Source organism: Chromohalobacter sp. 48-RD10 (assembly GCF_029889785.1).
Classification (GTDB): domain Bacteria; phylum Pseudomonadota; class Gammaproteobacteria; order Pseudomonadales; family Halomonadaceae; genus Chromohalobacter.
The window spans coordinates 1-56,562 of record NZ_JARANX010000013.1 but is presented as its reverse complement, the minus strand read 5'-3'; the positions used below and the strand labels follow the sequence as shown (position 1 = coordinate 56,562).

Here is a 56,562-nt window from a genome sequence, read left to right as displayed (position 1 = left end):
CTTTACGCTAGCCGGCGGCGCCGCCCAACAGCGCCATGCGGAAATATCCGGCCCGCACCGTCGCACTCATTTCTGCGGTGCGTACTGGCGCCACGGTTTCCACGAGGATGGCGTCTGGAGCGCGCTACGCGTGGCCCATGCTCTGGGCTGCGATGAATCCGATGCCCTGTCAGGGCCTCTCTCGTCGGCAACCGCGGTGCCTGAAGGAGTTCCGGCATGAGCGCCCCCTTGCACAGCCGGGTGGCCCTGGGCGAGCTGCGCCATCGGCGCTTCACGCCTCGCGTGCACCGCTTCACCTACCGCGTGTGGATGGCTTGGCTCGACCTGGACGAATTGCCCGAGCTCTTCGATGCGCTGCCAGGCTTCAGTGCACGACGTGCGGCGCTGGCGCGCTTTCGCCGTGAGGATTATCTGGGGCCCACGCATCTCCCGCTCAAGACGGCAGTGCATCAGCGATTGCGCCATGAGCTGGGCGAGGCGGCCCCCGCAGGCCCTGTCCGCATGTTGACCCAGCTGCGCCTATGCGGCGTGCTCTTCAATCCCATCACGCTGTATTACGTCTATGACCATGACGAACGCCTGTGCGCCATCCTCGGCGAAGTCACCAACACGCCATGGCGCGAGCGCCACGTCTATGCCTATACGGTGACGCCGACACGCCATACCCATGCCGCCCATTTCGACAAGGCGCTGCATGTCTCGCCGTTCAACCCCATGGACATGCGTTATCGATGGCGCTTCAACACGCCACGCGAGCACCTGCTGATGCACATGGAGGCATGGCGCGAGGCCACGCGACATTTCGACGCGACGCTGAGCCTGCGTTTCGCACCCGCTGGGCGGCGCGCGTGGCTTGTCACTCTGGCACGCGCCCCTTGGATGAGTCTCAAGACGCTGGCCGGCATTCATTTCGAGGCATTACGCCTATGGTTGAAGCGCATGCCGATCTTTTCAAATTCCCGTGGCGAGGAGACACGCCCGTGACGACGACTCGTTCCGCCACCAAGACGTCTACCAGCACGCTCGACACGCGCGTGGCAAGTTGGCTCAGGCCTCGTCTGCTGCGGCAGCTGTCGACCCTCGAGGGCGGCGTACTGATCGTCGAGGAAGCTGGACGCACACACCATCTCGGCCAGGGCGGACCACTCACGGTACGTCTGCGGATACATCACGACCGAGTATGGCGACGTATCGCGCTGGGGGGCAGCGTTGCGGCCGGGGAAACCTATATGGAGGGTGACTGGCACTGCGACGACCTGGTCGCGCTGATTCGCTTGCTCGCGCGCAACCTGGAGCACGTCAACGAACGCCTGGAGAAGGGTTCCGCACGACTGGCGCAGGGTGTTCTCAGCGCGCTCCACGCCCTGCAGCGCAATACCACCGGGCGCGCCCGACGTCATGTGGCGGCACATTACGATCTCGGCAATGCCCTCTTCGAGACGTTCCTCGATCGCGAACACTGGCTGTACTCCAGTGCCATCTTTCCAAACCCCGACGCCAGCCTGGAAGACGCCTCGACATACAAACTGGAGCTCATTCTCGACAAGCTGGATATCGGCCCCGAGCATCACTTGCTGGAGATCGGCACCGGCTGGGGCGGGCTGGCACTTTACGCGGCGCGCACCCGAGGCTGCCGCGTCACTACCACGACCATTTCCGAGGAGCAGTACGCACATACCGCGCAACGCATCCGCGAGGCCGGTCTCGAAGAGCGCATCACCCTGCTCAAGCGTGATTATCGCGACCTCGAGGGGCGCTACGACCGTCTGGTATCGGTGGAAATGATCGAGGCGGTGGGGCACCAGTACCTGGCCACTTATCTGGCCACCGTCGACCGTCTACTCGACGACGACGGTTTGGCGCTGCTCCAGGCCATCACCATTCGCGATCAGCGCTATGAAGCAGCCAAGCGCGAGGTCGACTTCATCAAGCGCTACATTTTTCCTGGCGGTTTCCTGCCTTCCCACCAGGCAATACTGAAAAGTATCGCACAACGCACGCAACTCAACATACTCGCCCTTGACGAGATCGGGGCACATTATGCGCGCACGCTTTACGAGTGGCGTCAGCGCTTCGAGGCCAGTCTCGAACACGTTCGCGCGCTCGGCTACGACGAGCGCTTCGTTCGCATGTGGCGTTATTATCTTTGCTACTGCGAAGGTGGCTTCCGCGAACGCACCATCGGCGCCTCGCAGTGGCTGCTGGCCAAGCCCGGCAGCCGCCGCGCGCCACTCACCGGAGCACCTTGATCCCATGTTTGGCAAGGTCATAAACGCGCTCGCCTTTCAGGCCGGTTGGCTGGCCTGCGTGCTGGGTGGTACGCCCTGGGCGCTACCCACGGTGGCGCTCATCGTGACCTGTCATCTACTGTGGCTGGGCATTCCGGGAGAGTGGCGCTGGCTGGCAGGGTTCGCGTTACTGGGCGCGGGCATAGACGGTACTCTGACGTTGCTCGGCGGTTTACGCTTTGCCGATGCCTCAGGACTACCGCTGTGGCTGTGGCTGCTCTGGCCACTGTTCGCGACCACTATCCACCATTCCCTCGCTTGGCTATGGTCACACCCCCGGCTGGCAATGTTGGGCGGGGCGCTCGGTGGGCCGAGCTCCTACCTGGGGGGCGCACGCCTGGCGGATGTCGAACTGGCGCCTTGGGCAGTGGTGGTGCAGGCCGTGCTCTGGGGCAGTCTATGCGGGTGGCTGGCGCTCAGGACAGTGATATATCGAGATCGTCCTTGAGCCGCTTCTCGACATCGGTGACTCGTTCGGGGCGGGCATAGAAAAAGCCTTGCACCATGGAACAGCCTTCTGAATGCAGATAGTCTCGCTGCGCCTGCGTTTCCACCCCCTCGGCAATCACATCCAGCCCCAAGCCACGTGCCATGGCGAGCACTGCCGAAGTGATCGCGGCATCGGCGCTATCGTCGGGTAGGGCACGCACGAAGGCGCGGTCGAGCTTGAGTTTGTCCACTGGCAGTTCCTTGAGATAGGCCATCGACGAATAGCCGGTGCCGAAGTCGTCGATGGCGATCGGGTGTCCCTTACCGCGCAGCGCGACGAGACGCGTCGAGATGTCTCCGGCACGCTCATCGAGCAACACCGACTCGGTTAGTTCCAATCCCAGCATGGCCGCAGGTACGTTGTGTTTGGACAAGCTCGCGGACAACCGCGACTCGAGATCACCTTGGATCAACTGCACTGCAGAGATGTTGATCCACACTGGCACGCACGATAGGCCTTGCTGGCGCCAGGTCGCCAACTGCGCGCAGGCGCGATCGATCACCAAGTCGCCTAGGGATGCCATCAAACCGTGGCGTTCGGCCAGGGGGATAAACGTTCCCGGCGAGATCATGCCATGCGTGGGATGATACCAGCGCAGCAAGGCTTCCATACCGGCTAGTCGGCCATCATCGAGGTAGTATTGTGCTTGATAGAAGAGCTCGAGTTGCGTGCCGTGCGCCAGCGCTTGGCGGAGTTCGTTGAGCAGCTCGAGTTGGGGATCCCCATCGACTTCCAGCGAGGGGCGGAAGCGTTGGCTGTAGTTACGCCCGTGACGCTTGGCGGCGTAGAGCGCCGACTCCAGGCGTTGGAACAAGACGCCGGAATCGCGTCCATCGTCGGGCGCGCGACAACTGCCGATGGTCAGTCCCAGGCGCAGGGGTTTGTCGCCAATCTCGAACGGTTCGCTCAGATGCCCGCGCAGCCCTTCGACCCATTGTTCGTGATCGTCATAAGTCGTGGTGCGAATGACCATGAACTCGTCACCGCCCAGTCGGCCTACGACACCACCGGCAACGAACGCCGCGAGCCGCTGCCCAAAGCGCGATAGCAGACGATCCCCCTGGTCGACGCCCATGGCATCGTTGACTGCCTTGAAGCCATCGATGTCGATCAGCACAATATCCAATTCTTCGCCGGCCCGCAGACGCTGCAAGCGCGAGGCCAGCAGGTCATGCAGACGCCGACGGTTGGGCAAACCGGTCAGCGGATCTTCGAAGCCGATACGCTGTAGATCCTGCTCACGTGCCTTGTGACGCGTGATATCGGTGAACAATCCCACGTAGTGCGTGACAACCCCCTTGTCATCGGTAATCGCCCGCACACGCAGCCATTCGGGAAACTCATCACCGTGTTTGCGCTGATTCCAGACCTCCCCTTCCCATTGCCCGGTAGCGTTGAGGCTTTGCCAATAATTCTCGTAGAAGGCCTTGTCGTGGCGTCCCGAGGAGAGTACCGATGGGTCGAGGCCGCGTATCTCCTCGTCGCTGTAGCCGGTGATCTGCGTAAAGGCCGGATTGACTGCCTCGATGCGATTGCGGGCGTTGGAAATCAGTACACCATCGGGGGAGAGCATCAGAGCGGCTTCGGTAAGCTGACGTCGCGTCGATTCCTGGCGGATTTGACGCCAGGCATCCATACCGCCAATGATCACCATCACCAAGGCCGCCAGTCGCAACATCAGCGTCGGCAAAAGGCTCATGGAGGCCATGGCAGCAATGCCCGTCCATACCAAGGGACGGTTGAGCGTAAAGACGGACCACATGGCGATTTAGCGACTCAATCAAGAGAGGTTCGTGAAGTGCAGGCATCATGCCCCTTCTCTTGCGATCGGCGCAACCCGCCCCCATCCTCGGATTGCACCCATAAGGCGCGCCCGGTAGGCTAGCCCAGCGTGCATTCATTCGGCACTGCCAGTAGACTAAGGTGTTCGTGCTCTGCGACGCACCACAATTTCGACTCTCGGAAAGATTCAGTGACCAAGCAACATTCTTTCAGCTACGAAGAACTGCTGGCATGCAGCCAGGGCGAGCTTTTCGGCCCAGGCAACGCCCAGCTGCCGGCCCCCAACATGCTGATGCTCGATCGCATCACGCAAATCCAGGAGGGCGGAGGCGAGTACGACAAGGGCGAACTCATCGCCGAATTGGATATCCACCCCGACCTGTGGTTCTTTGACTGCCACTTCCCCGGCGACCCGGTCATGCCAGGCTGTCTAGGCCTGGATGCCATGTGGCAACTAGTCGGCTTCTACCTCGGTTGGCTGGGACATCCTGGCCGCGGACGCGCTCTGGGCTGCGGCGAGGTCAAGTTCTCGGGCCAGATCATGCCGAACGCCGAGAAGGTCACCTACCGGATCAACCTCAAGCGGATCATTACCCGGCGGTTGATACTGGGGATTGCCGACGGCACCGTTTCGGTCGACGGTCGCGATATCTATCAAGCCAACGATTTACGCGTTGGCTTGTTTACCTCCACCGCGAATTTCTGATCAGGAGGCTTCCATGCGACGAGTGGTAGTCACCGGCCAAGGCATCGTGTCTTGCCTCGGCAATGACCAGCATCAGGTACTGGACGCGCTACGCAGCGGACGCTCGGGTATTCGTTACAAAGATGAATACGCGGAACGTGGCTTCCGCAGCCACGTGGCCGGTGTCATCAATGCCGATCTCGATACCTTGATCGACCGTAAGCTGCGTCGCTTCATGGGCGATGCTGCGGCCTTCGCCTATGTTTCGATGGAACAAGCGATCCGCGATGCCGGCCTCGATGACAGCGATATCTCCAACGAGCGTACCGGCTTGATCGCTGGCTCCGGCGGCGCGTCCAGCGCCAACCAGGTCGAAGCTGCCGATGTTCTGCGCGAAAAGGGCCTGCGTCGCGTCGGCCCCTACCGGGTCACGCGAACCATGGGCAGTACGGTCTCCGCCTGCCTCGCCACGCCGTTCAAGATCAAGGGCGTCAACTACTCCATCTCCTCGGCCTGCGCGACCTCGGCCCACTGCATCGGCAGTGCCGTCGAGCAAATCCAGCTCGGCAAGCAGGACGTGGTCTTTGCCGGTGGCGGCGAAGAGGAGCATTGGACGCTGTCCTGCCTGTTCGATGCCATGGGCGCGCTCTCGACCAGTTATAACGATGCGCCCGAAACCGCCTCACGTCCCTATGACGCCTCCCGCGATGGTTTCATCATCGCCGGTGGCGGCGGCATGCTGGTGCTCGAAGAGCTGGAACACGCCAAGGCACGTGGCGCCAAGATCTATGCCGAAATCGTCGGCTATGGCGCTAACTCCGATGGCTACGACATGGTCGCACCCTCCGGCGAGGGCGCCGCGCGCTGCATGCGGCAAGCCATGGCGACCGTGGACGGCCCGATCGACTACATCAATACCCACGGCACCTCCACCCCGGTGGGCGACATCGCCGAGCTCCAGGCGATTCGCGAGGTGTTCGGCGATACCACGCCGGCAATGAGCTCCACCAAGTCGCTGACCGGGCATTCGCTGGGCGCCACCGGCGTGCAGGAAACCATCTACTCACTGTTGATGATGGAGCACGCCTTCATCGCCGCGTCGGCCAACATCAGCGAGCTAGACGATGCCGCTCAAGGTTTCGATATCGTCGACCAACGCCGCGACGATGCTGCCATCGAGCGCGTGCTGTCCAATAGTTTCGGGTTTGGCGGCACCAACGCCTGCCTGGTGCTGCAGCGCTACCGGGGCTGAGCGAGCGCAGCGCCGTGCTTTCCCGGTAACACGCAAAAGGGGCGTCTCGTGAGAGACACCCCTTTTTGCGTGCTGGCACAGCTTCCGTCGACAGCGGCTCAGGCCGGCACTTTGGTAGGCTCGCTCTCGATCTCGGGACGCGGTTCCGCGGAGATTTCGCGAAGCTGCGCCTCGATCCACTCCTCGACCTCGGCCAATACCTCGTTGGTGGAGCGCCCCTGCGTGGCGATCGGCTCACCGACCACTACGTTCAAATCTCCAGGTTTCTTGACCCAATGCCGCCCAGGCCAGTGTTCGCCGGCATTGTGGGCCACGGGTAACACCGGGACACCAGAGCGACAAGCAATCACCACCCCACTCTTGTTGTAGCGCCGCCGCTGCCCTGGCGCCACCCGCGTACCCTCGGGAAAGATCAGCACCGATAGTCCCTCAGCCAAACGCTGCGTGCCCTGCTCGAGCACCATGCGCATGGCCCGCGACGGTCGCGCGCGATCCAGCGCGATAGGCTTGATCAAGCGCAGCCCCCAGCCGAAGACCGGCATATTGAGCAGCTCACGCTTGAGCACCGTGCACACCGGCACCTTGAGCAACTGCAGAAACAGGGTTTCCCACTCGCTCTGATGATTGGCGAGCACGACGCAGGGCCCTTCAGGCACGTTATCGCGCCCGCTGACGTGATAACGCACCCCACAGGAAACGGCGAACCAGCCCACGATGAAGCGGTTATACAGATTCAGCACCCGAAATCGCGAAAACAACGACAAGAATGGCGCGACCGGTAGTAACACTAGGCCGCTGATCAGCAGCGCCAGAAAGTAGCCGGCATAAAAGACGAGACTGCGTAACACCTTCACGTCGCTGACTCCTTGTCATGCAACAGACACCAGTCATCCAGCATACGGCTCAGCTCGAGCCGCCAGGGCTTCTGGTGGATACCGAAAACGTCCAACACGCGGCGACAGTTCAGGACTCGCCGCAAGGGGTGATCATGATGATGATGCAAGGCGTGCAAAGTCCCCAATGTCGCGTCACGTTCCTGCCGCTCGAGATGCGTGGTGAGGTAGGTGCGCACGACGGAGGCGAACGTATACGGGCTGATCGGCTCGGTACCTGCCAGATGATAGGCGCCCCAAGCATCGGCGCCACAACCTTGCTGCTGCATCATGCCGATCAACGCCATGGCCACCGCATCGACCGAGGTCGGGCACAGGATCATGTCTTCCGCGGCGCGTACTTCGTCACCCGCCAACAGCGTGTCGAGTAACTCAGGTAACCAGGCATGCGCGCCGCCGAGCGCGAACAGCGGCCCCAGCCGTACGATGAGATGTCTCGGCAGACACTCACGCACCCGGTCGCCAGTGGCAATCAAGCGTTTTAGACTGTCATCGCGTGGCGCCGGGATGACATGCTCGTCGAGCGGCCCGTCACCACCTTCCTCATAGAGCTCATCGGACACGCACCAAATCAACGGCACGTCGTATTCCCGACACAGCGCGAGATTGGCGTCGACCGCCTCGACATGGGCCATGACCTCGGCGGGCGCCAGACGTGACGGCGCCGATAACGGCGGCACCACCAGCGCATCGGGCCGGGCCTCAGCCAAGGCCTCCGCCGAGACGTGCGTCTCCTCGACGATGGTCAATTGGGTGTCGCGACGTCGATTGGCCTCACGCGCCAGCGCCAGACTCAAGCAATGTCCCGCATTCGCCAGCAACAGCTTCACGGCCTCTCCTTTCGCATGCTCGTCTCCTCGATTCGTCGTCCACCTCGTCGACAGGGGTACATATTCGCCCATCGACGTATTGCCTGTCATCCGCTCAGGTTCCGCACGGAGACGACTTGTCACCGTGGTCGTACTCAAGGCAAGTATTCTACGCCAAGCAGGCGACGGACTCAGCCCGAGATCCCAGGATACCCCGTTATCAGGCCGCCCAGCACACGCTCCATTGTGACGACCGCCTCTTCCACAGCGTGGATGGCATCCACCAGGAAGATACCGGAGCGCCCTTCGAGAGCTTCATTATCATCATCAACAGCCGCTTCGTGGATGCGTTTCAGAACCAGATCCTGCGTCGGCACTTTCCCGAAGCAGTGCTCAACGAAACCCGCTGATACTCACTATCACTCCTGACCGAATAGCGCCGGGGCCGCCTCGGCGCTCCCCCTATATAACAATGCCCGTCAGGCACGGCACGCCATGCCTGACGCATCACGCAAAACGCCACGCTGGCTGGCGTGGCGTTCGGGTCAGTGACGCAATATCTCAGGCGACATCCGCCAGCGGCTCGGCCGGCCCGAAGAACTCATGATGACGCCGTGCAGCCTCGACCCCGAGCGCCCCCAGCGCCGCATCGACACAGCGCATGAAGTCCGCCGGCCCCACCGTATAGCAGTGAGCGGCATGTGGCACATACTTCGAAAGCAGGTCGGCATCCACGCGGCCAACGTGGTCGGGCACATCCTCCGCGCGCGGTTGAGAATAGACGCTAATCACCCGCAATAGCGCCGGATACGCCTTGTGCAGGTCAGCCAGCTCGTCGGCAAACGCACGCACCGCGCCGTCGCGCGCCGCATGCAGGTAGACGACGCGACGCCCCTCGGCGAGTGCCTGTCGGGCCAGCGGCAACATCGGCGTCTGCCCCACGCCGCCACTGATCAGCATCACCGGCGCATCGCCTTCGGCCAGGGTCAAATGCCCCGCTGGCGGCAGTAGCTCCAGGGTATCGCCCACCGCCAGACGATCATGGAAATGCCGGCTTACCTGGCCACCCTCCTCGCGCTTGATGGAAATCCGATAAGTCCGGCCATTGGGCGCCACCGAAAGGCTGTAGTGGCGATGCACCGTTTCGCCATCAATGGCCAACTTGAGACCGATATACTGTCCCGGACGATGCGCGGCGACCGCACCGCCATCCACCGGCGCCAGCTCGAACGAAGTGATGACGGCACTCTCGGGACGCTTGGCGACAATGCGAAACTCGCGGGTGCCGTCCCAGCCACCGGGCTGAGCGGCGAACTCGCGATAACGTCGCGCCTCCTTCTCGATCAGAAGCCCCGCCAGTTCGTCGTAAAGCGCGCTCCAGGCATCGGCGACCTCCGCCGTCACTGCCTCGCCCAGCACTTCGCCGATCGCCGCCATCAGGCATTCGCCGACGATCGGATAATGCTCGGGGCGGATCCCCAGCGACACGTGCTTGTCGACGATGATGCCCAGCACCTCGTCGAGACGTGCCGGATCATGGCGCAGTTGCACATAGGCGACAACGGCACCCGCCAGTGCGCGCGGCTGGCCGCCGCTTTGCTGATGCGCAGCATTGAACAGCGTCTTGACCTCGGGGTAGCGTGCAAACATCAACGGATAGAAGCGCTTGGCGATAGCCTCGATGTGTTCGGCGACCACCGGCGTCGTAGCAGCGATGACGGGTTCCTGGGCGGATGTCAGCATGATGTTTCCTCGCGATACTTGCAGTATGTATTACTGTTATCGCAATCGGAGTGCCAACTCTCCCCTTTTCGACACGCCCGCGACATTGTGCCACGCCAGTATTTGCTAGGCGCGCGGTTGCCGCTTTATAGAAACTTCAGGACGCAGCCCGGTAGGTGAAAATCCCTTGCTCTCGGCGCCATGACTGTCAAAATAACACCCATATTACTGTCGATATGACTATTTACTCGAGAAAAAATGTATAAATGACAGCGTTCTTGCATACCTTGCGTGACCTACTCGCCGACCTCAGCGCTGGCCATGCCAATGACCGGCTCCCTGAGCGCTGGGCCCGGCTCCTGGACGCACTGGTCGGCGGCTATCCCGCCGACGCCAGCACGCTGATGGTCGCCCACGACGACGGCCTGCAGCCCGTGGCCGTGCTGGGCCTCGACGATGAAGTCCGCGGGCGTCGCTTCAGCCTGACTGCGCACCCGCGCCTGGCAACGATCGCTGCGCATCCTGGTGTGTGCCGCTTCCCGCTCGACTCGTCGTTGCCCGACCCCTTCGATGGACTGCTCGACGACAGCTTGAGCCATGTGCATGACTGCATGGGCGTGGCGCTGCGCGATGGCGACCGACTGCTCGGCATGCTGACACTGGATGCGCTGACGCCAGGCTGCCTGGCCGTCATCGACGATAACGAGCTATTGGCCGCAGCGGGTCTGCTGGCAACCTGCTTACGTCTTGCACAGCAGCTCAGCGACACCCGTTCACGCCTCAATCAGGCACTCGACCAGCACTTCCCCGATCAGAACGCACCGCGGAACAGTGCGCCCTATTGGCAGAGTCCTGCCATGCGACGGCTGGAAAAAAGTCTCACCCTGGTGGCCCCCACCGACATGAGTGTGCTGTTGCATGGCGAGACCGGGGTCGGCAAGGAGCGTATCGCCCGGCGCGTGCATGCGCTGTCCGCACGTTGCGAGGGGCCACTGGTACGCGTCAATTGCGCGGCCTTGCCCGAGTCATTGATCGAAAGCGAACTGTTCGGCCATCGACGCGGCGCGTTTTCCGGCGCCGTCCGCGATCATCGCGGCCATTTCGCCATGGCCCACGAGGGCACACTGATGCTCGATGAAATCGGCGAACTACCGCTGGCCATGCAACCCAAGTTGTTGCGCGTACTGCAGGAAGGCGAGATTCAGCCGTTGGGCAGCGAGACCCCGCAGCGCGTCAACGTGCGCCTGATCGCGGTCACCAACCGTGACCTGAGCCAGGAAGTCGCCGCCGGGCGCTTCCGTGAAGATCTCTACCACCGCCTGAGCGTCTTCCCGCTAGAGGTGCCGCCCCTGCGGGAACGTCGCGAGGACGTACCGCTGCTGGCTGGTAGTCTCCTGGAGGACAACCGCATTCGCCTGGGGCTCGCCAACCTTCGCCTCGACCTGACGGCCGAACACGCCCTGCTGGCATGGCCATGGCCGGGAAACATCCGCGAGCTGGAACATACCCTGGGGCGCGCCGCGCTACGTGCCCTCGGAGACCAGTCTCCCGTTGGGCAAGGCGCGCGCCGTGATGCCGTGGTCCGCATCGCCGCGCATCACTTGGAACTGCCGACAACGCCCGCCGACGACACCCTTGCTCCCGAACCATCAGTACCCGAGACGCACCCCGCGCCCTCAGCTCCGCTACGCGAAGCCGTCGAGACCTTCCAGCGCCGGCATATCGCCCTCGCACTGGAGACACACAACGGTAACTGGGCTGCCACTGCCCGTGCCTTGCACACCGACAGCGGCAACCTGCATCGCTTGGCCAAACGCCTGGGACTCAAGGCGTGAGCGCCTATCTCAACCGCTAGCCCCTCACAACGCCGATGTCGCCTCGATGCCGATGATGTGCCCCCGCGCATCATGGCGCAATGTCGTCACACGACTGCGCTGAAGATACTCGACCTGCGCCTCACTCACTCCGAAAGAGTCCCTCAGGCGTACAGTGGTCAATGGGGATGGCGAGCGGCGACGGTCGGCATGTCGAAAGCGGCGATAGTTGTAGAAGGCCCATATCAGCAACGCCATTCCCGACAGCACGACGGTCACGGCATAAACTGTCAGCGAGGCCCAACTGTGCGCGTGACTATCGATCACATAGGCCTGAAAACGCTCACTCCCGAAGGCCCATCCCAATAGCGTCGACAACGGAAGGAACAAGTAAAGCCATAACATCCAGCCCAGCCCCGAAAGCAGCGCGAACACACTACGCTGACGACGCGACTGCAAGTCAGGCCGATAAATGATATCCGGCAACGTGAGCGCGCTGTGATTATCGGCGTTATCGTGCATTGATCACTCCTCCTTGCCGGCTTGAATGCCGCGATCCGGGCTGCGCCACCTGGCACGCTGGCAGCGCGAGCCGCAAAGTCCCTTGGGCACGGCGACCACCGCGGTGAGCGTCGATAATGTCCAATACAGCAAGGGATACCAGATCACCCAGAAATAATGACGCAGGAACCCCGTCCGCTCGTAGCGTTGATCGATCACGAGACTTACCAGGAACTGAATCAAGCATGTCGCGCCTAGCAGCAAGCCATTCCATTGGGGCAATAATGTGGCTACCTGCCACTGCTGCGGCAGGGACACAAACGGCCCCAAACAAAACAATACGGCGATCGCCAGCATTACATAGGCCCAGATCAAGCTGGTGAAGTACTCGATTGCCACGCCCCAGAAACGCCGTTGGCGCCAGGCGAAAAGGCCCCGGCCATAGCGCATCATTACTTCGACACCGCCCTGGGCCCAGCGCAGCCGTTGCTGCCAGAGCCCCTTGAGTGTTTCCGGCATATAGATGTAACAGAGTGCCTCGGGTTCGAAGCGGATATCCCAGTGGTCCATCTGCAAGCGCCACGAGATATCGATATCCTCCGTCACCATGTCGGTGTGCCAGTAGCCCACACTATCCAACGCGGCGCGATTGAACCCTGTCACCACACCGGAAACGGTAAAAATGCGACCGTAGGTTCGCTGAGCGCGCTTGATCAGACCGATGATCGAGGAAAATTCGCCGACCTGGATCTTGCCCAACAGCGTCGAGCGGTTGAGGATACGCGGATTGCCGGTCACTGCGCCCACACGCGGTCCTCCGGTCAGATGGCGCATCATCCAGTAGACGGCATAGGGGTGCAGCAAGGCATCACCATCGATGGTCACCAGATAATCGCTGCGTGCCGCGAGCGTCCCGGCGCGCAATGCCACGGCTTTGCCCTGGTTGGCGGCGAAATGGATGACTCGCAGGCGTTCGTTGTGTACCGCCAGGCGGTCGAGAATGGCACCCGTGTCATCGTTACTACCGTCATTGACGGCGATGACATCGAAGTGCGGATAACGCGTCGCCAGCGCATAGGCGATCGTCTGTTCGACTTGGGCCGCTTCGTCGTGACAAGGGATGACGATGCTGACCGTTGGTGCATTCTCTCCCAACTCTTCGAAGCGCGGCGTCATATCCTGCCCGCGTTCACGCCTTAGGTAGAACCAGAGCCCACCGATGATCCACATCCAGGCCATGAAGATCGGGTAATAAAAAGCAAAACCGAACATCGTGTCCCGCCAATCGATGGTCAGTATCCAAGCAACGAGTGCATCGATCATGGCTGACTCCGGCGGTGGGGAAACTCGTTGAGGCTCATGCCTTCGAACGTCGGCTGAAACGCTGGTTTGCCGGTGATGAAATCATCCGGATAGTACGCCAGGTTGAGCGCGCCACGACGCACGAGCTGATGCATCCAGTCACGCAGGCGCCTTGGCGCGATCCATTCCTCGCGCTCCCAATCATAGGTCTGCAGCTCGAACACCGTTTTATCGAGACCGCTTGGATAGCGCTGCACTCGATCCACTAGCTTGTCCAACCACTCTTTCGGCGGCTTCTCGGTGCCATCCAGGTAAGGCATCGCCATCAAGGCGACATCATCGTAGTGGTCGAGGAATGGCCCCAGCGCCTGAGAGAAACGCGCTTCCGCACTCGGGTCGAGCACGACGCGTGCATAGAGATTGCGCGCCACGCGAAAGCGATTGCTCAAGTTAGCGTAGTGTCGCGCACCCTCAAGGGCCTGCTCACCGAAGTCGATCAACGCCCGAGTCTTGTCACGCGGGCTCAGCTTGCAGTCGGTAATCCGGCGTTTACTATCCGGCCAACGTGCCTCGGAGATGCATGCCTGGGCATCTTCATCAGCGGCCAGGTAAGCATCATCGTGAATCAGGATGCCGTCGATGCCCGGCGTACTACGGGCCAGGTCAGAATAGATGTCCTGGACGAGCGTCTGCGCCTCGGGACGAAACGGGCTCAGGCGCCGATAGTCACGCTCGGCAACGCGGCTTTCGCCATCGGCCTCGTGCACCCGAACCTGCAAGCGACGCTGCCGAGAGGCATCCGGCAGATCGAAGGCCAGTAGGGGTAACCAGGCATAGACATCCACACCAGCGCGCGTCTTGAGCTGCCAGGCGACGCGGTTGAACAAATCGGCCCGTACCGGCAGATGATCATTGGGGAAGTAAAGTGATGAGGCAGTGCCATCGCCATCCGGGTCGGCGAACGCCTGCAGGTAGACCGTGCGCACTTGCATCGCCTTGATGCGATCGAGCAGCGCGCTCAGGTTCGCATTGACCTGCTCCGGATCGTCATCATAGAGCATATCGAGATCGACCTGTACGGCACGCTGACTACGCGTCGGCGGATCGAGCGTCTGCGCGACCTGCGCTTCGATATCCACCGGCGAAGGGTTGCCCATGACCAGCAAACGTCCGAAATCGGGCCCCGAGGCGGGTGTCGGCAGACGCCGGTCTCCCAAGTTGAAGGTGAAGTCAAAGCCGGCATCACGTGCAATCGCCTCGGTCTCGGCATTGGTGGCGCCATACGGCCAGACCACGGTCCTCGGACGCATGCCCGTGCTGGACTCGATCACATCGGCACTTTGCACCAGATCATCGTGAATGCGCTGTCGATATGCGGCATCATCTTCATACTCACCGCTCGCCGGGTCGTAACGCCGCGTAAGCGCAGCCGGCTCGACGTTCCCCTGTGGGTTGGCACGAATGCCACGGTGCAAATCATGCGTGTGAGTGGCAATCTCGACCAGGCCCGAGGCCTGCATTTCTCGTACCTGCTCCCAGGTGACGAAGCCTGCCTGGCCACGAGTGGCGCCGTTGTACTGGATTTCATCTCCGGCGGCATCGTCACGCGCGTCACTCGCCGCGCCACCTAGATTTCCCGCCAGTTGAGCGGTATCGCGCGATGCCGCGCTCTCGCCCTTGCGGACCCGCTCGAGCCACCCGGTCTCGACTGCGAAGAGCGCCGGATAATCGTAGGCCTGCAGAAGCGGATAAACGCGACGATAGAAGCTTTCCAGGCCATCGTCGAAACTCAGCAGCACGGCATTCGAAGGCAGCGGCTGCTTACCTTGGCGTGCCGCCTGAATGTCGTCCAACGAGATAGGATGCCAGTCATGCGCCAGCATCCAGTCGAACCATGCCGCTAGGCGCTCATGGCTGATCGCATAGGGGTCACGGCCCACCGCCGGTTGAGCAGCGTCGCGCACATCATGAAACCCGAGGGTCACGAAATGTCCCTCGGGTATCTGCACATTGGCCGAGGCAGCGGGATCGCTAGGGGACGGCGCAATCGGCGTCTCGGCCCAACTGGGACTCGCTATCAGCAGTCCCATGCAGAGCAGCAATATTGATACCAGAGACGCCATTACAGCACTCCCTCGAAACCGAACTGTCCATACCAGCGCTTCTCACGCTCGCCTTCGTATGCATGGCTTTCCCAGCCGATGCCGTAATTGATCGACCAGGTCCGCGTCAGCTGCCAGGTATGGCCATAGGACACCTCGTAACCCGGCGCACCGCCGTAGCCGCTTTCCCACTCAGATGCCGCGCCCAGCGATAAATTTTGGGTCAAGGAGCGATCGTAACGACGCCAGGTGAGCCAGTCGTGCTCGAGCGTAATGCCTGCGGTGCGCTGGTCGGCGGGATTGTAATAATCGGCGTCGACGTCACGATTGTGTTCGGCCGACAGCGCACCAATTAGCCGCGTTTGATGATGGGCACTGGCCTGAACGCGCTGGGTCAGACCGGCCGATACATCGCTGCGTAAATTGCCGTCGCTGATATCCAGCGCGCCCAGCGTGAGCGTGGCTTCGCGGGACTCATTCTGGCGCCAGGTCACTTGCGTCTGATAAAGACGACCGTCCAAGTCATCGCGCTCGGCACGCAGCGGCGTCTCGGGAGACTGCGTTTGCGTACGTAGCTGGTACTGCCAATGATCGCCAAGCCATTGCGACCACCCGAGATCGAGGCCTAGGTCGTCATTGAGACGCTCACCGCTCAACGCCGTCCACCAGTGCCGACGCAGCCACTGGCGTTCGATACCCAGGCCTTGACGACCATGGCGTTCGGCGCCCTCATCGTATTCGCCCCATTGATAGGACTGCTCGACATAGGCCCGATAGCCTCCCTCGCTCCAGGGTGAGTTCAGACGCAGTTGGTAATCGCCATCCTGGCTCCCGTTAACGGCATCACCACCGTGAGAGCTGCCAACACTGCCCTGCCCCTCGACGGAAAAGTGCTGACGATCCAGCCATTCGAGCCGATTACGCCGCACCGCCGAATCGCTTGGGAACTGCTCAGCCAATGCCTCGCTTGTCTCTCGCCAACGCGTGTATGCCTCGAGATCCTGGGCATTCTCGGCGATGTTCAAACGCGTGGCTTTATCATGCGGCGCATACGCCTGGGCCAACTCGGACGTCGCTTGCGCTTGTTGGTACCAGCCACGGGCACGCTCGGCGATGGCGAGCCCATTGATGATATCGGTGTTTCGCGGTGCCGCCCGATAAAGCGTAGCGGCTCTATCCAGCGCAACCTCTTCATGGTTTCGGTATGCCGCATCGCGGACCCGGAGGCGATCGATTTCACTGCGCTCCCAGTTAGGGACCGGCGACGCCGTCTGATTCTCGCGATAGCGCCACGTCGGGACGCGGTCATTCAGGCGCGCCAGTTGTTGCTTGGCCCCCTCGTAGTCCTCACTCTCGATCAACGCGTAGTAATATCCCGTCTTGACCGCGAGCGGTGCCGGCGAATCGGTACTGAGCACCTGGCGATAAAGCGCTGCCGCCTTTTCGGGACGCCGACGTGCCAGATACGCATCGGCCACCGGGGGCTTGGCATAAGCCGGTAACCTCACGGAGGCCCGACGCAACGCTTCGTACTCTTCGATGACATCATCGAAACGCCGCAACTCGCGTAGCACCACGAGCCGATCGAACCGAGTACGCCGACGCACCTCACTACCGACTGCAAAGGCATCGAGGTTGGCATCGAGTTCCTTCAAGGCATGTGTCAAGGCAACATCGTCCTTGGCGTAGCGTTGACGACGCTGGTGGCGCGCCTGTTCGCGGATCCCATCATGGATGACACGCGTCGCCCTATCCGCCCGGAAGCGGTCATTTACCTCATCTGACCACGCAGGCCGATGACGTCGCCTCAACTGATCGGCGCGCCGATATGCCCCCAAGTTGGAGAGGCTTGAGATCTGGGTCTTGAGCGCCTGTGCGTTATACGGCGCATACGCCAGCACACGTTCGGCGAGCTGCAATGCGATGTCGGGGTGCCCTTGCTGTCGCTGGCGCTCGGCTATTCCTGCCAGATCGTCGGCGCTGGGATGTCCATCAGGCCCCGCACGCACGTCGTCGCCATAGGCCGATACCGGTGCATCAGTGGCCGGCAGTCGACCATCGGGAAAACGCGCGTCCGCCTGAACGACACTTGTCGGCACCAAAAGCAGCCCCAGTGCGACAAATCCAGTAAAAGGCATCCCCAAGCGTAGAAAACGATGACAGCCGGAACGTGCGAGCGCACGCAAGCAATGGCCTGGATGGCCCCGCCGGCCGCCGAAGCGGAGAGATTGCATTATGTGATGACACCACCGTTAGTTCCATTAACGAGATGAGGGCTCAAATCCGTTGAGCGGATGCTGTAGCGACATCGAGGCTAGTAGGGGATATCTCTGTATGCAAATAAGTGTGATGTTATGTGTCTTTGCGTATCCATGGCAATCTGAGAGCTTGTCCTCCAAAGCCGACATAAAAAAGCCCCGTTATACGGGGCTTTACAAGCTTCTCTCGATTCGTCACGTCGACAACGCTAGAACGGGATCTCGTCGTCGAAGTCATCGAAGTTGCCGGGGTTGGGAGCACCGTAATTGCCTTGCTGGCCACCCTGCTGGGGCGGCTGTTGCTGAGGTGCCTGCTGCTGCGGGGAGGGGCCACCTTGCGGTTGGCCGTAGCCACCGCCCTGCTGCGCCGCAGCGCCTTGGCCCATGCCTTGCTGAGGCACATTCTGCTGAGGCTGAGCGTAGTCACCACCACCCTGACCGCTGCGCGAATCGAGCATCTGCATGTCGTTGGCGACGATCTCGGTGGAATACCGATCCTGCCCGTCCTGACCCTGCCATTTGCGCGTCTGCAGGCGGCCCTCGACATAGATACGCGAGCCTTTCTTCACGTACTGCTGGGCGATTTCCGCCAGCTTGTTAAACATCACCACCGTATGCCATTCGGTACGCTCCTGGCGCTGACCGCTCTGACGGTCGGTCCAGGTATCGGTGGTCGCGATGCGTAGATTGCACACCGGATTACCGGAAGGTAAAAAACGGACTTCTGGATCCTGACCGAGATTGCCGATCAGGATGACCTTGTTCACGCCGCGCGCCATGTAAGTCTCCTTGAAAATAGTCCCGCGCCCGTTATCAGGCGCTCTTGTGATCTCGCTCGGACCCCAGGACGCGTTCCAGCGCCTCGGTGTCCAGCCGCTGACGGTCGACCTTGAGATAGGCGACACGCTCGTCAGGCACCACCATGACATCCTCGACGCCGGCCACGGCGGCGAATCGCTCCATCAGTGTATCCATCGTACCCATCGAGCGCTCGTTCAGGGCGACGATCTCGCTCGAGAGATGGCGGGGAGCCGGCATCTTCCAGACAATCACCAACCATACCGCACCCAGCAACGCCGCGCCCAGGAAGACCGCGTCCAGGCCAAAGTGCTGGGAAAGGAAGCCCCCGGCCGTTCCGCCCAGGAAGGCGCCCAGAAACTGGCTGGTGGAGTACACGCCCATCGCCGTGCCCTTGGCACCCGCCGGGGCCAGTTTACTGATCATCGACGGCAGCGTAGCCTCCAACAAGTTGAAAGCCACGAAGAATCCCCAGAGCAGCGAGAACAGCGCCCAACGCCCATCGGAAAGCTCTACCAGACCGGCCAGACAGAGCGTCAGCCACGCCACGGCACCGATGAAGATCGGTTTCATCTTGCGGTACTTTTCGGCCACGATTACCAGCGGCACCATGGCCACGAAGGCCAATGCCATGATCGGCAGATACACCCAGCCGTGATGCGCCGGCGCAATCCCCAAGGCTTCCAAGCGAAAGGGCACGGCCACGAAGCAGGCGGTCAGGATGGCGTGCAGGGCGAAGATCGAGAAATCTAGACGCAACAGATCACGCCGCGCCAGCATCGCGCGGAGCTGGGTGCGGTCGAGCCCTACATCGCGATGCGATACCAAACGTGGTGACCGCGGCACCAGTCGCCACAGCACCAGCAGCCCCACCACCGCGAGTGCGGCCGTGAACCAGAACACGCCGGCCAAACCGAAAGGGTCAGCGACCAAGGGACCCACGACCATCGCCACGCCAAACGCGATACCGATCGACAGCCCGATGGTCGCCATCGCCGCCGTACGCACCTCTTCGCGGGTCTGATCGGCCAGCAGCGCCATGATCGCGCCCGCGACCGCGCCGCTGCCTTGCAGGCAACGCCCGACGATCACCCAGCCGATCGAGGTCGCCTGGGCGGCGACAACACTGCCCAGCAGAAATAACAAGAGCCCGATGCTGATGATGAGCTTGCGGCCGAACCGATCCGACAGCAGCCCGAAGGGAATTTGTAGAATCGCCTGTGTCAGGCCATAACCGCCCAGCGCCATTCCCACCAGTAAGGGGGTCGCGCCGTCCAGATCCCCGGCATACAGCGCCAGGACCGGCAATACCATGAAAAGCCCGAGCATGCGCGTCGCATATAGGCTGGCGAGGCCGAAAATGGCACGCCGCTCGGTGTGAAGCAATGATGAAGACATGATTGAGTCGCGTCGTTGAAGAGAAGAAACGTTCGATACCGAAACCGGCCCATGAGGCTTTACTGCAGGGGCCGTGACGAACCAACACTTGGGCATCTCGCACGCGCGCAGACGCCTACTGAGCACATTTTACCGACTGCCGGCCTGTCAAGGAAAGGACGCGCTTTGCCCGGACTCCACTGCACCCTCTATAATCGATCCTTTGACCGCGCCACCGCCACGGCGCAACCGGCACGAGGTGGGCATGGACAGAATTCTGGTCAGGGGTGCACGCACCCACAATTTGCAGAACATCGACGTCGAACTACCGCGTAACAAGTTGATCGTCATTACCGGCTTGTCCGGTTCCGGCAAGTCCTCGTTGGCCTTCGATACTCTCTACGCAGAGGGGCAGCGTCGCTATGTGGAGTCTCTCTCCACCTACGCTCGCCAGTTCCTGTCGATGATGGAAAAGCCCGATGTCGACCACATCGAGGGGCTCTCGCCGGCGATCTCCATCGAGCAGAAATCGACGTCCCACAATCCGCGCTCGACGGTCGGCACGATCACCGAAATTCACGACTATCTGCGCCTACTCTATGCCCGCGCAGGGACGCCACGCTGTCCCGAGCACGATATCGACCTCGAGGCGCAGACCGTCTCGCAGATGGTCGATCAGGTTCTGACACTCTCCGAAGGCAGCAAGTTAATGCTGCTGGCACCGGTCATCAGTGGCCGCAAGGGCGAGCACCAGCAACTGTTGGCCGAGCTACGTGCCCAAGGCTACGTCCGCGCCATGGTCGACGGTCAGGCGGTGGAACTCGACGAACTGGGCCCGCTCGACAAGAACAAGAAACACGACATCAGTGTGGTGGTGGATCGCATCAAAGTACGCGATGGACTCGCCCTGCGCCTGGCCGAGTCGTTCGAAACCGCGCTCGCCCTGTCCGATGGCATCGCCATCATTCACGACATGGATGGCACACGCGACGACATCGTCTTTTCGGCACGCTTCGCCTGTCCGGTGTGCGGCTACTCCATCGCGGAACTCGAGCCGCGCATGTTTTCGTTCAACAACCCCGCTGGGGCCTGCCCAACCTGCGACGGCCTCGGGGTACGCCAGTACTTCGATCCGTACAAGCTGATCAGCCATCCCGAGCTGTCGCTAGCCGAAGGCGCCATCAAGGGCTGGGATCGGCGTAGCGTTTATTACTTCAACCAGTTGCAGGCAGTCGCCCAGCATTATCGTTTCGCGCTGGAAACGCCCTGGCAGGACCTCGCCCGGCACGAACGTGACGTGGTGTTGCACGGCAGCGGACAGGACCAGATCGCCTTCAGCTACGTCAACGATCGGGGCCGCAAGGTGACGCGCGAACATGCCTTCGAGGGCGTGCTCCCCAACATGGAGCGGCGTTACCGCGAAACCGAGTCGAGCATGGTGCGAGAAGATCTTGCCAAGCACCTGGCAGTGCGGTCCTGCCCATCCTGCCAAGGGACCCGGCTGCGCAAGGAAGCCCGCCATGTTTATATTGACGGCCGCCCACTCCCTGAAGTTTCGCAACTACCCATCGGCGAGGCTTGGCATTATTTCGTGGCGTTGGAATTGCCGGGCCGCAAAGGTGAAATCGCCGCCAAGATTCTCCACGAGATACACTCTCGCTTGCAGTTCCTGGTCAATGTGGGGCTCGACTATCTGACCCTGGAACGCAGCGCCGACACGCTCTCCGGTGGCGAGGCTCAGCGCATTCGCCTGGCCAGCCAGATCGGCGCGGGCTTGGTCGGCGTCATGTACATCCTCGATGAACCCTCGATCGGCCTGCATCAACGCGACAACGACCGGCTACTTCAGACACTCGAGCGTCTGCGCGATCTCGGCAATACGGTCATCGTCGTCGAACACGACGAGGAAGCGATACGCGCGGCGGACCATGTCCTCGATATCGGCCCCGGTGCCGGTGTGCATGGCGGCCGTATCGTCGCCCAGGGGACCCCCGAGCAGATCACCCAATGCGACGCCTCGCTGACCGGCCAGTACCTGTCGGATCAACGGCGTATCGAGATACCGCCGTATCGTATCCCCGGCAATCCAGAGAAAATGCTGCACCTCAACGGTGCCAACGGCAATAATCTGCAGAACGTCACGCTCGACTTGCCCCTTGGACTTTTCGTGTGCGTGACGGGGGTGTCCGGCTCGGGCAAGTCGACACTGATCAATTCGACGCTGATGCCCGTCGCCACGCGCGAGCTCAACCGCGCCACGAGCCTTACGCCCGCGCCCTACCAACGCATCAAAGGGCTGGAGTTGCTCGACAAGGTCATCGACATCGATCAGAGCCCGATCGGGCGGACGCCGCGTTCCAACCCGGCCACCTATACCGGCATTTTCACACCGATTCGAGAGCTCTTCGCGGGCACCCAGGAGGCACGCTCACGTGGCTACAAGCCCGGGCGATTTAGTTTCAACGTCAAGGGCGGACGCTGCGAAGCCTGTCAGGGCGAAGGGCTAATCAAGGTCGAGATGCATTTCTTGCCCGACATCTACGTGCCCTGCGATGTCTGCAAGGGCAAACGCTATAACCGCGAAACCCTGGAGATTCAGTACAAGGGCAAGAACATCAATGAAGTGCTGGAGATGACCATCGAGGAAGCACTGGAGTTTTTCTCGCCGGTCCCCGCTCTTGCCCGGCGTTTGCAGACATTGATGGATGTCGGCCTGTCATACGTGCGCCTGGGGCAAAGTGCGACCACCCTTTCTGGCGGGGAGGCACAGCGCGTCAAGCTCGCTCGTGAGCTAGCCAAGCGCGATACCGGCAAGACCCTGTATATCCTCGACGAGCCCACTACCGGCCTACACTTCGAAGACATACGACAGCTGCTTACCGTGCTGCATCGCTTGCGCGACCACGGCAACACCATCGTGGTCATCGAACACAACCTCGACGTGATCAAGACCGCCGACTGGCTCATCGATCTTGGCCCCGAGGGTGGTTCCGGCGGCGGACGCATCATCGCCGAGGGGACGCCAGAGAAAGTCGCCAAGATGGACGCCTCACACACCGGACGCTTTCTCAAGTCGCTACTCGAGCGGCAGACAGCGGGCCACAAGCCTCAAACCAGGAGCATGGCAGAGACCTAAGGCTCGAAGCTCGAACGGAGCCTGAATCCAGACCCTCCGGGTCCAGCCTTTTCTTCCAGCTTCAGACTCAAGCCCGCGCCGCGGGCGTTCTTCAGGCTCCCGGACGAAGTTCAGGCTCTTCGAACTGACAAAAAAAGCCGGCCCCCTCGGGGCCGGCTTTATTGTGCCGAGATGGCGAAGCCTGGCGAAGATCACTCTTCGGCGGCTTCCTCTACGACCGGACGGTCGACCAGCTCGACATAAGCCATCGGCGCATTGTCACCATTGCGGAAACCGCACTTGAGAATACGCACATAGCCACCCGGACGCTCGACGTAACGTGGGCCCAGCTCATTGAAGAGCTTACCGACCGTTTCTTTGGAACGGGTGCGGTTGAAGGCCAGACGGCGATTGGCGACGCTGTCCTGCTTAGCCAGAGTAATCAGCGGCTCGACGTGACGACGCAACTCCTTGGCCTTGGGCAGGGTAGTCTTGATGACTTCGTGCTCGACGAGCGACACACACATGTTCTTGAACATGGCATGGCGATGCGAGCTCGTACGATTGAGGTGACGACCACTCTTACGATGACGCATGGTTGAAATTCCTTACCAAACTGGGACTCGAGTCGGCGCTCACGCAGAGGCCTTATCGTCCTTCAGACTCGCCGGCGGCCAGTTTTCAAGCCGCATGCCGAGGGAAAGACCGCGCGCTGCCAGAACGTCCTTGATCTCGTTCAAGGATTTCTTGCCGAGGTTCGGGGTCTTCAACAGCTCCACTTCGGTACGCTGAATTAGATCACCGATATAATAGATATTCTCGGCTTTCAAGCAGTTGGCGCTGCGAACGGTCAACTCGAGATCGTCTACGGGGCGCAGTAGAATCGGATCGATCTGATCCTCTTCTTCTTCGACTTCCTGTTCCTTGTCGGCTTCGAGGTCGACGAACGCGCCCAACTGCTCTTGCAGTATGGTCGCGCTACGGCGAATCGCCTCTTCCGGATCCAAGGTGCCGTCGGTTTCCAAGTCGATAATCAGCTTATCGAGATCGGTACGCTGTTCGACACGCGCGGCTTCCACGGAATAAGACACACGACGCACCGGGCTGAAGGTCGCATCCAGCTGGAGACGACCGATAGCGCGCGATTCATCTTCCTCGGAAGCACGGGTATCCGCTGGCTCATAGCCACGACCACGGACCACCTTGAGCTCCATTTTCAGCTCGCCGCTGTCGTTGAGGTGCGCGATAACGTGATCTGGGTTGATGACGTCGACATTATGATCGACGGCGATATCGCCCGCGGTCACCACACTCGGACCCTGCTTGCTCAGCGTCAGAACCACTTCGTCACGGCCATGCATCTTGATGGCGACGTCCTTGAGGTTCAGGAGAATCTCGATGACGTCCTCTTGGACGCCTTCGATGGCGCTGTACTCGTGTAAAACGCCTTCAATCTCCGCTTCCACAATGGCGCAACCGGGCATGGAAGACAGCAGGATGCGACGCAGAGCATTCCCCAGGGTATGGCCGAAACCACGCTCGAACGGCTCGAGCACGATCTTCGCATGATTCGCGTTGATCTCTTCGACCTTGATGTCACGAGGACGGAGAAACTCTGTCACTGAACGCTGCATAAGAACACCTTTCAGGCTGCCAAACGGATACTCGGTACTCGAAACCAGGCCCTGGCATGGGGCCTGGCGGCATCACGCAGTGGCTGCATGATTACTTCGAGTACAGCTCGACGATCAGGTTTTCGTTGATGTCGGCAGACAGGTCGCCGCGTTCCGGGACAGCCTTGAAAGTGCCTTCCATCTTCTTGGAGTCGACGTCGGTCCAAGTCACATCGCCACGGTTGGCGGCGATTCCCAGGGCGTTTTGAATACGCGCCTGGTTCTTGGACTTTTCACGGACGGACACCACGTCACCTGGCTTGACCTGATAGGAAGCCACGTTGACGCTACGGCCATTCACGGCGATTGCCTTGTGGCTGACCAACTGACGCGCTTCGGAACGCGTGGAGCCGAAACCCATACGGTAGACGACATTGTCCAGTCGGGATTCGAGAAGCTGCAACAACAACTCGCCAGTCGCGCCCTTGAGGCGGGCCGCTTCCTTGTAGTAATTGCGGAACTGCTTCTCGAGTACGCCATACATGCGGCGTACTTTCTGCTTCTCACGAAGCTGCAAGCCATAGTCGGAAAGACGCTGACGGCGCTGGCCGTGGACACCCGGGATCTGCTCGGATTTGCACTTTTTCTCGAAGGGAGTAACACCGCTCTTCAAAAAGAGATCGGTGCCTTCACGACGAGACAGTTTGCACTTCGGTCCAATATAACGTGCCATGAATCTGTCTCCTTAAACGCGGCGTTTCTTCGGCGGACGGCAGCCGTTATGGGGAACGGGCGTCGCGTCGGTAATGCTCTGCACGCGGAAACCCGCAGCATTGAGCGCACGCACGGCGGATTCACGGCCGGGACCGGGTCCCTTGACCAGCACGTCGACGTTTTTCACACCATACTCGGCTGCAGCGGTCGCTGCACGTTCGCTTGCTACTTGAGCAGCGAACGGGGTGCTCTTGCGAGAACCACGAAAACCCGAACCACCGGCAGTCGCCCAAGAAAGGGCGTTGCCCTGGCGGTCTGTGATCGTCACGATCGTGTTGTTAAAAGAGGCATGGATGTGGGCAACCGCATCCACTACCTGCTTTTTCACCTTTTTACGGTTACTACGCGGGTTAGCCATGTTGATGTCTATTCCTGTCTTAACGCCAGAACGTGCGTTTTATTTGCGAATCGGCTTACGCGGTCCTTTACGGGTACGCGCATTGGTCTTGGTACGCTGACCACGCAGCGGAAGACCACGACGATGACGCAGACCACGATAGCAACCCAAGTCCATGAGACGCTTGATGTTAAGCGTCGTATCACGGCGAAGATCGCCTTCAACGGTATACTTGCCGACTTCGTTACGCAGGATATCCACCTCCTCGGCGGACAGTTCCTGAACTTTCGTCGTCGACGCGATGCCGGTAGCGACGCAGATTTCCTGCGCGCGTGTACGGCCAATCCCGAAGATGTAGGTCAGCGAGATCGCCGCATGCTTATTGTCCGGGATATTGACGCCTGCAATACGGGCCATCAGCTTACTCCGAATGTTGAGCGGCTTGCTCGTTTAGTCGTCTATAAGGGCGCAATAGCATACCCCTTTGCCTCCTAAGAGACAAGGGGCATACCTACACCCGCTTGTAAATCAGCGTAGGATCAACCCTGGCGCTGCTTATGCCGCGGTTCGCTACAGATGACACGAATCGCGCCATTGCGCCGAATGATCTTGCAGTTACGGCACATTTTCTTGACGGAAGCTCGAACTTTCATCGTTCTCTCCAAAAAACCTAGCGGGGCGCGTTTAACGCAGGATACCGCCGCTGCCATAGCCTTTCAGGTTGGACTTCTTCATCACCGATTCATATTGATTCGACATCAGATGCGACTGCACCTGGGACATGAAGTCCATGACTACCACTACCACGATGAGCAAGGAAGTACCGCCAAAATAGAAAGGTACTTGCCAGGCCACCACAAGGAACTGAGGCATCAGGGAAACTGCGGTGATGTATAAGGCGCCGAAAAGCGTCAGACGCGTCATGACCTTATCGATATAGCGGGACGTTTGCTCACCCGGACGAATTCCCGGTAGAAACGCTCCAGACTTCTTCAGGTTGTCGGCGACATCCTTGGGATTGAAGACCAACGCCGTGTAAAAGAAGCAGAAGAATAGCACCGCCGCCGCGAAAAGCAAGATGTACAGCGGCTGCCCCGGCCCAAGCGCTTGCGACACCGTCTGGAGCCAGGCCATGTTCTGCCCGTCACCGATCCATTGGCCAATCGAGGCCGGAAACAGCAAGATACTGGAGGCAAAGATCGGCGGAATGACACCGGCCATGTTGACCTTCAGCGGCAGATAGCTGCTCTGCCCGGCATACATCTTGTTGCCTACCTGACGCCGCGGATAATTCACCTTGATGCGTCGCTGACCACGCTCGATGAAGACCACGAATGCAACAGTCGCGATCCCCAGGACTGCCAACGACAGCAACGGCAAGATATTCCAGGCCCCATCATTTCGCGCCAGCTCGAAAGACTGACCGATAGCGCTCGGAAGACCCGCCACGATACCCGCGAAGATGATAAGGGAAATGCCGTTACCAATGCCTTTCTCGGTGATCTGCTCTCCCAGCCACATAAGGAACACGGCACCCGCGACAAACGTCACGATCGCTGTGAAGTAGAAGCTGAGATCGCCGCTATAGGCGACGCCCTGTCCGACCAGACCGACTGCCATGCCGGTCGCTTGGATCAATGCCAGCAGCACCGTACCGTAGCGCGTGTACTGGTTGATCTTGCGCCGGCCAGCCTCACCTTCTTTCTTCAGCTGTTCCAGCTGAGGCGAGACCGCCGTCAGGAGCTGCATGATGATCGACGCGGAGATATACGGCATGATCCCCAACGCAAAAATACTCATGCGCGACAGCGCACCACCCGAAAACATGTTGAACATGCCTAGGATGGTGCCCTGATTTTCCCTGAACAAGGCAGCAAGCTGGTCAGGATTGATGCCAGGCACCGGAATATGGGCACCGATACGGTACACCACGATGGCGATGAACACGAAACGCAAACGCGCCCAAAGTTCACTCAGACCACTTCCACTGGCCGGCATATTTCCTGACTTAGCCATTAGTCCTCTACCTTGCCACCGGCAGCTTCGATCGCGCCACGGGCACCTTTGGTGACCTTGAGACCACGAACCGTAACTGCTTTGTTCAGTTCACCGGAGAGAATCACCTTCGCGTACTGGGTATTATCCTTGAGTACGTTGGCTTTCTTAAGGCTATCCAGATCGACGATATCACTGTCGATCTTGGCCAACTCCGCCACGCGCACCTCTTCGGAGGCCAGCGCCTTGATGGACGTGAAACCATATTTCGGCAGACGACGCTGCAACGGCATCTGACCGCCTTCAAAACCGGGCTTCACGGACCCACCGGAGCGTGACTTCTGGCCTTTGTGACCGCGGCCACCGGTCTTGCCCAGACCGGAGCCGATGCCACGACCGACGCGCTTCTCGGTGTGCTTCGAGCCCAGTGCAGGGCTCAGACTATTGAGTTTCATGGATTACTCTCCCTCAACACGCACAAGGTAATTAACCTTGTTGACCATACCGCGTACGGCGGGGGTGTCTTCCAGCTCAACCGTGTGACCGATGCGGCGCAAGCCCAAGCCACGGATAGTGGCCTTGTGCTTTTCAAGAATGCCGATGGTACTACGAGTCTGGGTAACCTTGATCGTTGCTGATGCCATGATGCCTTACCCCGCGAGCTCTTCGACGGACATGCCACGCTTAGCGGCAACATCCTCCGGAGACCGCATGGCAGCGAGACCGTTAACAGTCGCCCGCACCACGTTCACCGGGTTGGTAGAACCGTAACACTTGGCGAGTACGTCATGGACGCCTGCCAGTTCGAGTACGGAGCGCATGGCACCGCCAGCAATGATACCGGTACCTTCAGACGCCGGCTGCATAAACACCTTGGAGGCACCGTGACGGGCCTTCGTGGGGTACTGCAGCGTAGAGCCACTGAGACTTACCTTCACCATGTTGCGGCGAGCCTGATCCATCGCCTTCTGAATCGCGATAGGCACTTCACGTGCTTTGCCGCGGCCGAAGCCGACGCGACCGTTGCCATCGCCAACGACGGTCAGTGCGGTGAAGCCGAAAATACGACCACCTTTCACAACCTTGGCGACGCGGTTTACCTGCACGAGTTTCTCTTGCAGATCGCCGCCCTTCTGTTCGTTATTCGCCATCGTAAAACCCTTTAGAATTCCAGGCCGCCTTCACGAGCGGCATCTGCCAGGGCCTTGATACGACCGTGGTATTTAAACCCGGCACGATCAAAGGCCACCTCGGTGATGCCCGCTTCCTTTGCGCGTTCGGCAATCAGGGCGCCCACCTTGGAGGCGGCGTCTGCATTGCCCGTGGATCCTTCACGCAGGCTCTTATCGAGCGTGGATGCACTGGCCAGTACTCGGCCACCATCCGGCGAAATGATCTGCGCGTAGATATGGCGCGGCGTGCGATTGACGCACAAGCGAGACACGCCAAGCTCGCGAATCTTGGCGCGAGCGCGGCGGGCACGACGGAGACGAGATTCTTTCTTCGCGTTCATAACCCTGCCTTACTTCTTCTTGGCTTCTTTGCGGCGGACTTCTTCGTCGCCATACCGAATCCCCTTGCCCTTATAGGGTTCGGGCGGACGGAAGGCACGAATTTCCGCTGCAACCTGGCCGAGCTTCTGCTTGTCCGCGCTTTTCAGCACAATCGTGGTATTCTTCGGCGCTTCGGCCGTCACACCTTCAGGCAGCGTATACTCGACAGGGTGCGAGAAACCTAATGTCAGGTTGAGTGTGTCGCCACTTACTTGCGCGCGGTAACCGACACCGTTGATCTCGAGAGACTTGCTAAAGCCTTCCGAAACGCCGGTAACGAGGTTCTGTACCAGCGCACGTGTGGTTCCGACCATCGCCCAGCTTTTAGCGGACTCGCTCGGATTGAATGTCAGCTGGCCTTCTTCTTGGCCCACGGTGACATCGGAATGCACGGTCATGGAGAGCGTGCCCTGACCGCCCTTGACGGTCAGCTTGTTGGCCTCGAGTTTGACCTCGACGCCACTCGGCAGTTTCACCGGATATTTGGCTACGCGGGACATTCCAAACTCCTAGAATACGGTGCAGATGACTTCACCACCGACACCGGCCTGACGCGCCGCACGATCGGTCATCACGCCCTGGGAAGTGGTGACGATCGCGATGCCCAGACCATCCGCGACTTTCGGCAGCGTGTCCTTGCCCTTGTAAGAGCGCAGGGACGGCTTGGAAAAGCGCTGAATGTGCTCGATGACCGGTTTACCCTCGAAGTACTTGAGAGTAACGATCAGCTGGGGCTTGGCGCCTTCCGTGACAGTGAAGTCGTAGATATACCCCTCTTGCTTCAATACGCGAGCCACCTCGACCTTGAGGTTGGAAGACGGCATTGAAACCGTCTCCTTGATGGCCATCTGCGCATTGCGGATACGGGTAAACATATCCGCCAGAGTATCTTGCATGCTCATTACGTTGCGCTCCTGATTCTCGCGTAGCTTACCAGCTGGACTTCTTGAGCCCAGGTACGTCGCCACGCATGGCGGCTTCACGCAGTTTATTGCGGCCCAAGCCGAACTTTTGGTAGAAGCCATGCGGACGACCGGTTACGTGGCAGCGATTACGCTGACGTACCGGGCTGGAATCGCGCGGCAACTCCTGAAGCTTCAGTTGGGCATCGAAGCGCTCTTCATCAGAAGCGTTGACGTCATAGATGACAGCCTTGAGCTTGGCACGCTTGGCCGCGTACTTGTCTACCAGCTTCGCGCGCTTGAGCTCACGCTCAATCATGCTTTTCTTTGCCATGATCCCACCCTTATTTCTTGAACGGGAAGTTCAGCGCGCTCAGCAGCGCACGGCCTTCTTCATCGGTGTTGGCAGTAGTGGTGACTGTGACATCCAACCCGCGAATACGATCGATCTTATCATATTCGAGCTCGGGGAAGATGATCTGTTCACGCACACCCATAGAGTAGTTGCCACGACCATCGAAGGACTTGGGGTTCAGACCACGAAAGTCACGAACGCGCGGAATCGCGACGTTCACGAGACGATCGAGGAAATCCCACATCCGTTCGCGACGTAAAGTCACCTTGATGCCGATCGGCCAGCTTTCGCGGACCTTGAAGCCTGAGATTGACTTGCGCGCCTTGGTCACTACCGGCTTCTGACCAGAGAGTTTCTCCAGGTCGCCAACGGCGTTGTCGATCAGCTTCTTGTCACTGGTCGCATCGCCGATGCCCATATTAAGGGTCACCTTGGTGATCCGCGGTATCTGCATCACGTTGGCGTAGCTGAACTGCTCTTGGAGCTGAGCTGCCACCTCGTTCTGATAACGTTCTTTCAAGTTCGCCATTTTGCTACCCGACTCGCGTTAGGCGTCGATCTGCTTTTGCGTCGACTTGTAGATACGTACCTTGGTACCGTCTTCCTGAATCTGGAAGCCGACGCGATCCGCCTTGCCGGTCTCCTGATTGAAGATGGCCACGTTGGATCCGTGAATCGGGGCCTCACGCTCGACGATACCCCCCTGCTTGCCTTGCATGGGGTTAGGCTTGGTGTGACGTTTGACCATGTTCACACCGGACACGACATAGGACCCATCCAGGACCCGTTTAATTGTGCCGCGCTTACCCTTGTCCTTGCCGGCAATGACGATCACTTCGTCGTCACGTTTAATCTTACGCATATCCGCCTCGCTCCTCACAGCACTTCAGGCGCCAGGGAAATGATCTTCATGAACTTCTCGTTGCGAAGCTCACGCGTAACCGGCCCGAAGATACGGGTACCGATCGGCTGCTCGTTGGCGTTTTGCAACAGAACGGCCGCATTTCCATCGAAGCGGATCAGTGAACCGTCTGTACGACGGACACCACTCTTGGTACGTACCACGACGGCCTTGAGGACTTGGCCTTTTTTGACCTTGCCTCGCGGAATCGCTTCCTTGACCGTCACTTTGATGACGTCACCAACACGCGCGTAACGGCGGTGTGACCCGCCCAGCACCTTGATGCATTGCACCCGGCGCGCGCCGCTGTTGTCGGCGACATCCAGCTTTGTCTGCGTCTGAATCATCGGTTTTCTCCAAACCTAAACTGACTGCACTGGTGAAAGGCTCTGGCCTGCTCAGCCCTTGGCCTGCTCGACCACCTCGACCAGCGTCCAGGCTTTCAACTTGGAGATCGGGCGACACTCTTCGATAGAGACCGTGTCACCGACCCGAGCCTGGTTCGCCTCGTCATGGGCGTGCAGTTTGGTGGAGCGCTTCACGTACTTGTCGTAAATAGGATGCCGAACACGGCGCTCGACCTGAACGACGACGGACTTGTCCATCTTGTCGCTCACGACCTTGCCATTTAGTGTGCGAGCATTATTTTCTTCAGCCATCTCAGTCACCTGCCTTCTCATTGAGCACAGTCTTAACGCGAGCGATATCGCGACGCACCTGCTTGAGCAGATGAGTCTGGCTCAGCTGACCGGTGGCCTTCTGCATGCGCAGGTTGAACTGCTCCCGGAGGAGCTCGAGCAGCTGCTGCTGAAGCGCTTCGACTGATTTTTCACGAATTTCCTGGGCTTTCATCACATCACCGTCCGTTTTACAAAGGTGGTGGAGACCGGGAACTTCTGGGCGGCCAGGTCAAAAGCCTCGCGCGCCAGCTCCTCGGAAACGCCTTCGATCTCGTAAAGCACCTTCCCGGGCTGGATTTGGGCCACCCAGTATTCAACGGAGCCCTTACCCTTACCCATACGGACTTCCAGCGGCTTCTCGGTGATTGGCTTATCCGGGAAGACGCGGATCCAGATCTTGCCGCCACGCTTGACGTGACGCGTAATGGCACGACGGCCGGCTTCGATCTGGCGAGCAGTGACGCGTCCGCGACCGGTGGCTTTCAGGCCGTACTCACCGAAGCTCACCTTACTTCCGCGATGCGCAAGACCGCGGTTACGACCTTTCTGCACCTTGCGAAATTTCGTACGCTTGGGTTGTAACATCGATCACTCTCCCCTTACTTGGAACCTTTCTTCTTGGGCCCCGGTGCCTGAGCTTGTTTCTGCTTGGCACGCACTTCCTCGATGCCGCCGAGGATTTCACCCTTGAAGACCCACACTTTGACGCCGATAACGCCGTAAGTGGTGTGCGCTTCGTAAGTGGCGTAATCGATGTCGGCGCGCAGCGTGTGCAGCGGCACGCGACCTTCGCGGTACCATTCGGTGCGCGCGATTTCTGCACCACCAAGACGCCCTGACAACTGGATCTTGATGCCGCCGGCGCCTAGGCGCATGGCGTTCTGTACAGCGCGCTTCATGGCACGACGGAACATTACGCGGCGCTCGAGCTGACCGCACACATTCTGTGCGACGAGTTGAGCGTCGAGTTCCGGCTTGCGGACTTCCTCGATGTTGACGTGCACCGGCACGCCCATCATCTCGGAGAGATCGCGACGCAGGCGATCGACATCCTCGCCCTTCTTGCCAATCACGATGCCCGGACGGGCGGTGTGAATGGTGATGCGTGCGTTATTGGCTGGACGCTCGATGGTGATGTCGCTCACAGAGGCGTTTTTCAAACGCTGCTCCAGGAAACGACGCACTTCGAGGTCATTATTCAGCTTATCGGCATAAGCACCACGCTCGGCGTACCAGACGGAGCGGTGATCCTTAACGATGCCTAGCCGAATACCTGTCGGATTTACTTTCTGACCCATCTGGTCGACTCCTACTTCTCGGCTACCTTGACGGTGATGTGGCAAGTGCGCTTCAAAATGCGATCCGCACGGCCTTTGGCGCGAGGCTGGATGCGCTTAAGCGTCATGCCCTCATCGACGCAGATGGTCGAGACACGCAGCTCGTCGATGTCCATGCCATTGTTTTCTTCCGCATTCGCGATGGCGGACTGAAGCACTTTCTTGACGACCTTCGCCGCTTTCTTCGGCGAGTACGTCAACGAATCCAGTGCTTCGGCGACCGGCTTACCGCGCACCAGGTCAGCCACCAAACGGGCCTTCTGGGCGGATAAACGAGCGCCACGCAGCTTTGCAGTGACTTCCATCTCTCTAACCTCTCTGGCTTACCGTTTGGCTTTCTTGTCCGCCGCATGGCCGCGGTAGGTGCGGGTGGCAGCGAATTCGCCCAGCTTATGGCCAACCATTTCCTCGGAGACATGCACCGGGACATGTTGACGTCCGTTATGGACTGCAATGGTGAGCCCGACCATATTGGGTAGGATCATGGAGCGACGCGACCAGGTCTTTATCGGTTTGCGGTCGCTCTTTTCCGCTGCAGTCTCAACCTTCTTCAGCAGATGAAGGTCAATAAAAGGACCTTTCTTCAGTGAACGTGGCACAGCCGTTACCTCTTAATGTCTTGGCGTTCGATCTTACTTCCGGGCCTTGCGGCGACGGACGATCAGCTTGTCGGTGCGCTTGTTCTTGCGGGTCTTGTGGCCCTTGGTGGGGATACCCCATGGGCTGACCGGATGACGGCCACCGCTGGTGCGGCCTTCACCACCACCATGTGGATGGTCGACCGGGTTCATCGCGACACCGCGAACCGTCGGGCGCACACCTCTCCAGCGCTTCGCACCGGCCTTGCCAAGTTGACGGAGGCTGTGCTCGGAATTGCCCACTTCGCCCAAGGTCGCACGACATTCGGCCAGAATCTTGCGCATCTCGCCGGAGCGTAGACGCACAGTGGCGTAGTTGCCTTCACGTGCTACCAGTTGGGCACTGGCACCGGCACTTCGCGCGATTTGAGCACCCTTGCCGGGCTTCATCTCAATGCAGTGCACGGTAGACCCTACCGGAATGTTACGCAGCGGCAGCGCGTTACCACGCTTGATCGCTGCATTGACGCCGGACTCCAAGCGGTCGCCCGCTTTCACACCACGCGGAGCGATAATGTAGCGACGCTCGCCATCCAGATACTTGAGCAGCGCAATGTTGGCGCTACGATTGGGATCGTATTCAAGGCGCTCAACGACGGCGGCAACGCCATCCTTGGCACGTTTGAAATCGATCACACGATAATGCTGACGGTGACCACCCCCGACATGACGGGTAGTGATGCGACCGTTATTGTTACGACCGCCGCTCTTGGATTGCTTCTCCAACAGACCGGCATAAGGACGGCCCTTGTAGAGCCCGTCGTTGACGACTTTGATGACGTGACGACGACCGGCGGACGTGGGTTTGGTCTTAACAACTGCCATGATCCGTACTCCTGCCTTACTCGGCGCCAGAGAAGTCTTCGAGAGTCTCGCCGGCCGCCAGTGTGACGTATGCCTTGCGATATCCCTTGCGCAGACCAACACCGTGCTGCGTGCGCTTGGTCTTACCCTTGACGTTCAAGACTTGCACACCAACGACCTTCTTCTCGAAGAGCGCTTCGACGGCTTTCTTGATCTCGGGCTTGGTCGCGTCCTGGGCCACCTTGAACACGTACTGGTTGTTTTCGGCGGCGAATGCGGCCTTCTCGGTCATGTGAGGCCCGAGCAGAACCTTGAATACGCGTTCCTGGTTCATCCCAGCTTCTCCTCGAATTTACGCAGAGCGGAAACGGTGACCAGCACCTTATCAAAGGCAATCAGGCTCACCGGATCGGCAGCCGCGACATCCACCACATCGACGTAGGGAATGTTACGCGCGGCGAGAAACAGCTTTTCGTCGATATCTTCGGTGACGATCAACGCTTTCTCGAGATCCAGGTCCTTCAGCTTGGCAATCAGCTGCTTGGTCTTGGGGGCATCCACCGCAATGCTGTCAACGACGGTCAGACGTTCCTGACGGACCAGCTCAGAGAGAATCGAGCGCATGGCCGCGCGGTACATCTTGCGGTTGACTTTCTGGGTGTAGTCTTGGGGGCGTGCTGCAAAAGTAACGCCGCCGCTACGCCACAATGGCGAGCGGATAGTACCGGCACGCGCACGACCAGTACCTTTTTGACGCCACGGCTTCTTACCGCCGCCACGCACTTCGGCGCGAGTCTTCTGTGCACGAGTCCCCTGGCGACCGGCTGCGAAATACGCAGTCACGACCTGATGGACCAGCGACTCGTTAAACTCTTTACCGAAGGTAGCGTCGGACACTTCGACAGTGCCTGCTTCGGCACCTGCGAGATTCAAATTCATCGGTCTCATACCCCTCAGCGAGCTTTAACGGCACTGCGTACGGTGACTTCGCAGTCGGTCGCACCCGGCACGGCGCCTTTTACCAGAAGCAGGTTACGCTCGGCATCGACGCGCACTATTTCCAGGCTCTGGACGGTCACGCGCTCATTGCCCAGCTGACCGGCCATCTTCTTGCCCTTGAAGACGCGACCCGGCGTCTGGCACATACCGATGGAGCCCGGTGCGCGGTGCGCAAGCGAGTTGCCGTGGCCATTGTCTTGGGTACGGAAATTCCAGCGCTTGACGGCGCCCTGGAAGCCCTTGCCTTTAGAGGTGCCAGTCACATCGACTTTCTGACCGGCTTCAAAGAGGGATACGGTGATGTTGCCGCCCACTTCAGGAGCGTCTTCGCCTTCTGCCAGGCGAAACTCCATCAATGCACGACCGGCCTCGACACCTGACTTGGCGTACTGCCCTGCGGCAGCCTTGGTCAGATGCTTGGCCTTGCGGGATCCCGAAGTCACCTGAATCGCGCTATAACCGTCGGTGTCGACAGTCTTGACGCGAGTCACGCGATTCGGCTCGACCTCGATAACGGTTACGGGCACGGAGGTGCCATTTTCGGTAAAGATGCGGGTCATGCCGCTCTTTTTACCGACCAAACCGATAGTCATGTTCAGTCTCCTTTAGTGTACGGGGCTGTCACCCGCTATGGCTGCCCTTTCCAGAGCATTCCACTAGCACATTGTGTGACGCCATCACGGCGTGACGACTTTATAGAAAAGCCGCTAGTGACTAGTGTGGTCAGTCGAGCTTGATTTGCACATCCACGCCAGCGGCGAGGTCGAGCTTCATCAACGCGTCTACGGTTTTTTCCGTGGGTTCGACAATGTCGAGCACACGCTTGTGAGTGCGAATCTCGTACTGATCGCGCGCGTCTTTGTTGACGTGCGGCGAAACCAATACGGTATAGCGCTCGCGATTAGTCGGCAGCGGGATCGGACCACGGACCTGAGCACCGGTACGCTTCGCGGTATCCACGATTTCTTGCGCGGACTGGTCAATCAGGCGATGGTCAAAGGCCTTCAACCGAATGCGAATCTTTTGGTTCTGCATTAGCCTTAAACTCCAATGGATGTCGACGGCGCGAGCCGTCTACCCACGCATTCAAAGGATGCGCATTATAGGCAGGCTGACAGTGACTGTCAAACATGCACAGAAAGGGGGCTCCCAAGGGAGCCCCCTTCGATCATCGAAGGACGGAGCCCTTATTGGATGATCTTGGCGACAACACCGGCTCCCACGGTACGCCCACCTTCGCGAACCGCGAAGCGCAGGCCGTCTTCCATGGCGATCGGCGCGATCAGCGTCACAGTCATCTGGACGTTATCGCCCGGCATGACCATTTCGACGCCTTCCGGCAGCTCACAGGTTCCGGTTACGTCCGTGGTCCGGAAGTAAAACTGCGGACGATAGCCCTTGAAGAATGGCGTGTGACGACCGCCTTCTTCCTTGGACAACACATAGACTTCAGCTTCGAAGGTAGTGTGGGGCGTGATAGTACCCGGCTTGGCCAGCACCTGGCCACGCTCAACGTCGTCACGCTTGGTGCCACGCAACAGCGCGCCAATGTTCTCGCCAGCACGACCTTCGTCGAGCAACTTGCGGAACATCTCAACGCCAGTAACGGTCGTCTTGGCGGTATCTTTCATACCCACGATCTCGACGTCTGAACCGCTCTTGACGACGCCGCGCTCGACACGACCAGTCACAACGGTACCGCGACCAGAAATCGAGAACACGTCTTCGATCGGCATCAGGAACGGCTGATCGATGGCACGTTCGGGCTCGGGAATGTACTCATCCATAGCACGAACGAGGTTAGCAACGGCGGTGGTACCCATGCCGTTGTCATCCTTGCCTTCCAGCGCCATCAGAGCGGAGCCGGTGATGATCGGGCAGTCATCGCCCGGGAAGTCGTACTCGTTGAGGAGTTCACGAACTTCCATTTCGACCAGCTCGAGGAGCTCTGCGTCGTCGACCATATCGGCCTTATTCAAGAACACGACGATGTTCGGAACACCAACCTGACGAGATAGCAGGATGTGCTCACGCGTCTGCGGCATCGGGCCGTCAGCCGCGGAACAGACCAGAATCGCGCCATCCATCTGCGCGGCGCCGGTGATCATGTTCTTGACATAGTCGGCGTGCCCCGGGCAGTCGACGTGCGCGTAGTGGCGCTCCTCGGACTGGTATTCGACGTGAGCCGTCGCGATGGTGATACCGCGCTCACGCTCTTCCGGCGCGTTATCGATCGTGGAGAATTCACGCCAGTCGCCGCCGAAAACTTCTGCGGAAACGCGAGTCAGTGCCGCAGTCAGCGTGGTCTTGCCATGGTCGACGTGACCGATGGTACCGACGTTGATATGCGATTTGTTACGTTCAAATTTTTCCTTAGCCACTGCTATAACCTCTTTACGTTAGCTAACGGTTAACCATTCTGGTTGATGACGGCTTCAACGACGCTGGAGGGCGCCTCTTCGTAATCCGCAAACTCCATAGTGTAGCTTGCGCGGCCCTGGGTCTGAGAGCGCAAATCGGTCGCGTAACCGAACATCTCAGCCAGCGGCACCGTGGCACGGATAATCTTGCCAGACGGCGAATCCTCCATGCCCTGAACGAGGCCACGGCGGCGGTTAATGTCGCCCATGACGTCCCCCATGAATTCTTCGGGAGTCACGACCTCAACCTTCATTACCGGCTCCAGCAGCACGCCCTTGGCCTTCGGCGCGCCTTCCTTGATCGCCATGGAAGAGGCAACCTTGAACGCAGTCTCGTTCGAGTCCACGTCATGGTAGGAACCATCGAACAGCGTGACCTTGACGTCAATCATCGGATAGCCCGCAATGACACCGTTCTGCAGCTGCTCATAGGCCCCTTTCTCGACGGCCGGCACGTATTCCTTGGGAACCACACCACCGACGATTTCGGAGGCGAACTTGAAGTTCATTTCTTCGTCTTCGCCTTTATCTTCGGGCGTCAGCGGCTCAATGCGCAGCAGCACGTGACCGTACTGACCACGACCACCCGACTGACGAACGAACTTGCCTTCCTGCTCGACACTGGCGCGAACCGTCTCGCGGTAGGCTACCTGAGGCTTACCGATATTGGCGTCGACTTTGAATTCACGACGCAGACGATCGACGATGATGTCGAGGTGGAGCTCGCCCATGCCAGAAATGATCGTCTGACCGGTTTCCTCATCGGATTTGACGCGGAAAGAAGGATCTTCCTGAGCCAGCTTGCCCAGCGCGGTCCCCATCTTCTCTTGGTCGGGCTTGGACTTCGGCTCCACGGCGACCGAGATCACCGGATCCGGAAATTCCATGCGCTCAAGAATGATCTTGTCCTGCAGATCACAGAGAGTGTCGCCAGTAGTAACATCCTTGAGCCCGATGCAGGCAGCGATGTCGCCCGCATAGACTTCCTTGATCTCCTCGCGTGAATTGGAGTGCATCTGGACGATACGGCCCACGCGCTCCTTCTTGCTCTTCACGGAATTGAAGATGCTATCACCGGACTTGAGCACACCCGAGTAGACGCGAATAAAGGTCAGCGTCCCCACGAACGGGTCAGTAGCGATCTTGAAGGCCAGCGCGGCAAAAGGCGCTTTATCGTCCGCTTCACGCGTGGCGATGGTGCCATCCTTATCGTCAAGCTCACCTTCGATAGCCTTGACTTCGGTCGGCGACGGCATATATTCGATCACGCCATCGAGTACCGCCTGGACGCCCTTGTTCTTGAACGCGCTACCGCACGTCACCAGAACGATCTCGTTATCCAGGGTACGGCGACGCAAGCCAGCCTTGATGTCTGCCTCGGAAAGGTCGCCCTCTTCGAGGTACTTGTCCATCAGCTCTTCGGACGCCTCGGCGGCGGCTTCGACCATCTGCTCACGGTACTTGGCAGCAGTATCCTTGAGCTCATCGGGAATATCGACGAGCTCATAGTTCATGCCATGATTGGCCTCATCCCAGAGGATCCCCTTCATCTGGATCAGGTCGACAACCCCTTTGAAGTTATCTTCCGCGCCCCAGTTGATCTGGATCGGGACCGTATTGGCCCCCAGCTTTTGCTTGAGCTGGTCGAGTACCATGAAGTAATCGGCACCGGCGCGGTCCATCTTGTTGACGAACACCATGCGCGGAACTTCATACTTGTGGGCCTGGCGCCAAACCGTTTCGGTCTGCGGCTGAACCCCGGAGGAACCACAAAGCACGACGACGGCACCGTCGAGAACGCGCAAGGAGCGCTCGACTTCGATCGTGAAGTCGACGTGCCCCGGCGTATCGATGATATTGATGCGATGCTCGTCGAACTGCTTGCTCATCCCCTGCCAGAAGCAAGTGGTCGCAGCGGAGGTAATCGTGATACCACGCTCCTGCTCCTGCTGCATCCAGTCCATGGTGGCGGCACCATCATGCACCTCGCCGACCTTGTGAGACAGGCCAGTATAGAACAGGACACGCTCGGTAGTGGTAGTCTTCCCGGCGTCGACGTGAGCCACGATACCGATATTACGGTAGCGATTAAGCGGAGTCTTGCGTGCCACGATGGAATACCCCGTTGGTTAGAAGCGGTAGTGAGAGAAGGCCTTGTTGGCATCTGCCATGCGATGCACGTCTTCACGCTTCTTCACAGCAGCACCCTTGCCTTCGGCGGCGTCCAGCATTTCGCCAGCGAGGCGCTGCACCATGGTCTTCTCACCACGACTGCGCGCCGCATCCACCAGCCAGCGCATGGCCAGGGCCTGACGGCGAGAAGGACGGACTTCCACGGGCACCTGATAGGTCGCACCGCCAACGCGGCGAGACTTGACCTCAACCATCGGCTGGATTGTTTCCAGCGCCTTGTCGAAGGTTTCCAGCGGCTCATCTTTGTTACGTTCGGCAACCCTGTCCAGCGCACCGTAGACAATGCGCTCAGCTACAGATTTCTTGCCGCTGATCATCAGGTGGTTCATGAACTTGGCCAGACGCTCACTTCCGAATTTCGGATCCGGGAGGATTTCGCGTTTGGCGACAACTCTTCTTCTAGGCATGATAAGCCCTCGTTTCGAAGGGTCCTTCAGGTAAACTCGAGACGACGCATCGCGCGCTCGACCTTACTCTTATCTGACCGGTAGTAGTTGATGTCTTGATCGCTCAGCGATCAAGACTTGGGACGCTTGGTACCGTACTTGGAACGGCCCTGACGGCGATTCTGAACACCGGAAGTATCCAGCGCACCGCGAACGGTGTGATAACGCACACCCGGCAAGTCTTTTACACGACCGCCGCGGATCAGGACCACGGAGTGTTCCTGCAGGTTGTGACCTTCACCACCGATATAGGAAGCGACTTCGTAGCCATTCGTCAGGCGCACGCGGCAAACCTTACGAAGCGCCGAGTTCGGCTTCTTCGGAGTGGTAGTGTAGACACGGGTGCAAACCCCGCGCTTTTGCGGGCAAGACTGCAGCGCCGGCACGTCGCTCTTGGCGGCCGGGCGCTTGCGCGGCTTGCGCACGAGCTGATTGATCGTTGCCATATCTGTAGCTGACTCCAATGGTTGCCAAACCTTTCAACATTGGGACAGGACGTACCCACCCCACTGTTAAAGGCAGCGCATTCTAATGTCTGGCGACGAGCCTCGTCAAGTCCGCCACCACGTGGGCGCCGGACTTGACGGCATACGCCTAGAGGTCTTCGTCGTCGGCGTCCAGCGCGGTGAGCTGTGCGCCCAGCTCCTGTTCGACATCGGAGGCCGACGGATTGACCGTGTGCTCATCATCTTCACGCTTGCGACGCCGCTCGGCGTGATGCGCCAAGCCGGTTCCGGCCGGCACCAAGCGACCCACCACAACGTTTTCCTTGAGGCCGCGCAGATAATCGCGCTTGCCGGAGACCGCCGCCTCGGTCAATACGCGGGTGGTTTCCTGGAACGATGCCGCCGAGATGAACGACTCGGTTGCCAGGCTTGCCTTGGTGATACCCAGCAGCAGACGCTCGCATTTGGCCGGGAACTTGCCTTCTTGGGCCAGGCGTGCGTTTTCCTCGAGGACGCGGACATACTCCGCCTGATCGCCGGTAATGAAGGAAGAATCCCCGGCATCGGTGATTTCCACCTTACGCAGCATCTGGCGCACGATCACTTCGATGTGCTTGTCATCGATAACCACACCCTGCAGGCGATAGACGTCCTGGATCTCGACCGTGATGTACTTGGCCAGTTCCGCGGTCCCGAGCAGGCGTAGAATATCGTGAGGATTACTGGGACCCTCGGAGATGACCTCGCCTTTCTCCACCGTCTCGCCTTCGAACACGCCGATCTGACGCCCTTTGGGGATCAGCATCTCGACCGGTTCACCTTCTTCAGGCGTGACCGTCAGGCGACGTTTGCCCTTGGTTTCCTTGCCAAAGCTGATGGTCCCGGTGACCTCGGCCAGAATCGCTGGTTCCTTAGGCTTGCGTGCCTCGAACAAGTCGGCGACACGCGGCAGCCCGCCGGTAATGTCCTTGTTACCGGACGCTTCAACCGGGATACGCGCGATAACCTCACCGACCCCAACCTGATCGCCGTTTTCACCGGCGATGATGGCCTTGCCAGGCAGCATGTACTGCACCGGAGTATTGGAGCCCGGCAGCGTGACATACTCACCATTTTCGTCGAGCAGCATGATCATCGGGCGCTTGTCACGGCCGGAAGTTGGGCGCGCGGCGGTCTCGATCACCTCGATATTCGACAGGCCGGTCATCTCGTCCACGCTACGGTGGATAGTGCTGCCTTCTTCCATATCGCTGAACTGGACCCGGCCCGTGACCTCGGCCACAACCGGGTGAGTATGCGGATCCCACTTGGCGACCGGCGTCCCGCCATCGACCATGTCGCCGTCGCGCACCGACAGCTCGGCACCATACGGCAACTTGTAGTACTCACGTTCGCGACCATGCTCGTCAGCAACGGCCAGGGCACTCGAGCGAGACACAACGATGAGCTTGCCGTCATTGCGCTCAACATGCTTGATGTTATGCAGGCGCACCGTGCCGCCGTGTTTGACCTGAACGCTATCGACGGCCGAGGCACGCGATGCAGCCCCCCCGATGTGGAAAGTACGCATGGTGAGCTGGGTACCCGGCTCACCGATCGACTGCGCTGCGATGACACCGACGGCCTCGCCGGTGTTGACCTGATGGCCACGCGCCAAGTCACGGCCATAGCACGCCGAGCACACACCGTGTGCCGTTTCGCAGGTGATGGCACTGCGCACGATGATCTCGTCGACACCCATGGTATCGAGTTCGGCACACCAGGCTTCGTCAAGCAGGGTACCGCGCGGGATCAACACCTCCTCGGTCTGCGCATCAACAACGTCCTGCGCCACGATGCGACCCAGTACACGCTGTGCCAGCGAGACGATAATGTCACCGCCCTCGATGACCGGATGTACCGTCAACCCTTCATAGGTACCGCAGTCCTCTTCGGTCACTACCAGATCCTGAGACACGTCCACCAGTCGACGCGTCAGGTAACCAGAGTTGGCGGTCTTGAGTGCCGTATCCGCCAACCCTTTACGAGCGCCGTGCGTCGAGATGAAGTACTGCAGTACGTTCAGGCCTTCACGGAAGTTGGCAGTGATCGGCGTCTCGATGATCGAGCCATCCGGCTTCGCCATAAGCCCGCGCATCCCTGCCAACTGGCGGATCTGAGCGGCACTACCGCGAGCCCCGGAGTCGGCCATGATGAAGACGCTATTGAAGGAGTCCTGCTCGACCTGCTCGCCATTACGGTCGGTGACGACCTCCTTGGAGATTCCCGACATCATCGCCTTAGCGACCTTGTCGTTGGCCTTGGCCCAGATATCGATGACCTTGTTGTACTTCTCGCCCGCAGTCACCAGACCAGAGGAGAACTGGTCTTCGATTTCCTTGACCTCTTCCTCGGCGCCGTCGACGATTTCCCTCTTCGAGTCGGGAATGACGAAGTCATTGACCCCGATCGATGCACCCGACCAAGTCGCCAGACGGAACCCGGTATACATCAACTGGTCGGCGAAGATGACCGTATCCTTGAGCCCCACACGACGATAGACGGCGTTGATCAAGCCGGAAATCGCCTTCTTCTTCATCGGCTGATCAACAAGCTCGTAAGGCATCCCATTGGGAAGGATACGGAACAACAAGGCACGCCCCACCGTCGTATCGCGAAGCGAGGTCTTGCCTTTCAGTTCACCGTCTTCATCGTCCCGGTCGTATTCGGTGAGCCGTACCTTGACACGCGCATGCATCGACACACTCTCGGTCCCGAACGCACGCTCGACTTCGTCGAGATTGGAGAAAACCATGCCTTCGCCCTTGGCATTGACCTTCTCGCGGGTCATGTAATATAGACCCAGCACGACGTCCTGGGACGGTACGATGATGGGCTCGCCGTTAGCTGGCGACAGCACATTGTTAGTGGCCATCATCAGCGTCCGCGCCTCGAGCTGCGCTTCCAGCGTCAACGGAACGTGTACGGCCATCTGATCGCCGTCGAAGTCGGCGTTATACGCCGCGCACACCAACGGATGCAGTTGGATCGCCTTGCCTTCGATCAACAACGGTTCGAAGGCCTGGATACCCAAGCGGTGCAGCGTCGGGGCACGGTTGAGCATGACCGGATGCTCGCGGATGACATCGGCGAGGATGTCCCACACTTCCGGTAGCTCGCGCTCGACCATCTTCTTGGCGGCCTTGATGGTCGACGCTTGGCCGTTCGCTTGTAGCCTGGAGTAGATGAACGGTTTGAATAGCTCAAGCGCCATCTTCTTGGGCAAACCGCACTGGTGCAGGCGCAGGGTCGGACCGACGGTGATGACGGAACGGCCGGAGTAATCGACACGCTTGCCCAGCAGGTTCTGGCGAAAACGCCCCTGCTTGCCCTTGATCATGTCGGCCAGCGACTTCAACGGACGCTTATTGGAACCAGTGATGGCACGGCCGCGACGACCGTTGTCGAGCAGCGCATCGACAGATTCCTGCAGCATCCGCTTCTCGTTGCGTACGATGATATCCGGCGCATTGAGATCGAGCAGGCGTTTCAGGCGGTTGTTGCGGTTGATCACGCGGCGATACAGATCGTTGAGATCCGAGGTCGCGAAACGACCGCCGTCCAGCGGCACCAACGGACGCAGATCCGGCGGAAGTACCGGTAGCACTTCCATGATCATCCACGCCGGGTCGTTGCCGGACTTGTAGAAGGCTTCCAGCAGTTTCAAGCGCTTGGAAAGCTTCTTGATCTTGGTTTCGGAGTTGGTCTGCGGAACTTCTTCGCGCAGGCGCTCGATCTCTTCTTCGAGATCGACATCATTGAGCAACGCCTGTACGGCTTCGGCACCCATGCGGGCATCGAAGTCGTCGCCGAATTCTTCCAACGCTTCGAAGTACTGCTCATCGCTAAGCAGCTGGCCGCGCTCAAGCGTGGTCATGCCTGGATCGATGACCATGAAGCTCTCGAAATAGAGCACACGCTCGATATCGCGCAGGGTCATGTCCAGGAACAAGCCGATGCGTGACGGCAGCGACTTGAGGAACCAAATATGCGCCACCGGCGCAGCCAGTTCGATATGACCCATACGCTCGCGGCGCACAGCGGCCTTAGTGACCTCGACGCCGCACTTTTCGCAAATGATGCCACGATGCTTCATGCGCTTGTACTTACCGCACAAGCACTCGTAATCCTTGACCGGACCGAAGATCTTGGCGCAGAACAGGCCATCACGCTCAGGCTTGAACGTACGGTAGTTGATGGTCTCAGGCTTTTTGACCTCGCCATAGGACCAAGAGCGGATCAAGTCCGGCGACGCGAGCGTAATCTTGATCGCATCGAATTCTTCGGACTGTGCCTGCGATTTGAGGACTTTCACCAAATCTTTCATGGGGTCGGCTCCGTAGCGGAGTTGTCATGAGCGGGGCCTCTAGAGGCCCCGCGGACCGTCATTCGTCAGCGTGAAACGCTCAGCCTTCCAGCTCGATATCAATACCCAGCGAGCGGATTTCCTTCACCAATACGTTGAAGGATTCCGGCATGCCTGCCTGCATCGAGTGGTCGCCGTCGACGATGTTCTTGTACATCTTGGTACGGCCTTCCACGTCGTCGGACTTGACGGTCAGCATTTCCTGCAAGGTATAGGCCGCGCCATAGGCTTCCAGCGCCCAGACCTCCATCTCACCGAAGCGTTGTCCGCCGAACTGCGCCTTACCGCCCAGCGGTTGCTGGGTCACCAGCGAGTACGAGCCGGTGGAACGGGCGTGCATCTTGTCGTCGACCAGGTGGTTGAGCTTGAGCATGTACATATAGCCCACCGTCACGGAACGATCGAAGGTTTCCCCCGTACGCCCGTCATAGAGCGTCATCTGACCGGAATCCGGCAGGTTGGCCAGGCTCAGGAGATGCTTGATCTCGTGCTCCTTGGCACCATCGAAGACCGGCGTCGACACCGGCACGCCATTGCGCAGATTCTTCGCCAGGGTGATGATCTCGTCATCGCTGAGCGAGTCGATATCCTCCTGGCGCGTCTCGGCGGTGTTGTACACTTGCCCCAGGAAGTCGCGAATCTCCGCCATCTGCTGCTGGCGGGCACCGCGCAACATCTCGTTGATCCTCACCCCGAGTCCCCAGGCCGCCATGCCCAGGTGTGTCTCAAGAACCTGACCGACGTTCATGCGCGAGGGCACACCCAACGGATTGAGCACTAGGTCGACCGGCTCGCCATTGTCATCGAATGGCATGTCCTCGACAGGCATGATCGATGAAATGACACCCTTGTTACCGTGACGGCCGGCCATCTTATCGCCGGACTGGATGCGACGCTTCACGGCGAGATAGACCTTGACGATCTTGAGCACGCCCGGCGCCAAGTCGTCGCCCTGAGTCAGCTTGCGCTTCTTGTCCTCGAAACGTTCGTCCATCTCCTTGCGACGTGTTTCCAGCTGCTCATCGGCCTGAGCCAAGAGCTCGTTGAGCGCCTCGTCCTGCATGCGCAGCTTGAACCACTGGCTGCGTGGTAGCTCGTCGAGGTAAGCTTCATCGAGAACGTCACCTTTCTTGAGCTTAGGACCGCCATTGACCGGCTGACCGAGCAAGGTGCGCTTGAGGCGCTCGAAGGTGGCTTCTTCGGCGATGCGGTACGTTTCCTGAAGATCTTTGCGTACTTCATCAAGCTGGCTTTGCTCGATAGAGAGCGCGCGCGAATCCTTGTCGACGCCATCGCGAGTGAAGACCTGCACATCGATGATCGTGCCCTTCATACCCGTCGGCGCGCGCAGCGAGGTGTCCTTCACGTCGGACGCCTTCTCACCGAAGATCGCACGTAGCAGTTTTTCTTCCGGCGTCAGCTGGGTTTCGCCCTTGGGCGTGACCTTGCCGACCAGGATATCGCCAGGGCCGACCTCGGCACCGATATAGACGATACCTGCATCGTCGAGCTTTCCAAGTGCCGCTTCACCGACGTTGGGAATGTCCGAGGAAATCTCCTCGGCACCCAGCTTGGTATCGCGAGACACGCAGGTCAGCTCCTGGATATGGATGCTGGTGAAGCGGTCTTCCTCGACTACACGCTCCGAGATGAGGATGGAGTCCTCGAAGTTGTAACCGTTCCACGGCATGAACGCCATGCGCATGTTCTGACCCAGCGCCAGATCCCCCATGTCGACGGAAGGCCCGTCGGCCAGGATATCACCGTTTGCCACGGTATCGCCCGGGCGTACGATCGGGCGCTGGTTCATGCAGGTATTCTGGTTGGAACGCAAGTACTTGGTCAGGTTATAGATATCGACGCCAGCTTCACCGCCAATGATCTCATCTTCATTGATGCGTACCACGATGCGTTTGGCATCGACCGAGTCGATCACCCCGCCGCGGCGCGCGATCGCACAGACACCGGAGTCACGAGCAACGAAACGCTCCATGCCCGTGCCAACCAACGGCTTCTCGGCACGTAGGGTCGGGACAGCCTGACGCTGCATGTTCGAGCCCATCAAGGCACGGTTGGCGTCATCGTGTTCGAGGAACGGAATCAACGCTGCGGCCACGGACACCACCTGACGCGGCGACACGTCCATCAACGTGACCTTGTCCGGCGCCATGAAGGTGGTCTCGCCCCTGTGACGTACCTGCACCAGATCGTCGACCAGCTTGCCGTTCTCGTCCACCGTCGCCGAGGCCTGGGCGATGATGAAGTCACCTTCCTCAATGGCCGACAAGTGCACGACGTCATCGGTGATCTGACGATCATCTACCCTGCGATACGGCGTTTCCAGGAAGCCGTAGCTATTGGTGTGACTGTAGGTCGCCAGCGAGTTGATCAAGCCGATGTTAGGGCCTTCCGGCGTCTCGATCGGGCAAAGACGGCCGTAGTGCGTGGCATGCACGTCACGCACTTCGAAGCCGGCACGCTCACGGGTCAGACCACCCGGCCCAAGCGCGGACACACGACGCTTGTGCGTGACCTCGGAGAGCGGATTATTCTGGTCCATGAACTGGGACAGCTGCGAGGAGCCGAAGAACTCCTTCACTGCGGCCGCCACCGGCTTGGCATTGATCAGATCCTGCGGCATCAAGCCTTCGCTCTCGGCCATGGAGAGACGTTCCTTGACCGCGCGCTCGACACGCACCAGACCGACGCGGAACTGGTTTTCCGCCATCTCGCCAACGCAACGAATACGGCGGTTGCCCAGGTGGTCGATATCATCGACGTCACCAAAACCGTTACGGATATTGATCAGCTCGCGGAGAACATCAAGGATGTCCTGGTTATCGAGAATCCCGGAACCTGTATCCCCTTCGTGACGCAGACGGCGGTTGAACTTCATGCGACCGACGCCCGAAAGGTCGTAGCGATCCTCGGTGAAGAACAAGTTATGGAACAGCGTCTCGGCCGCTTCCTTGGTCGGCGGCTCTCCGGGGCGCATCATGCGATAGATCTCCACCAGCGCCTCGAGTGGAGAGCGCGTGGTGTCAATCTTCAACGTATCGGAGACGAACGAGCCCGCGTCGAGATCGTTGGTGTACAACGTCTCGAGCGTGGTGATGCCCGCCTGGCCGAGCGTTTCAAGCAGCTCGGGGGTGATTTCCGTATTGCATTCGCATACCAGCTCACCGGTATTCGGATCGACCTGATCCTTGGCCAGCGTCTTGCCGAACAGGTACTCCATCGGCACATCGAGGCGCTCGAGGCCGGCTTTTTCCATCTGGCGAATATGTTTCTGGGTAATGCGACGACCTTCCTCGACGATGACGTTGCCCTCGCCATCTTGGATATCGAAGGTCGCCGTCTCGCCACGCAGCCGTGACGGCACCAGCTCGACGCTGAACCCTTTCTTCTCGACATGGAAGGTGCTGGTGTCGAAGAACGTCTCGAGGATCTCCTCGGCACTCATGCCCAGCGCGCGCAGCAACACCGTAGCCGGCAGCTTGCGGCGACGATCGATGCGGACGTAGACGTTGTCCTTGGGATCGAACTCGAAATCCAGCCATGAACCGCGATACGGGATAATTCGCGCGGAGTACAGCAGCTTGCCGGACGTGTGACTCTTGCCCTTGTCATGGTCGAAGAACACACCCGGCGAGCGATGGAGCTGGGAGACGATGACACGTTCGGTACCGTTGACAACGAAGGTACCGTTTTCGGTCATCAAGGGGATTTCCCCCATGTAGACTTCCTGCTCTTTAATGTCCTTGATCGCCTTGTTGGACGAGTCCTTATCGTAGATGATCAAGCGCACCTTGACCCGCAGCGGCGCCGAATAAGTCACACCACGCAGTTGGCATTCCTTGACGTCGAACGCCGACGTGCCAAAGCGGTAGCTGACATACTCGAGAGCGGCATTGCCGGAAAAGCTCTCGATAGGGAACACGGACTTGAAAGCAGCATGCAAGCCGACGTCAAGGCGTTCTTCGATAGCCCGGTCCTGCTGGAGGAAGTCGTAGTAGGAATCAAGCTGAATGGCCAGCAGGTAAGGCACATCCATCACTTGTGGCAGTTTGCCGAAATCCTTGCGGATGCGTTTTTTCTCAGTGTATGAGTAAGCCATCTGTATTCCCCAGCTTGTTCACCTTGGGTGACCGGTGCGTGGTCGGCGCCGCCTGAAGGGACTTCCCATCAGGCGCTGACGGCAAGCCCTTACGAGAGCTCGCCGTCGGAATTCGTCTAGTCAGACACGTGACATTCTGGCTAGCAGCAACAGAAAAAGGCCGGCAGCGGGAAAACCCGCCGCCAGCCATGAAGCTTACGCAGCGCGTAAAGCCATGGTCACCGGAGTTACTTGAGTTCCACGGATGCGCCAGCTTCTTCCAACTTGGTCTTGGCTTCGTCGCCATCTTCCTTGGACATGCCTTCCTTGAGGGTTGCCGGGACGCCGTCGACGGCTGCCTTGGCTTCTTTGAGACCCAGGCCAGTGATCTCACGGACCACTTTGATGACGTTGACCTTCTTATCACCAGCTTCAGCCAGCACCAGGTCAAACTCGGTCTGTTCTTCAGCTTCTTCGCCTTCGCCACCACTTGGGCCAGCCACGACAGCAGCGGCCGCAGAAACACCGAACTTCTCTTCCATCGCAGAAACCAACTCAGCCACTTCCATGACGGACATTTCGGCGACAGCGTTGATGATATCTTCTTGAGTCAGTGCCATTGTCAAATTCCTAACTTTGCGGGAGCCTCATGTCATGAGCGCTCATTGATACAGGGTTCGTGCCAGTCGGTTCAACCTGCCCTTAGGCGGCTTCTTCCTGCTTCTGGTCACGCAACGCAGCGAGTGTACGAGCCAACTTACCAGCCGATGCTTCCTTCATGACGGACATCAGCTTGGCGATGGCTTCATCATGTGTCGGCAGCGTCGCCAGGCGATCAAGGCCGGAAGCCGGGATGAACTCACCTTCGTATGCCAGCGCCTTAATCTCGAAATCTTTCTCATTCTTGGCGAACTCCTTGAACAAACGAGCGGCAGCGCCCGGATGCTCATAGGAAAAGGCCAACATGGTCGGACCCGAGAACGTCTCGTTGAGGCACTCCCAAGGAGTACCTTCAAGGGCGCGGCGTGCCAATGTGTTGCGCACAACACGAACTTGCACGCCATTCTCGCGAGCCTGCTTGCGCAGTTCAGTCATGGCGCTTTCCGCCACACCGCGAGAATCGGCAACGACGACGGAGAGCGCATCTTGTGCGGCTTCACTGACCTCGGCAACGATCGCTTTCTTGCCTTCGAGTGCTAATGGCACAGTGATCACTCCTTCGTACCGGACGCCTTTCAGGGCGTTCCAGTGGTTACCATCTCCCCCATCTTCGCTTGTCACGAGAGGGGGCCGGGGTGATGGTGCTCACCAGAAGACTGGCGGCCACACCATCTGCGCAGGCGGCTTTTGAGGTCCATTAAGCCATGCTCGTTCGACGAAGCTTGGCACCTGCGGTCTTTGACGGTGCCCCGCCGCCACGCCTAGACGCTGTGCACGGGGACCGCAAAGTTACTGCCTTTCCCGCGACTCACACGAAGGGCGTGTGATCCACGGTCAACCCTGGCCCCATGGTAGTGGACAGGGTAATTTTCTTGAAGTAGATGCCCTTGGACGTACTCGGCTTGAGACGCTTCAGGTCACCGATCAATGCATCGAGGTTGCCCTTGATAGCATTGGCGTCGAAATCCACCTTACCGATAGCGGCATGAATGATGCCGTTCTTGTCGGTACGAAAGCGAACCTGGCCTGCCTTCGCGTTCTTCACGGCAGTGGCGACGTCCGGCGTTACGGTGCCGACCTTGGGGTTGGGCATCAGGCCACGCGGACCGAGGATCTGGCCCAGCTGTCCAACGACACGCATGGCGTCCGGTGCAGCCACCACTACATCGAAATCCATATTGCCTTTTTTGACATCTGCCGCCAGCTCGTCCATCCCTACGACATCGGCACCTGCCTCTGTCGCGGCATCGGCAGCAGCGCCTTGCGCAAAGACAGCGACACGGGCGGTCTTGCCCGTACCGTTCGGCATGACAGTAGCGCCACGCACGACCTGGTCGGATTTACGCGGGTCAACGCCGAGGTTGATTGATACTTCGACGGATTCTTTGAACTTGACCGCGGATACTTCAGACAATAGGGCGACAGCTTCTTCCAGGTTATACACCTTGGAATTGTCGACCTTTTCGCTGAGCATCTGCGCGCGCTTGGTAAGCTTGGCCATGATCAGAGACCCTCCACGTTGAGGCCCATGCTACGGGCACTGCCTGCAATGGTGCGGACAGCCGCATCAAGGTCGGAAGCCGTCAAATCGGGCTCCTTGGTCTGGGCAATCTCTTCCAGCTGCTCACGTGTCACGGCACCGACCTTGGTCTTGTTCGGCACACCAGAGCCAGTCTTGATTCCTGCCGCTTTCTTCAACAGCACTGCTGCGGGCGGCGTCTTGGTGATGAACGTGAAGCTACGATCAGAATAGACCGTGATCACGACCGGCGTTGGGAGGCCCGGCTCAATGTCCTGAGTTTCGGCATTGAACGTCTTGCAGAACTCCATGATATTGACGCCGTGCTGACCCAGCGCAGGGCCCACGGGGGGACTCGGATTGGCCTTACCTGCTGCGACCTGCAGCTTGACATAGGCCTGTACTTTTTTCGCCATATTGGACTCCAGTTGGGTGGTAACGCCTTGCGGCTCCCCATTTCAAAGAGGCCCTAGGACCTCTACGACATACACCGGCTTCTACCGAGCCGGCGTCTTGAATTCATTCTTTTTCGACCTGAGCAAACTCGAGCTCGACAGGCGTCGAGCGCCCGAAGATCAGCACGCTGACATGCAAGCGGCTCTTCTCGTAGTTGACTTCTTCCACCACACCGTTGAAATCGGCAAAAGGCCCATCTACGACACGCACGGTTTCGCCTGGATCAAAGAGCGTCTTGGGACGCGGCTTGTCCGTACCGTCCTGCACACGACGCAAGATGCCATCGGCTTCTTTTTGCGTAATCGGTGCCGGCTTTTCCGGCGTACCGCCAATGAACCCCATGACACGCGGCGTCTCATTCACCAAGTGCCAAGTGGCGTCGGTCATTTCCATCTCGACAAGCACGTAGCCGGGATAGAACTTTCGCTCGCTCTTGCGACGCTTGCCGTCACGCATCTCGACGACTTCTTCGGTCGGCACCAGAATTTCTCCAAACTGGTCTTCCATGCCATACATCTTGATGCGCTCATGAAGAGAACGCATCACATGCTTTTCGAAACCCGAGTAGGCGTGGATGACGTACCAACGCTTGGACATGAAAACTCCTAACCTATGATGCCGGACATGGCCCAGCCGAGAAGCGTATCGATCAGCCATAGCAGAATGCCGACCAACACTACGGCCACTAAGACGATCGCGGTGGTCTGAATCGTCTCGGGGCGCGTCGGCCACACTACGCGCTGAATTTCTTTACGCGACCCGCGCGCCAACTCGGTCAGCGCACGCCCTTTGGTCGTGGTCAATGCCACCGCCGCAGCGGCTACACCAAGCACCACGACACCGAGCACGCGATACAGCAGCGCTTGATCGGCAAAATAAGCATTGCCTGCCACCGCTAGAACGACAAGAACGACGGCAACCGCCCATCTAGCGACATCGAAACGCGACTCTTGCACCTCGGCGCTTTGTTTCATGGAAAAGGATCTCCTAAGGCGCGGCAAGCGTAACAAGAAAGAATAAAGGAAGAACCAGCACTGAGGAAGGCTGGCAGGCCAGGAGGGACTCGAACCCCCAACCTGCGGTTTTGGAGACCGCTGCTCTGCCAATTGAGCTACTGGCCTATACTCTGCAACCTGGCGCTTTGCTGGTAGGCTTTTCTACAGCGCGCGCCATGATAGCTAACTACAACCAGGAAGGCAACCCAGCTGCATTCCTCAAGACGAGAAGCCAGCCTCGCCCAATAATGGAGCTCATGGACGGATTTGAACCGTCGACCTCACCCTTACCAAGGGTGTGCTCTACCCCTGAGCTACATGAGCTTAACTTGGAGCGGACAGCGGGGATCGAACCCGCATCATCAGCTTGGAAGGCTGAGGTTCTACCATTGAACTATGCCCGCCTGCCCACTCTTCGCTTGCGCCCTAAGGCTGGCGGTCAAGCATCTAATCTGGTGGAGGGGGAAGGATTCGAACCTTCGAAGCTTGCGCGGCAGATTTACAGTCTGCTCCCTTTGGCCACTCGGGAACCCCTCCAACGCGGCGATAAATTCTACGGGTTTTGAGAACTGTGTCAAGCACTTAATTTACAATGCTTTTTCCATAACCCTGTCGAATCGAACCGCGCAGCAGTATGTCAAAGCAGCATTGAGAATGCAAGCCCAGCCCTAACTTTTTCCAGAGGAGGAACAGGGGGTGGCAACGGCGCCCCGGCCAACCGACCAGCGCGCTCCGCCGCCGTCAGTGGGTAGCATGTTTCAAGCCCTGCATAGACCATGTCCGGCCATACTGCATGCGGGATACGCAGTCCACGTGACACTACCCGGGCATCTCCCCCAGTCAAGAGCAGAGGTAATGCAACGCCTTCCCGGTCACATACTTCGCTATAAATACGATTAACAGCGCTGACTGCCGACATGTAGATCCCGTGATTGACCGCCTCAACCGTGTTGCGCCCTGGTGCCAATAGCTCATCTGCTTCACTGTCAGGGTCAATGGCCACATTACGCGTCCCCAGCTTGAGGCTTTCTTTCATCAAGCGCAGGCCGGGGATGATATACCCCCCCAGATGGCGACCACCGGGCAACACAAAATCCATGGTGATCGCGCTGCCGCAATCGACACTGCAACAGCCCCCAGTCAGCTGATAGCCGGCCAGCGCCCCCATCCAACGGTCGACGCCAAGACGTTCGGGCTCATCATAACCGCAGCTGACACCAAGTGCTTCGGGAGTCGAGCGCGCCACGTGCACCACACCGACCTGGCGCCGAAGTAATGTCACGGTATCGCGCAGTACGGATTCTCGCGCAACGCTCGAGATACGCACAGCCTCTACCACATCGAGATCTGGTATGTCGGCACCAGGCCGCCACTCTTCCCGCGTCCAGACAGCCCCGCGAGAGCGAATTTCACTGCTCGCAACATCTTTCAGACGCCATTTCGACAAGGTATTGCCGATATCGAGATCCAAAATCATGAGCGCGCGCGCAAGCTGATTTCACCACCGGCCAATAGCCGGGCTTCCCCATTCACATTGACTCGCAAATTCCCGGTGGCATCCACATCCCCGGCAACAGCCGTATAGGTGCGCCCACCCTGAGCGACATCCACCTCGCGCCCTGCATAGGCATTGCGACGATTCCAGGCATCACGCCACGGCTCGAAGCCATGTTGCTCGAAAAGAGGCAACATTCCCAGCAAAGCCTCTACCAGCGACGCGGACAGCGCATTGCGCGAAACGTCGGGCCTGACGTCATGCAGGGCCGCAACGGGCTGTTCCACGCGGTTTCGTGCCGATTCAAGCAAAGCCACATTCAGCCCAATGCCGATGACCACCTCACAGGGGCCGGCAACATCGCCACTCACTTCCAGCAGGATGCCTGCCAACTTCGCAGTGCCCACATCCCGGCGCATCAAAAGGTCATTTGGCCATTTCAGCGCCACAGGCACGGATAGGCCCTCGAGCACTTCGGCTAGCACTACGCCCACGGCCAGGCTCAAGCCTTCCAGCGCGGATGCGCCTTCATCGAAACGCCAGCCCAGCGAGAACAGCAAACCACCTCCCCAGGGACAAATCCAATGACGACCGCGTCGTCCACGCCCTTCACTCTGGCTCTCTGCCAAGCACACCTCGGCATGCCCCGCGTGCTGCTGAAAGCGTTCGCGCAGAAAGGTGTTGGTTGAAGGCAGCGCATCTTCGACGAAAAGGCGGGTCAAATGATGACGCGGCTCTGCAGGCAGGCGCTCTATGATAGCCGGCCCGGACAACAGGTCGAGCGGCTCGGACAAACGATATCCCTGCCCTTTCACCGCCTCCAACTGCAATCCCATTTTCTCCAGCTTCTTGAGTTGCTTCCAGACCGCTGTGCGTGAAACGCCCAGTTGCTCGCCCAATTGTTCGCCGGAGTGATACTCACCGTCGCTCAGCAAACGGATCAGATCACCAATCGTCATTCTGATCATCCCCGTCGGGAAAAAACGCCATTCTATCGAAATGCGCTCCGCCAGGGGAGCATAGCCGACTAAAGCGCAATAAATTACGCTGTCAGGCGACAAGCTTAGCCGCAGAGTGCGCCCACAGCTTTTCTAACCTGCAGCATTTTTCCGGCCCCAAACGACGACACCCCCGACCAACTGGCCGGGGGTGTCGAACTAAATGCCTGATAATGACCGGGGCGGCCTTCCGCCGGGCGGCGCTCCGCGGCTCTCCAGGGGAAGGCCCTCAATGAATGAACCCCGACCAATGGCCGGGGTTCGAAATAAATGCCTGACGATGACCTACTCTCGCATGGGGAAGCCCCACACTACCATCGGCGCTAAGCGGTTTCACTGCTGAGTTCGGCATGGGAT

61 protein-coding genes, 4 tRNA genes and 1 rRNA gene (1 of these 66 only partly in view) are annotated in these 56,562 nt (G+C 59.4%); 9 read left to right on the top strand and 57 right to left on the bottom strand.

The features are described 5' to 3' along the window. The 4 genes in view from OP496_RS13075 to OP496_RS13060 are tightly spaced (at most 50 nt apart) and all read left to right on the top strand, a layout consistent with a single transcriptional unit that may run on beyond the window. On the top strand, nt 1–220 hold the 3' portion of the coding sequence (locus tag OP496_RS13075) for an FAD-dependent oxidoreductase (protein WP_280564128.1). Its footprint begins 1,109 nt before the window's first position; 220 of the gene's 1,329 nt are visible here — the last part of the coding sequence; its start codon lies beyond the left edge, outside the window; its stop codon occupies nt 218–220. Next, nucleotides 217–984, top strand: coding sequence for a DUF1365 domain-containing protein (locus OP496_RS13070; RefSeq protein WP_280564126.1), 768 nt, complete (start codon nt 217–219; stop codon nt 982–984). Before OP496_RS13075 ends, OP496_RS13070 begins: the two co-directional genes overlap by 4 nt. 50 nt (nt 985–1,034) lie before the next feature. Beyond that, entirely contained in the window at nt 1,035–2,249 is a 1,215-nt protein-coding gene (locus OP496_RS13065; protein WP_280564142.1) for a cyclopropane-fatty-acyl-phospholipid synthase family protein, read from the top strand. 4 nt (nt 2,250–2,253) lie between these two features. Continuing rightward, complete coding sequence (locus tag OP496_RS13060) at nt 2,254–2,736, top strand: DUF2878 domain-containing protein (protein WP_280564124.1); 483 nt, start codon at nt 2,254–2,256, stop codon at nt 2,734–2,736. On the opposite strand, the gene OP496_RS13055 is transcribed toward OP496_RS13060, so the two are convergent. Continuing rightward, nucleotides 2,705–4,540, bottom strand: coding sequence for a GGDEF domain-containing phosphodiesterase (locus OP496_RS13055; RefSeq protein ID WP_280564122.1), 1,836 nt, complete (start codon nt 4,538–4,540; stop codon nt 2,705–2,707). The two genes, OP496_RS13060 and OP496_RS13055, sit on opposite strands and share 32 nt — an antisense overlap. 210 nt (nt 4,541–4,750) lie before the next feature. Here OP496_RS13055 and fabA point away from each other — a divergent pair, with 210 nt between their 5' ends. Both fabA and fabB read left to right on the top strand, forming a co-directional pair. Continuing rightward, the gene (gene fabA / locus OP496_RS13050; protein ID WP_040239351.1) at nt 4,751–5,266 is read left to right on the top strand and encodes a 3-hydroxyacyl-[acyl-carrier-protein] dehydratase FabA; all 516 of its coding nucleotides are present in this window, start codon (nt 4,751–4,753) and stop codon (nt 5,264–5,266) included. Between the two features lie 13 nt (nt 5,267–5,279). Further along, nucleotides 5,280–6,497 (top strand): beta-ketoacyl-ACP synthase I, encoded by a 1,218-nt coding sequence (gene fabB, locus OP496_RS13045; RefSeq protein WP_280564120.1) that lies wholly within the window; start codon nt 5,280–5,282, stop codon nt 6,495–6,497. Nucleotides 6,498–6,595: 98 nt separating this feature from the next. Here the strand turns inward: fabB and OP496_RS13040 are convergent, their stop codons facing one another. Together OP496_RS13040 and OP496_RS13035 are read right to left on the bottom strand one after the other, a co-directional pair. Further along, a complete protein-coding gene (locus tag OP496_RS13040) occupies nt 6,596–7,351 on the bottom strand; it encodes a lysophospholipid acyltransferase family protein (RefSeq protein WP_280564118.1) in 756 nt (251 codons plus the stop codon). Then, nucleotides 7,348–8,220 carry a sugar nucleotide-binding protein gene (locus OP496_RS13035; protein WP_280564117.1) on the bottom strand — a complete coding sequence of 291 codons (873 nt, stop codon included), beginning with the start codon at nt 8,218–8,220 and terminating at the stop codon, nt 7,348–7,350. The genes OP496_RS13040 and OP496_RS13035 overlap by 4 nt, the downstream gene beginning before the upstream one ends. A gap of 116 nt (nt 8,221–8,336) precedes the next feature. On the opposite strand from OP496_RS13035, the gene OP496_RS13030 reads away from it, so the two are divergent. Continuing rightward, complete coding sequence (locus OP496_RS13030) at nt 8,337–8,609, top strand: hypothetical protein (protein ID WP_280564114.1); 273 nt, start codon at nt 8,337–8,339, stop codon at nt 8,607–8,609. A 151-nt stretch (nt 8,610–8,760) separates the two neighbouring features. Here OP496_RS13030 and hmpA read toward each other — a convergent pair whose 3' ends face one another. Beyond that, nucleotides 8,761–9,942: an NO-inducible flavohemoprotein gene (gene hmpA / locus OP496_RS13025; RefSeq protein ID WP_280564112.1), complete on the bottom strand. Its 1,182-nt coding sequence runs from the start codon at nt 9,940–9,942 to the stop codon at nt 8,761–8,763. Between the two features lie 245 nt (nt 9,943–10,187). Between hmpA and norR the strand changes: the two genes are divergently transcribed. Next, complete coding sequence (gene norR, locus OP496_RS13020; RefSeq protein WP_280564110.1) at nt 10,188–11,756, top strand: nitric oxide reductase transcriptional regulator NorR; 1,569 nt, start codon at nt 10,188–10,190, stop codon at nt 11,754–11,756. A gap of 24 nt (nt 11,757–11,780) precedes the next feature. Here the strand turns inward: norR and pgaD are convergent, their stop codons facing one another. From pgaD to OP496_RS12990, 6 genes are all read right to left on the bottom strand, one after another. Next, nucleotides 11,781–12,257 (bottom strand): poly-beta-1,6-N-acetyl-D-glucosamine biosynthesis protein PgaD, encoded by a 477-nt coding sequence (gene pgaD, locus OP496_RS13015; protein WP_280564108.1) that lies wholly within the window; start codon nt 12,255–12,257, stop codon nt 11,781–11,783. Nucleotides 12,258–12,260: 3 nt separating this feature from the next. Further along, nucleotides 12,261–13,559 (bottom strand): poly-beta-1,6-N-acetyl-D-glucosamine synthase, encoded by a 1,299-nt coding sequence (gene pgaC / locus OP496_RS13010; RefSeq protein ID WP_280564103.1) that lies wholly within the window; start codon nt 13,557–13,559, stop codon nt 12,261–12,263. Further along, on the bottom strand, nt 13,556–15,661 hold the full coding sequence (gene pgaB, locus OP496_RS13005) for a poly-beta-1,6-N-acetyl-D-glucosamine N-deacetylase PgaB (protein ID WP_280564101.1): 2,106 nt from the start codon (nt 15,659–15,661) through the stop codon (nt 13,556–13,558). The genes pgaC and pgaB overlap by 4 nt, the downstream gene beginning before the upstream one ends. After that, nucleotides 15,661–17,826, bottom strand: coding sequence for a poly-beta-1,6 N-acetyl-D-glucosamine export porin PgaA (gene pgaA, locus OP496_RS13000; RefSeq protein ID WP_280564099.1), 2,166 nt, complete (start codon nt 17,824–17,826; stop codon nt 15,661–15,663). Before pgaA ends, pgaB begins: the two co-directional genes overlap by 1 nt. Nucleotides 17,827–18,107: 281 nt before the next feature. Next, complete coding sequence (gene ssb, locus OP496_RS12995) at nt 18,108–18,677, bottom strand: single-stranded DNA-binding protein (protein ID WP_280564097.1); 570 nt, start codon at nt 18,675–18,677, stop codon at nt 18,108–18,110. 34 nt (nt 18,678–18,711) lie between these two features. After that, nucleotides 18,712–20,094: an MFS transporter gene (locus OP496_RS12990; protein WP_280564096.1), complete on the bottom strand. Its 1,383-nt coding sequence runs from the start codon at nt 20,092–20,094 to the stop codon at nt 18,712–18,714. 244 nt (nt 20,095–20,338) lie between these two features. Here OP496_RS12990 and uvrA point away from each other — a divergent pair, with 244 nt between their 5' ends. Beyond that, complete coding sequence (uvrA, locus tag OP496_RS12985) at nt 20,339–23,209, top strand: excinuclease ABC subunit UvrA (RefSeq protein WP_280564094.1); 2,871 nt, start codon at nt 20,339–20,341, stop codon at nt 23,207–23,209. 191 nt (nt 23,210–23,400) lie between these two features. Here uvrA and rplQ read toward each other — a convergent pair whose 3' ends face one another. The 47 genes from rplQ to rrf form a co-directional block, all read right to left on the bottom strand. After that, nucleotides 23,401–23,784 (bottom strand): 50S ribosomal protein L17, encoded by a 384-nt coding sequence (rplQ, locus tag OP496_RS12980; RefSeq protein ID WP_280564092.1) that lies wholly within the window; start codon nt 23,782–23,784, stop codon nt 23,401–23,403. 39 nt (nt 23,785–23,823) lie between these two features. Next, a complete protein-coding gene (gene rpoA, locus OP496_RS12975) occupies nt 23,824–24,822 on the bottom strand; it encodes a DNA-directed RNA polymerase subunit alpha (protein ID WP_246976053.1) in 999 nt (332 codons plus the stop codon). 91 nt (nt 24,823–24,913) lie between these two features. After that, nucleotides 24,914–25,534, bottom strand: coding sequence for a 30S ribosomal protein S4 (gene rpsD / locus OP496_RS12970; RefSeq protein WP_280564090.1), 621 nt, complete (start codon nt 25,532–25,534; stop codon nt 24,914–24,916). Between the two features lie 12 nt (nt 25,535–25,546). Beyond that, nucleotides 25,547–25,933, bottom strand: a complete 387-nt coding sequence (gene rpsK / locus OP496_RS12965) for a 30S ribosomal protein S11 (RefSeq protein ID WP_011505752.1) — start codon at nt 25,931–25,933, stop codon at nt 25,547–25,549. 39 nt (nt 25,934–25,972) lie between these two features. After that, a complete protein-coding gene (gene rpsM, locus OP496_RS12960; RefSeq protein WP_280564089.1) occupies nt 25,973–26,329 on the bottom strand; it encodes a 30S ribosomal protein S13 in 357 nt (118 codons plus the stop codon). 122 nt (nt 26,330–26,451) lie between these two features. Further along, complete coding sequence (gene rpmJ, locus OP496_RS12955; RefSeq protein ID WP_075369409.1) at nt 26,452–26,565, bottom strand: 50S ribosomal protein L36; 114 nt, start codon at nt 26,563–26,565, stop codon at nt 26,452–26,454. A gap of 31 nt (nt 26,566–26,596) precedes the next feature. Continuing rightward, a complete protein-coding gene (gene secY, locus OP496_RS12950; protein ID WP_280564088.1) occupies nt 26,597–27,928 on the bottom strand; it encodes a preprotein translocase subunit SecY in 1,332 nt (443 codons plus the stop codon). Next, nucleotides 27,928–28,362, bottom strand: a complete 435-nt coding sequence (gene rplO / locus OP496_RS12945) for a 50S ribosomal protein L15 (protein ID WP_280564087.1) — start codon at nt 28,360–28,362, stop codon at nt 27,928–27,930. Before rplO ends, secY begins: the two co-directional genes overlap by 1 nt. A gap of 3 nt (nt 28,363–28,365) precedes the next feature. Further along, on the bottom strand, nt 28,366–28,551 hold the full coding sequence (gene rpmD, locus OP496_RS12940) for a 50S ribosomal protein L30 (RefSeq protein ID WP_246976047.1): 186 nt from the start codon (nt 28,549–28,551) through the stop codon (nt 28,366–28,368). 6 nt (nt 28,552–28,557) lie between these two features. After that, nucleotides 28,558–29,058 (bottom strand): 30S ribosomal protein S5, encoded by a 501-nt coding sequence (gene rpsE / locus OP496_RS12935; RefSeq protein ID WP_280564083.1) that lies wholly within the window; start codon nt 29,056–29,058, stop codon nt 28,558–28,560. 11 nt (nt 29,059–29,069) lie between these two features. After that, nucleotides 29,070–29,420 (bottom strand): 50S ribosomal protein L18, encoded by a 351-nt coding sequence (gene rplR / locus OP496_RS12930; RefSeq protein WP_280564081.1) that lies wholly within the window; start codon nt 29,418–29,420, stop codon nt 29,070–29,072. 9 nt (nt 29,421–29,429) lie between these two features. Beyond that, on the bottom strand, nt 29,430–29,960 hold the full coding sequence (rplF, locus tag OP496_RS12925) for a 50S ribosomal protein L6 (protein ID WP_280564080.1): 531 nt from the start codon (nt 29,958–29,960) through the stop codon (nt 29,430–29,432). Between the two features lie 9 nt (nt 29,961–29,969). After that, nucleotides 29,970–30,362 (bottom strand): 30S ribosomal protein S8, encoded by a 393-nt coding sequence (rpsH, locus tag OP496_RS12920; RefSeq protein ID WP_280564077.1) that lies wholly within the window; start codon nt 30,360–30,362, stop codon nt 29,970–29,972. A gap of 28 nt (nt 30,363–30,390) precedes the next feature. Further along, entirely contained in the window at nt 30,391–30,696 is a 306-nt protein-coding gene (gene rpsN, locus OP496_RS12915) for a 30S ribosomal protein S14 (RefSeq protein ID WP_280564073.1), read from the bottom strand. Between the two features lie 10 nt (nt 30,697–30,706). After that, nucleotides 30,707–31,246 carry a 50S ribosomal protein L5 gene (gene rplE / locus OP496_RS12910; protein WP_280564072.1) on the bottom strand — a complete coding sequence of 180 codons (540 nt, stop codon included), beginning with the start codon at nt 31,244–31,246 and terminating at the stop codon, nt 30,707–30,709. Between the two features lie 18 nt (nt 31,247–31,264). Beyond that, the gene (gene rplX / locus OP496_RS12905; protein WP_247621433.1) at nt 31,265–31,579 is read right to left on the bottom strand and encodes a 50S ribosomal protein L24; all 315 of its coding nucleotides are present in this window, start codon (nt 31,577–31,579) and stop codon (nt 31,265–31,267) included. Between the two features lie 14 nt (nt 31,580–31,593). After that, the gene (gene rplN / locus OP496_RS12900) at nt 31,594–31,965 is read right to left on the bottom strand and encodes a 50S ribosomal protein L14 (RefSeq protein WP_280564071.1); all 372 of its coding nucleotides are present in this window, start codon (nt 31,963–31,965) and stop codon (nt 31,594–31,596) included. Nucleotides 31,966–32,016: 51 nt separating this feature from the next. Then, on the bottom strand, nt 32,017–32,277 hold the full coding sequence (gene rpsQ / locus OP496_RS12895) for a 30S ribosomal protein S17 (RefSeq protein WP_280564070.1): 261 nt from the start codon (nt 32,275–32,277) through the stop codon (nt 32,017–32,019). Between the two features lies 1 nt (nt 32,278). Beyond that, on the bottom strand, nt 32,279–32,470 hold the full coding sequence (gene rpmC, locus OP496_RS12890) for a 50S ribosomal protein L29 (RefSeq protein WP_011505737.1): 192 nt from the start codon (nt 32,468–32,470) through the stop codon (nt 32,279–32,281). Then, a complete protein-coding gene (rplP, locus tag OP496_RS12885; RefSeq protein ID WP_280564068.1) occupies nt 32,470–32,883 on the bottom strand; it encodes a 50S ribosomal protein L16 in 414 nt (137 codons plus the stop codon). The genes rpmC and rplP overlap by 1 nt, the downstream gene beginning before the upstream one ends. Before the next feature lie 14 nt (nt 32,884–32,897). Further along, on the bottom strand, nt 32,898–33,596 hold the full coding sequence (rpsC, locus tag OP496_RS12880) for a 30S ribosomal protein S3 (protein ID WP_040239410.1): 699 nt from the start codon (nt 33,594–33,596) through the stop codon (nt 32,898–32,900). Between the two features lie 11 nt (nt 33,597–33,607). Then, nucleotides 33,608–33,940, bottom strand: coding sequence for a 50S ribosomal protein L22 (gene rplV / locus OP496_RS12875; RefSeq protein ID WP_280564065.1), 333 nt, complete (start codon nt 33,938–33,940; stop codon nt 33,608–33,610). Nucleotides 33,941–33,958: 18 nt separating this feature from the next. Further along, nucleotides 33,959–34,234, bottom strand: coding sequence for a 30S ribosomal protein S19 (rpsS, locus tag OP496_RS12870; protein WP_280564062.1), 276 nt, complete (start codon nt 34,232–34,234; stop codon nt 33,959–33,961). A 33-nt stretch (nt 34,235–34,267) separates the two neighbouring features. Continuing rightward, nucleotides 34,268–35,098 carry a 50S ribosomal protein L2 gene (rplB, locus tag OP496_RS12865; RefSeq protein ID WP_280564059.1) on the bottom strand — a complete coding sequence of 277 codons (831 nt, stop codon included), beginning with the start codon at nt 35,096–35,098 and terminating at the stop codon, nt 34,268–34,270. A 16-nt stretch (nt 35,099–35,114) separates the two neighbouring features. After that, nucleotides 35,115–35,411: a 50S ribosomal protein L23 gene (rplW, locus tag OP496_RS12860; RefSeq protein ID WP_280564056.1), complete on the bottom strand. Its 297-nt coding sequence runs from the start codon at nt 35,409–35,411 to the stop codon at nt 35,115–35,117. Continuing rightward, nucleotides 35,408–36,016, bottom strand: coding sequence for a 50S ribosomal protein L4 (gene rplD / locus OP496_RS12855; RefSeq protein WP_280564054.1), 609 nt, complete (start codon nt 36,014–36,016; stop codon nt 35,408–35,410). The genes rplW and rplD overlap by 4 nt, the downstream gene beginning before the upstream one ends. Before the next feature lie 14 nt (nt 36,017–36,030). Next, nucleotides 36,031–36,669 carry a 50S ribosomal protein L3 gene (gene rplC, locus OP496_RS12850; RefSeq protein ID WP_280564053.1) on the bottom strand — a complete coding sequence of 213 codons (639 nt, stop codon included), beginning with the start codon at nt 36,667–36,669 and terminating at the stop codon, nt 36,031–36,033. Between the two features lie 130 nt (nt 36,670–36,799). Continuing rightward, a complete protein-coding gene (gene rpsJ / locus OP496_RS12845) occupies nt 36,800–37,111 on the bottom strand; it encodes a 30S ribosomal protein S10 (protein WP_040239425.1) in 312 nt (103 codons plus the stop codon). Between the two features lie 152 nt (nt 37,112–37,263). Then, the gene (gene tuf / locus OP496_RS12840) at nt 37,264–38,457 is read right to left on the bottom strand and encodes an elongation factor Tu (RefSeq protein ID WP_280564052.1); all 1,194 of its coding nucleotides are present in this window, start codon (nt 38,455–38,457) and stop codon (nt 37,264–37,266) included. A gap of 29 nt (nt 38,458–38,486) precedes the next feature. Then, nucleotides 38,487–40,607, bottom strand: a complete 2,121-nt coding sequence (fusA, locus tag OP496_RS12835) for an elongation factor G (protein ID WP_280564050.1) — start codon at nt 40,605–40,607, stop codon at nt 38,487–38,489. Nucleotides 40,608–40,625: 18 nt separating this feature from the next. Next, nucleotides 40,626–41,096 carry a 30S ribosomal protein S7 gene (gene rpsG / locus OP496_RS12830; RefSeq protein ID WP_280564048.1) on the bottom strand — a complete coding sequence of 157 codons (471 nt, stop codon included), beginning with the start codon at nt 41,094–41,096 and terminating at the stop codon, nt 40,626–40,628. A gap of 110 nt (nt 41,097–41,206) precedes the next feature. Next, nucleotides 41,207–41,581, bottom strand: coding sequence for a 30S ribosomal protein S12 (gene rpsL / locus OP496_RS12825; RefSeq protein ID WP_040239433.1), 375 nt, complete (start codon nt 41,579–41,581; stop codon nt 41,207–41,209). A gap of 148 nt (nt 41,582–41,729) precedes the next feature. Further along, nucleotides 41,730–45,947, bottom strand: coding sequence for a DNA-directed RNA polymerase subunit beta' (gene rpoC, locus OP496_RS12820; RefSeq protein ID WP_280564046.1), 4,218 nt, complete (start codon nt 45,945–45,947; stop codon nt 41,730–41,732). A gap of 79 nt (nt 45,948–46,026) precedes the next feature. Further along, complete coding sequence (gene rpoB / locus OP496_RS12815; RefSeq protein ID WP_280564043.1) at nt 46,027–50,103, bottom strand: DNA-directed RNA polymerase subunit beta; 4,077 nt, start codon at nt 50,101–50,103, stop codon at nt 46,027–46,029. A gap of 227 nt (nt 50,104–50,330) precedes the next feature. Further along, nucleotides 50,331–50,702: a 50S ribosomal protein L7/L12 gene (rplL, locus tag OP496_RS12810; RefSeq protein ID WP_280564041.1), complete on the bottom strand. Its 372-nt coding sequence runs from the start codon at nt 50,700–50,702 to the stop codon at nt 50,331–50,333. Between the two features lie 82 nt (nt 50,703–50,784). Then, nucleotides 50,785–51,288 (bottom strand): 50S ribosomal protein L10, encoded by a 504-nt coding sequence (rplJ, locus tag OP496_RS12805; protein ID WP_280564141.1) that lies wholly within the window; start codon nt 51,286–51,288, stop codon nt 50,785–50,787. 262 nt (nt 51,289–51,550) lie between these two features. Beyond that, nucleotides 51,551–52,243, bottom strand: coding sequence for a 50S ribosomal protein L1 (rplA, locus tag OP496_RS12800; protein ID WP_280564039.1), 693 nt, complete (start codon nt 52,241–52,243; stop codon nt 51,551–51,553). Nucleotides 52,244–52,245: 2 nt separating this feature from the next. Then, the gene (gene rplK / locus OP496_RS12795) at nt 52,246–52,677 is read right to left on the bottom strand and encodes a 50S ribosomal protein L11 (RefSeq protein ID WP_280564037.1); all 432 of its coding nucleotides are present in this window, start codon (nt 52,675–52,677) and stop codon (nt 52,246–52,248) included. A gap of 103 nt (nt 52,678–52,780) precedes the next feature. Continuing rightward, entirely contained in the window at nt 52,781–53,314 is a 534-nt protein-coding gene (gene nusG / locus OP496_RS12790) for a transcription termination/antitermination protein NusG (RefSeq protein ID WP_280564035.1), read from the bottom strand. Between the two features lie 8 nt (nt 53,315–53,322). Further along, nucleotides 53,323–53,691, bottom strand: a complete 369-nt coding sequence (gene secE, locus OP496_RS12785) for a preprotein translocase subunit SecE (protein WP_280564033.1) — start codon at nt 53,689–53,691, stop codon at nt 53,323–53,325. A 71-nt stretch (nt 53,692–53,762) separates the two neighbouring features. Continuing rightward, a tRNA-Trp gene (locus OP496_RS12780) sits at nt 53,763–53,838 on the bottom strand. Nucleotides 53,839–53,961: 123 nt separating this feature from the next. Next, nucleotides 53,962–54,036, bottom strand: a tRNA-Thr gene (locus OP496_RS12775). Nucleotides 54,037–54,042: 6 nt separating this feature from the next. Beyond that, a tRNA-Gly gene (locus tag OP496_RS12770) sits at nt 54,043–54,116 on the bottom strand. 49 nt (nt 54,117–54,165) lie between these two features. After that, nucleotides 54,166–54,249, bottom strand: a tRNA-Tyr gene (locus OP496_RS12765). Nucleotides 54,250–54,349: 100 nt separating this feature from the next. Continuing rightward, nucleotides 54,350–55,189, bottom strand: a complete 840-nt coding sequence (locus OP496_RS12760; RefSeq protein ID WP_280564032.1) for a type III pantothenate kinase — start codon at nt 55,187–55,189, stop codon at nt 54,350–54,352. Further along, complete coding sequence (locus OP496_RS12755; RefSeq protein ID WP_280564031.1) at nt 55,186–56,166, bottom strand: biotin--[acetyl-CoA-carboxylase] ligase; 981 nt, start codon at nt 56,164–56,166, stop codon at nt 55,186–55,188. The genes OP496_RS12760 and OP496_RS12755 overlap by 4 nt, the downstream gene beginning before the upstream one ends. Nucleotides 56,167–56,477: 311 nt before the next feature. Further along, nucleotides 56,478–56,562 (bottom strand): 5S ribosomal RNA (gene rrf / locus OP496_RS12750); the annotation flags it as partial.

Coding starts and splice junctions, on each gene's coding strand:
- OP496_RS13070 (WP_280564126.1), top strand. CDS start 217: ATGAGCGCCCCCTTGCACAGCCGGGTGGCCCTGGGCGAGCTGCGCCAT.
- OP496_RS13060 (WP_280564124.1), top strand. CDS start 2,254: ATGTTTGGCAAGGTCATAAACGCGCTCGCCTTTCAGGCCGGTTGGCTG.
- OP496_RS13055 (WP_280564122.1), bottom strand. CDS start 4,540: ATGTGGTCCGTCTTTACGCTCAACCGTCCCTTGGTATGGACGGGCATT.
- fabB (WP_280564120.1), top strand. CDS start 5,280: ATGCGACGAGTGGTAGTCACCGGCCAAGGCATCGTGTCTTGCCTCGGC.
- hmpA (WP_280564112.1), bottom strand. CDS start 9,942: ATGCTGACATCCGCCCAGGAACCCGTCATCGCTGCTACGACGCCGGTG.
- norR (WP_280564110.1), top strand. CDS start 10,188: ATGACAGCGTTCTTGCATACCTTGCGTGACCTACTCGCCGACCTCAGC.
- pgaD (WP_280564108.1), bottom strand. CDS start 12,257: ATGCACGATAACGCCGATAATCACAGCGCGCTCACGTTGCCGGATATC.
- pgaC (WP_280564103.1), bottom strand. CDS start 13,559: ATGATCGATGCACTCGTTGCTTGGATACTGACCATCGATTGGCGGGAC.
- pgaB (WP_280564101.1), bottom strand. CDS start 15,661: ATGGCGTCTCTGGTATCAATATTGCTGCTCTGCATGGGACTGCTGATA.
- ssb (WP_280564097.1), bottom strand. CDS start 18,677: ATGGCGCGCGGCGTGAACAAGGTCATCCTGATCGGCAATCTCGGTCAG.
- OP496_RS12990 (WP_280564096.1), bottom strand. CDS start 20,094: ATGTCTTCATCATTGCTTCACACCGAGCGGCGTGCCATTTTCGGCCTC.
- uvrA (WP_280564094.1), top strand. CDS start 20,339: ATGGACAGAATTCTGGTCAGGGGTGCACGCACCCACAATTTGCAGAAC.
- rplQ (WP_280564092.1), bottom strand. CDS start 23,784: ATGCGTCATCGTAAGAGTGGTCGTCACCTCAATCGTACGAGCTCGCAT.
- rpoA (WP_246976053.1), bottom strand. CDS start 24,822: ATGCAGCGTTCAGTGACAGAGTTTCTCCGTCCTCGTGACATCAAGGTC.
- rpsD (WP_280564090.1), bottom strand. CDS start 25,534: ATGGCACGTTATATTGGACCGAAGTGCAAACTGTCTCGTCGTGAAGGC.
- rpsK (WP_011505752.1), bottom strand. CDS start 25,933: ATGGCTAACCCGCGTAGTAACCGTAAAAAGGTGAAAAAGCAGGTAGTG.
- rpsM (WP_280564089.1), bottom strand. CDS start 26,329: ATGGCCCGTATTGCAGGCGTCAATATCCCGGACAATAAGCATGCGGCG.
- rpmJ (WP_075369409.1), bottom strand. CDS start 26,565: ATGAAAGTTCGAGCTTCCGTCAAGAAAATGTGCCGTAACTGCAAGATC.
- secY (WP_280564088.1), bottom strand. CDS start 27,928: ATGGCTAAGTCAGGAAATATGCCGGCCAGTGGAAGTGGTCTGAGTGAA.
- rplO (WP_280564087.1), bottom strand. CDS start 28,362: ATGAAACTCAATAGTCTGAGCCCTGCACTGGGCTCGAAGCACACCGAG.
- rpmD (WP_246976047.1), bottom strand. CDS start 28,551: ATGGCATCAGCAACGATCAAGGTTACCCAGACTCGTAGTACCATCGGC.
- rpsE (WP_280564083.1), bottom strand. CDS start 29,058: ATGGCGAATAACGAACAGAAGGGCGGCGATCTGCAAGAGAAACTCGTG.
- rplR (WP_280564081.1), bottom strand. CDS start 29,420: ATGAACGCGAAGAAAGAATCTCGTCTCCGTCGTGCCCGCCGCGCTCGC.
- rplF (WP_280564080.1), bottom strand. CDS start 29,960: ATGTCCCGCGTAGCCAAATATCCGGTGAAACTGCCGAGTGGCGTCGAG.
- rpsH (WP_280564077.1), bottom strand. CDS start 30,362: ATGAGCATGCAAGATACTCTGGCGGATATGTTTACCCGTATCCGCAAT.
- rpsN (WP_280564073.1), bottom strand. CDS start 30,696: ATGGCAAAGAAAAGCATGATTGAGCGTGAGCTCAAGCGCGCGAAGCTG.
- rplE (WP_280564072.1), bottom strand. CDS start 31,246: ATGGCGAACTTGAAAGAACGTTATCAGAACGAGGTGGCAGCTCAGCTC.
- rplX (WP_247621433.1), bottom strand. CDS start 31,579: ATGCGTAAGATTAAACGTGACGACGAAGTGATCGTCATTGCCGGCAAG.
- rplN (WP_280564071.1), bottom strand. CDS start 31,965: ATGATTCAGACGCAGACAAAGCTGGATGTCGCCGACAACAGCGGCGCG.
- rpsQ (WP_280564070.1), bottom strand. CDS start 32,277: ATGGCTGAAGAAAATAATGCTCGCACACTAAATGGCAAGGTCGTGAGC.
- rpmC (WP_011505737.1), bottom strand. CDS start 32,470: ATGAAAGCCCAGGAAATTCGTGAAAAATCAGTCGAAGCGCTTCAGCAG.
- rplP (WP_280564068.1), bottom strand. CDS start 32,883: ATGTTACAACCCAAGCGTACGAAATTTCGCAAGGTGCAGAAAGGTCGT.
- rpsC (WP_040239410.1), bottom strand. CDS start 33,596: ATGGGTCAGAAAGTAAATCCGACAGGTATTCGGCTAGGCATCGTTAAG.
- rplV (WP_280564065.1), bottom strand. CDS start 33,940: ATGGAAGTCACTGCAAAGCTGCGTGGCGCTCGTTTATCCGCCCAGAAG.
- rplB (WP_280564059.1), bottom strand. CDS start 35,098: ATGGCAGTTGTTAAGACCAAACCCACGTCCGCCGGTCGTCGTCACGTC.
- rplW (WP_280564056.1), bottom strand. CDS start 35,411: ATGAACCAGGAACGCGTATTCAAGGTTCTGCTCGGGCCTCACATGACC.
- rplD (WP_280564054.1), bottom strand. CDS start 36,016: ATGAATTTGAATCTCGCAGGTGCCGAAGCAGGCACTGTCGAAGTGTCC.
- rplC (WP_280564053.1), bottom strand. CDS start 36,669: ATGACTATCGGTTTGGTCGGTAAAAAGAGCGGCATGACCCGCATCTTT.
- rpsJ (WP_040239425.1), bottom strand. CDS start 37,111: ATGCAGAACCAAAAGATTCGCATTCGGTTGAAGGCCTTTGACCATCGC.
- rpsG (WP_280564048.1), bottom strand. CDS start 41,096: ATGCCTAGAAGAAGAGTTGTCGCCAAACGCGAAATCCTCCCGGATCCG.
- rpsL (WP_040239433.1), bottom strand. CDS start 41,581: ATGGCAACGATCAATCAGCTCGTGCGCAAGCCGCGCAAGCGCCCGGCC.
- rpoC (WP_280564046.1), bottom strand. CDS start 45,947: ATGAAAGATTTGGTGAAAGTCCTCAAATCGCAGGCACAGTCCGAAGAA.
- rpoB (WP_280564043.1), bottom strand. CDS start 50,103: ATGGCTTACTCATACACTGAGAAAAAACGCATCCGCAAGGATTTCGGC.
- rplL (WP_280564041.1), bottom strand. CDS start 50,702: ATGGCACTGACTCAAGAAGATATCATCAACGCTGTCGCCGAAATGTCC.
- rplA (WP_280564039.1), bottom strand. CDS start 52,243: ATGGCCAAGCTTACCAAGCGCGCGCAGATGCTCAGCGAAAAGGTCGAC.
- rplK (WP_280564037.1), bottom strand. CDS start 52,677: ATGGCGAAAAAAGTACAGGCCTATGTCAAGCTGCAGGTCGCAGCAGGT.
- nusG (WP_280564035.1), bottom strand. CDS start 53,314: ATGTCCAAGCGTTGGTACGTCATCCACGCCTACTCGGGTTTCGAAAAG.
- secE (WP_280564033.1), bottom strand. CDS start 53,691: ATGAAACAAAGCGCCGAGGTGCAAGAGTCGCGTTTCGATGTCGCTAGA.
- OP496_RS12760 (WP_280564032.1), bottom strand. CDS start 55,189: ATGATTTTGGATCTCGATATCGGCAATACCTTGTCGAAATGGCGTCTG.
- OP496_RS12755 (WP_280564031.1), bottom strand. CDS start 56,166: ATGACGATTGGTGATCTGATCCGTTTGCTGAGCGACGGTGAGTATCAC.